The sequence below is a fragment of the Mycobacterium sp. NGS27 genome, from assembly GCF_059813005.1.
On the sequence record NZ_JCALDT010000010.1, the window covers coordinates 114,185 to 167,103 of the forward strand.

A 52,919-nucleotide genomic window follows, 5' to 3' on the forward strand; every position below is an offset into this window, starting at 1 on the left:
CGGGCTGTCGATAATGCGGTACTCGATCATGCGACCTCCTGTGGCGGCCATTGGTTTACCGGATGCTCGAGAGTGGTCCAAAGGTATTGGGTGGCATAGGAACGCCAGGGTCGCCACCGCGCACTGCGCGCGACGAGCGAGCGTTCGGCGGACGGCAGGCCCAGCTGTTTGGCGGCCAGGCGCAGGCCCAGATCGCTGGCCGGGAATGCGTCGGGGTCGCCCAGGCCGCGCATCGCGATCACTTCCGCGGTCCAGGGACCGACACCTGGTAAGGCCAGCAATTGTGTTCGGGCGCTTTCCCAGTCGCATCCGGCACCCAACTCGACACTTCCGGCGGCGAGGCCGGCGACCAGAGCGCTCAGCGTCCGTTGCCGGGCCTTGGGCACCGCCAGATGGATGGGGTCGATGTCCGCGAGTTGCTCGACCGATGGGAAGGTGTGGGTCAACGTTTTCTCGGGATCATTGATCGGCTGCCCGTAGGCGGCGACCAGCCGGCCCGCGTGAGTGCGCGCTGCCTTGGTGGACACCTGCTGGCCCAGCACCGCGCGCACCGCCAGTTCTGCTTCGTCGACCGTGCGCGGGATCCGCTGGCCCGGCGCCTTAGCGACGACGGCGCAGAATTCCGCGTCGTCGCTCAGCGCTTCGTCGACCGCGTCCGGGTCGGCGTCGAGGTCCAGCAGCCGCCGGCAGCGCGCGATAGCCGTTGTCAGATCCCGAAAGTCGTCGAGTACGAGCACGCACCGGACATGATCGTCGGCGGGTGTCAGGGTGACGATTGCGTTGCCGAACGGAAGGCGCAGACTGCGTCGGTAGGCGCCATCGCGGACTTCCTCGCAACCGGGGACCGTGCTCGCGGCCAGGTGACCGAAGACACCGGTGTAGGCGAAGGGTGTGCGTACCGGAAGCCGAAGGCACACGGTGCCAGGGGATTTCGGGCTCGAACCGGAGCGTGTGGTCGCGCGCTGGCGCAGCGCGCGCGGTGTGTTCTCGAAGACGGACCGCACGGTGTCGTTGAACTGACGGATGCTGGAAAAGCCGGAGGCGAAGGCGACATGGCCGAAGGGCAGGTCCGTGGTTTCGATCAGCACCCGGGCGGTCTGAGCCCGTTGGGCGCGGGCCAGGGCGAGCGGGCCGGCCCCGACCTCGGCCTGTAGCAGCCGTTCCAGCTGCCGGGTGGTGTAACCGAGATGGGCGGCCAGACCGCCGACACCTTCGCGGTCCACCGTCCCGTCGGCGATCAGCCGCATCGTTCGCGCCACGACGTCACCGCGCACATTCCACTCGGGAGAACCCGGGGACGCGTCAGGGCGGCACCGCTTGCATGCTCGAAAGCCCGCTCGCTGAGCGGCCGCCGCCGTCGGGTAAAACCGCACGTTACGCGCGAACGGTGGCCGCACCGGGCAGCTGGGCCGGCAGTAGATGCGGGTGGTCAGAACCGCGGTGACGAACCATCCGTCGAACCGGGCGTCCTTGGACTGGACGGCGCGGTAGCAGCGTTCGAAATCGTCGTGCACGTTTCCAGATTTACACCCGCGCGCCGACAAAACTGGCGGAAAAGCGACATCGTCGTGGAAGCTGGGACAAGCCGAGTCGCCATTCCAGGTAGCCGGTCTTAGTCGCGGTGACCGACGCATTGAATATTCATGGGTCGACGGGCGACGCCAGCTGAGTGGGACGCTCATGCCCGCGCAGCGTCACGGTGTCGCCCAACGACCAACGCGCCCGCTCGTTTTCGCTTGCGCCCTCGATCGCGTCGGCCGTCGCGAGAAGTCGGCTCGAGTGTGACTTGGCAAGCTCGCACAGCCGGGCCGCTTCGTTGACCGGTTCACCGATCACGGTGTATTCGAAACGCTCCCTGGCGCCGACGTTTCCGGCGACGGCGCGACCCGCCGCCACACCGATGCCGGCCGACAGCTCGGACATTTCATTGGCCAGCCGCTCGGTGATGCAGCGGGCGGCGGCGAGCGCCGCGTCCTCCGGGCTGTCGAGGCGGTTCGGTGCTCCGAAGATGGCCAGCGACGCATCGCCTTCAAACTTGTTGACCAGTCCGCAATGTCGATCCACCTCTTCGACGACAATGGCGAAGAATTGGTTGAGCACACTGACGACTTCGGCCGGTGGGCTGTTCGTCACCAGCTGCGTGGAGCCGATGATGTCGATGAATACGACAGCGACGTGGCGTTCCTCGCCGCCGAGCTTCGGCCGCTCGCGTTCGGCGGCCAGGGCGACTTCGCGTCCGACATGCCGGCCGAAAAGATCGCGCACGCGCTCGCGTTCGCGCAAGCCATCGACCATCGCGTTGAAACCGCGTTGCAGCTCACCGAGTTCCGTTCCGTCGAACACCACCAGATCGCCGCGGAGGTTTCCCCGCTCGACGCGCCGCAACGCCGCCATGACGACGCGCACCGGTGTCGCCGTCAGCCACGCCAGGATCCACATCAAGATGCATCCGAAGATCAGCGTCGCAAACGACACCATCAGCACAGCGACCGCGAACTCGGTCTCGGTCAAGTTTTTCATCAGGAGCTGGAAGGCGGTCAGGACGACGATGCCGATGACCGGCACACCCGACCCGAGGAACCACACCGTCATGGTCCGGCCCATGATGCCGGCCGTCAGTCGCCGTGGCGGCGGCCCCGCCTCGAGCGCCTGGGCGGCCACCGGCCGCAGCGCGAACTCGGCGAGCAGATAGCTCCCGGTGGCCACCAGAACCCCGCAGAAGCCAACCCCCACCAGGAACCGCGGGATGAACAAGGTGTTGACCAGGCCGTAGAGGACTGTGAGCACTACCGCCCCGACGCCCCACAAAACGAGGTCGACCAATGCGATTCGCCACGGGGCGATGAACGTGTTGCGCTCGTCCTCAGGGGTCGGCGCGCGCTCCTCGATCGCCCACCGCAATGCGAGCACGGTCCGGCGAGTGATCCAGTAGACGCCTATGGTCAGGGCCAGTGCGACATAGGCAGGCGCGGCGCCGAAGGTGACCCACCAGGGCGCGTCGTTGAACACGCTCGGTGCGGGAATGGCGACCGTCACCAACAGCAGCGCGGCGCCGATGCCGATCAGGTTTGCGCCCAGCACCAGCACGGTCAGGATGACCTGAATGCGGATGCGGCGGCGGTGTTGGCTCTCCGAGACCCGCCCGAGTAGGAATGACCCGTATGCAGGTGTTTCCGGCAGACGTCCGCTCTGACGGGTGACTCTCTCTAGCACCCGCCCTATACGTCGTGCCATCGTCTGACTGGCCAACATGGTGGCGTCAGCCTAATTCGTCGGCCAGGCTCTAAGGTGAGTCGGGTGCGTCTAGTGATCGCTCAATGCACGGTTGACTATGTCGGCAGGCTCACCGCGCATCTGCCTTCCGCCCGCAGGTTGCTGCTGTTCAAGGCCGATGGATCGGTCAGTGTGCACGCCGACGACCGCGCCTACAAGCCATTGAATTGGATGAGCCCGCCGTGCTGGCTGACCGAAGAGACCGGCGATCGGGCCCCGGTGTGGGTGGTCGAAAACAAGGCGGGCGAACAGTTGCGCATCACCGTCGAGGAGATCGAACACGATTCCAGCCACGAGCTCGGCGTCGATCCGGGGCTGGTCAAGGACGGCGTCGAGGCGCACCTGCAGGCGCTGCTCGCCGAGCACGTGCAACTGCTGGGCGAGGGGTACACGCTGGTTCGCCGCGAGTACATGACGGCCATCGGCCCGGTCGATCTGCTCTGCCGTGACGAACGCGGTGGCTCGGTGGCGGTGGAGATCAAGCGTCGCGGCGAGATCGACGGCGTCGAACAGCTCACTCGCTATCTGGAGCTGCTCAACCGCGACTCGGTGCTCGCGCCGGTGAAAGGCGTGTTCGCCGCCCAACAGATCAAGCCGCAGGCCCGCACACTGGCCACCGATCGCGGAATCCGTTGTCTGACATTGGATTACGACAAGATGCGCGGGATGGACAGTGACGAGTACCGGCTGTTTTGACGGCTCGCACTAGACTGCGCCCATGGCTCGGCGCCGTACCCCGCCACGTCGGCAGCGGCCGTTGGCGCCGCCGCCGGCGCCGCGGCGGGTGGAACTCGGGCCCGACGGCCACGAGTACGAAGTGCGTCCCGTCGCGGCGGCCCGTGCGGTCAAAACGTACAGGTGCCCCGGTTGCGACCACGAAATACGCTCCGGCTCAGCACATCTGGTGGTATGGCCGATCGATTCGACACTCGGGGCAGGCCCCGGTCAAGTCGAGGACCGCCGCCATTGGCACACGCCGTGCTGGGCGCACCGCGCTACGCGCGGTCCAACCAGGAAGTGGTCGTGAAAAGCCGGTTTCAGGCGCCCGGTTCGACGAGTTCGATGAGAACGCCGCCGCCGTCCTTGGGGTGGATGAAGTTCATCCGGGAGTTTGCCGTGCCGCGCCGGGGTGCGTCGTAGATCAGGCGCACGCCCTGCTCGCGGAGCTGTTCGGCGAGGGTGTCGAGGTCGCTGACCCGAACGGCCATCTGCTGGATGCCCGGCCCGCGCTTGTCGAGGAACTTCGCGATCGTCGAGGACTCGTCGATCGGGGCCATCAACTGGATTTGCGCGGTGCCCGCCGGGGCGCCGCGCACGGCCAGCATGGCTTCGCGGATTCCCTGCTCCTCGTTGACTTCCTCGTGCACCAGGATCATGCCGAGGGTGTCGTGGTACCAGGTGATTGCGGCGTCCAGGTCGGCGACTGCGATGCCGACGTGATCGATCGCCGTCACCAGTGAGGTGGCCAGGATCTGACGGGCGTCAACTTGATCGGTCGTCATCACATAACGGTAACCTGACGGCAAAGATTGCGCTTCTCCGGGAGGCCGAAACGGCCATCGAGGGAGCGCCTAGCAGGCCTTAGGAGATAGTCATGACGACGTCGGTGATCGTTGCTGGAGCCCGGACACCCATCGGAAAGTTGATGGGTTCGCTGAAGGACTTTTCCGCCAGCGATCTGGGGGCGATCGCGATCGCGGGCGCACTGGAAAAGGCCAAGGTTCCGGCCTCCGCAGTCGACTACGTGATCATGGGCCAGGTGCTCACGGCCGGGGCCGGTCAGATGCCGGCGCGCCAGGCGGCCGTGGCGGCCGGTATCGGGTGGGATGTTCCGGCGCTGACCATCAACAAGATGTGTCTGTCCGGTATTGACTCCATCGCGCTGGCTGACCAGCTCATTCGCGCCGGGGAGTTCGACGTGGTGGTGGCCGGCGGCCAGGAGTCGATGACCAAGGCGCCGCACCTGCTGATGGACAGCCGCTCGGGCTACAAGTACGGCGACGTGACGGTGCTGGACCACATGGCCTACGACGGCCTGCACGACGTGTTCACCGACCAGCCGATGGGGGCGCTCACCGAGCAGCGCAACGACGTCGACGAATTCACCCGGCAGGAGCAGGACGAGTTCGCTGCGCGGTCCCACCAGAAGGCAGCCGCGGCATGGAAGGACGGCGTCTTCACCGACGAGGTGGTGCCGGTCAACATCCCGCAGCGCAAAGGTGATCCGCTGCAGTTCACCGAGGATGAGGGCATCCGGGCCAACACCACCGCCGAGTCGCTGGCCGGCCTCAAGCCGGCATTCCGCCGCGACGGCACCATCACCGCCGGTTCGGCCTCGCAGATCTCCGATGGCGCGGCCGCGGTGGTGGTGATGAGCAAGGCCAAGGCCCAAGAGTTGGGCCTGACCTGGCTGGCCGAGATCGGCGCGCACGGCGTGGTGGCCGGACCGGACTCCACCCTGCAGTCGCAGCCGGCGAACGCGATCAAGAAGGCGATCGGCCGTGAGGGCATCTCGGTGGACCAGCTCGATGTCATAGAGATCAACGAGGCGTTCTCCGCGGTGGCGCTGGCGTCGACCCGCGAACTGGGCGTGAACCCCGACCTCGTCAACGTCAACGGCGGCGCGATCGCCGTCGGGCACCCCATCGGGATGTCTGGGGCGCGGATCACGCTGCACGCCGCGCTGGAGCTGTCCCGACGCGGGTCCGGGTACGCCGTCGCCGCGCTGTGCGGGGCCGGCGGGCAGGGCGACGCCTTGATTCTGCGCGCGGGCTAGCCGCAGTCAGGGGCTTATCGGACGTTGCTGGGACGACGCGCCGATGAATAATTGTGATCTTCGTCATATTTGCTGTTGACGACCCCGCCCGGGGCCCTTTTCGCCCGGTCGTGGCGCCGCCTGACGCGGTCGCGACCGGGTGGATGGGCAGCCCGGGCGCATGACAAACTTGACGGCGTGACGCGTCCGCGACCCTCTATCGGCCCCGCCCTGGCTGGTGCGGTCGATCTCTCCGGTCTCAAGCAACGGCCCCAGCCGGCGGGCGGCCCTCCCGCGGGGGCGGCGCCGTCGGCCGGCGAGGGCGACACCGGAATCATCGCGGTCACCGAGGCCAACTTCGAGGCCGAGGTGCTGCTCCGCTCCGAGGAAGTCCCCGTCGTGGTGCTGCTGTGGTCACCGCGCAGCGACGCGTGCGTGCAGCTGCTCGACACCTTCGCCGGCCTGGCCGCGCAGGACAACGGCAGGTGGTCGCTGACGACGGTCAACGTCGACGTCGCGCCGAGGGTCGCGCAAATATTCGGCGTCGACGCGGTCCCCACCGTCGTGGCCCTGGCCGCCGGTCAGCCGATATCGAGTTTCCAGGGAATGCAGCCGACGGAGCAGTTGCGCGGCTGGTTGGACCAGATTCTCTCGGCGACCGCCGGAAAGCTCAGAGGCTCAACGGGTCCCGGTGAGACGGAGGCCGTCGATCCGGAGCTGGCCGCGGCCCGTCAGCAACTGGAAGACGGCGACTTCGAAGCGGCCAAGACGTCGTATCAGTCGATACTGGACGCCAACCCCGCCAACGCCGAAGCCAAGGGTGCGATCCGCCAGATCGAATTCCTCACGCGCGCAACGGCGCAACCCCCGGATGCCGTCGCGGCTGCCGACGCCGCGCCCGGCGACATCCAAGCCGCCCTGGCCGCGGCCGACGTGCAGATCTTGAATCAGGATGTCGCAGGCGCCTTCGACCGTCTGATTGCCTTGGTGCGCACCACATCCGGCGACGATCGCACCCTGGTGCGCACCCGGCTGGTCGAGCTGTTCGAGATCTTCGACCCCGCCGATCCAGAGGTTGTCGCCGGCCGGCGTAACCTCGCCAACGCGCTGTACTGACGCGACCGTTACTCGGGTTCCAGCCACAGCGCCGAGGTGGGCGGTAGCACCAACAGCGCCGAGGCGGGCCGGCCATGCCACGGGTCTTCCGTAGCGTCGACGCCGCCCATATTGCCGATACCCGAACCGTTGTAGACCGTCGCGTCGGTGTTGAGCACCTCGCGCCAGCGCCCCGCCTGTGGCAGACCCAGCCGGTATCCGCCGTGCTCGGCGCCCGCGAAGTTGAACACGCACGCCATCACCGAGCCGTTCTTGCCGTAACGCAGGAAGCTCAACACGTTGTTACCCGAGTCGTTGGCGTCGATCCAGGAGTATCCGTCGGGCACGGTGTCCTGGCTCCACAACGCCGGGTGACTGCGGTAGACGCCGTTGATGTCGCCGATCAGGCGCAGGATCCCGTTGGAGAACCCTTGCTCGTCGAGCTGCCACCAATCCAGGCCGCGCTCCTCCGACCACTCGGCGCGCTGACCGAATTCCTGTCCCATGAACAGCAATTGCTTGCCCGGGTGCGCCCACTGGTAGGCGAGCAGGCTGCGCAGCCCGGCCGCCTTGACGTGGTTGTTGCCCGGCATCCGGCCCCACAGGGTGCCCTTGCCGTGGACCACCTCGTCATGGCTGATAGGCAGCACATAGTTCTCGCTGAACGCGTACAGCATCGAGAACGTCATCTCGTGGTGGTGGAAGCTGCGGTAGATCGGATCGCGACTGATGTAGTCGAGCGTGTCGTGCATCCAACCCATGTTCCACTTCATCGAGAAGCCCAGACCGCCAAGGTTTGTCGGGCGGGTGACCCCCGGCCACGAAGTCGACTCTTCGGCGATGGTGACGATGCCCGGGGCGGTCTTGTGCACCGTAGCGTTCATCTCCTGCAGGAACTGCACGGCCTCGAGGTTCTCCCGTCCGCCGTAGATGTTGGGGGTCCAACCGCCTTCCGGGCGCGAGTAATCCAGGTAGAGCATCGAGGCGACCGCGTCCACCCGCAGGCCGTCGACGTGGAACTCTTCGAGCCAGAACAGTGCGTTGGCCACCAGGAAGTTGCGGACCTCCCGTCGACCGAAGTCGAATACGTAAGTGCCCCAATCGAGTTGCTCGCCCCGCTTGGGATCGGAGTGCTCATACAGCGGCGTGCCGTCGAAGCGGCCCAGCGCCCAGGCATCCTTGGGGAAGTGGGCCGGCACCCAGTCCACCAGCACGCCGATGCCGGCCTGGTGCAATGCGTCGACCAGCGCCCGGAACTCGTCCGGTGTCCCGAAGCGCGACGTCGGAGCGTAATACGACGTCACCTGGTAGCCCCACGATCCCGCGAAGGGGTGCTCGGCGACCGGCAGCAGCTCGACGTGGGTGAACCCGTGCTCCACCACGTAATCGGTGAGCTCACGGGCCAACTGCCGATAGTTCAGGCCGGGACGCCAGGAACCCAGGTGGACCTCATAAGTGCTCATCGGCTCGAACACCGGGTTGCGCTGCGCGCGTGCCGTCATCCAGTCGGCGTCCTCCCAGGTGTACTGGCTGCGGGTGACCCGCGATGCGGTGTGCGGCGGCACCTCGGTGGCGAATGCCATCGGGTCGGCGCGGTCGGTCGCCACGCCGTCGGCGCCGTGTACGCGGAACTTGTACAGCCCCTCGAGCGGGAACCCGGGCCAGAACAACTCCCAGACGCCCGATGACCCCAGCACCCGCATCGGGGCTTCGGTGCCGGTCCAGCCGTTGAACTCACCGATCAGAGTGACACCTTTGGCGTTGGGCGCCCACACCGCGAACGACACGCCGGTGACGACGCCGTCGGCCGTGGTGAATGAGCGGGGATGTGCGCCAAGGACTTCCCAGAGCCGCTCGTGGCGTCCCTCCCCGAACAAGTGAAGGTCGACCTCGCCCAAAGTCGGCAGAAAGCGGTACGCGTCCGCGACGACGTACGGCTCGGCACCTTCATAGGTGATCTGCAGCCGATAGTCGATCAGGTTGACGAACGGCAAGACCACGGCGAAAAGGCCGGAATCGATGTGCTGCATAGGGAATCGGTCGTCACCGACCAGCGCGACGACTTCGGCCGCATGCGGCCGGTACGCCCGGATGACGGTGTGATCGCCGTATTCGTGAGCGCCAAGAATGCTGTGCGGGTTGTGGTGTGTGCCGGCGACCAGGCGCGACAGGTCGGCCGGATCGGGCGCCAAGTGTGTCCGAGCGAGTTGGTCGGCTTGGCTCATATCCCTTTCACCTCCGGTCCGTTTCATCGCCTGCGTATCAGGGTCATGCGTGCGTCATGCGGTATGAGCGGCATATTGATGATGTGCGCGACGGCCTGACCGGGGTCGATGCGAACGTAATTAGCCTGCCCCCATTGGAATTCCTGGCCGGTGATCTCGTCGCGCACCCAAAACCGCTCGTAGGGCTCCATACCCAAAGCGGCCATGTCTAAAAACAGGGTCGCTTCCTCGGCTCCGTACGCGTTGAGCGTCACGACCACCAGCACACAGTCGCCGGTCGCCGGGTCGAACTTCGAGTAGGCCAGCATCGCGTCGTTGTCCACGCCGTGGAAATGGATGGTGCGCAGTTGCTGCAGGGCGGGATGAAGTCGGCGAATTGCGTTGAGCTGTGTGATGAATGGCTCGAGCGATCGTCCCTCGGCGAGGGCGCCCGCGAAATCACGGGGCCGCAACTCGTACTTCTCGGAGTCCAGGTACTCCTCGCTGCCCTCCCGCACCGCGCGGTGCTCGAACAGTTCGTAACCCGAATACACGCCCCAAGCCGGCCCCATGGTGGCAGCCAGCACCGCACGGATGGCGAACATTCCGGGCCCGTTGTGCTGCAAGACGGCGTGCAAGATGTCGGGGGTGTTGACGAACAGGTTGGGGCGGCGAAAGTCGGCGAGGCTGGCGATGTCGTTGCCGAATTCGGTCAATTCCCACTTCGCCGTGCGCCAGGTGAAGTAGCTGTAAGACTGGGTGAACCCCAATTTCGCCAGACCGTACTGCCGCGCCGGTGGCGTGAACGCCTCGGACAAGAACAGGACGTCGGGATCGGCGGCCTTGACCGTGGCGATCAGCCAGGCCCAGAAATCCGGCGGCTTGGTGTGCGGGTTGTCGACGCGAAAGAACTTGACGCCGTGGTCGATCCAATACCGGACCACGCGCAGCACCTCGTCGTAGAGGCCGGCCGGGTCGTTGTCGAAGTTGATCGGATAGATGTCCTGGTACTTCTTGGGCGGGTTTTCCGCGTAAGCGATGGTGCCGTCGGGCAATTCGGTGAACCAGTTGCGGTGGTCACGCGCCCACGGATGGTCCGGCGCGCATTGCAGGGCGAGGTCCAGCGCCACCTCCATGCCCAGCTCGCGCGTCGCGGCGACGAACGCGTCGAAGTTCTCGATGGTGCCCAGGTCCGGATGGATGGCGTCATGGCCGCCCTCGTCGCTGCCAATCGCCCAGGGAGAACCCACATCGCCGGCTGCGGCGGTCGGGGAGTTGTTGCGCCCCTTGCGATGTACCTTGCCGATCGGGTGGATCGGCGGCAGGTAGACGACGTCGAATCCCATTGCCGCGATGCGCGGAAGCTGGGCGGCGGCGGTGGCGAAGGTGCCGTGCACCGGGTTGCCGTCGGCATCCCATCCGCCGGTCGAGCGGGGAAACATCTCGTACCAGGAGCCGAACCGCGCCAGCGGCCGGTCCACCCACACGCCGTGCTGTTCGCCGCGGGTCACCAGATCGCGCAGCGGGTAGTCGGCCAGAATCTCTTCGATCTCCGGTCCCAGCGCCAGCGCGGTGCGGGTGACTGGATCACCGGGCTTGCGCAGCGCAGTCGCGGCGGTCAGCAGCGGTTCGCGCAGCGGGCGGGGCACGCCCGTGGCCGCGCGCTCGAACAACCCGGCGCCGACCAACAGATCGTTGGACAGTTCGGTTTCGCCTTGACCCGCGTCCAGTTTGGCGATCAGCCCGTGTCGCCACGAATGAATCGGGTCGCCCCACCCGTCGACCCGGAACGTCCACAAACCGACCTGGTCGGGGGTGAACTGACCATGAAAGACATAGGGCTCGAGACCCATCGTCATCGGCAGCGACAGCGGCTTGATCCGTTGCTGATTGACCTTGCCGTCGCGTTCCGTGACCGGCTTTGCCGGCGCCTGAACCGCCTTGATCCGGCGGGTCTCGGTTACCTGCGGATAGCCGGTGCCGAGGTAGCGCACCACCAAGGTGGCCGCGACGGCCTCGTGACCCTCGCGCCATACCGCGGCGCTGACCGGTACGACTTCGCCGACCACTGCTTTCGCGGGATACGCGCCACAGGAAACGACCGGTTGGACGTTATCGATCTCGACACGACCGGGCACCAGCACTCCGTTCCGATTGTGTGCGGCCAACCCCCGCGATGTGTTCCGTGCGGATTGCCGCTCGTCGGGAAACTTCCTGTCGTGGGGAACTTTCTGTGCGGGGAGGCATCGTTGCGACCCCGGTAACTACCCGATACCCACCCTAGTCTCCGGTCACACACCGGCGAGGAAAGCGATCCTGTCCGCCGTGCGGCGGCGCAGAACCTCAGTAAGGTATTAACGCGTGAAAGCCCTCCGCCGGTTTACCGTCCGTGCTCACCTTCCGGAGCGTTTGACCGCGCTGGACCAGCTGTCGACCAACCTGCGATGGTCGTGGGACAAGCCCACCCAAGAGCTTTTCGCGACTATCGACCCCGAGCTGTGGGAGCGGTGCAGCAGCGATCCAGTCGCGTTGCTGGGCGCGGTGAAGCCGGCGCGGCTCGACGAGTTGGCGCTCGACGAGGCGTTCCTGGGCCGGCTCGATGCGTTGACCGCCGATTTGAACGATTACCTGAGTCGCCCGCTGTGGTACCAGCAACAGCAGGAGCGCAGCGCCGAAATGCCGGCCGCGATTGCCTACTTCTCGATGGAGTTCGGCATCGCCGAAGTGTTGCCCAACTACTCCGGCGGTTTGGGCATCCTCGCCGGCGACCACCTGAAGTCCGCGTCCGATCTGGGTGTCCCGCTGGTAGCGGTGGGCCTTTACTACCGCTCCGGATACTTCCGTCAGTCGCTGACGGCCGACGGCTGGCAGAACGAGACCTACCCGTCGTTGGACCCGCAAGGCCTGCCACTGCGGCTGCTGACCGATGCGACCGGCGAACCCGCGCTGGTTGAGTTGATGCTGCCGGACTCCGCACAGCTGCACGCCCGGATCTGGGTCGCTCAAGTGGGCAGGGTTCCGTTGCTGTTGCTGGATTCCGACGTCCCGGAGAACGAGCACGATCTGCGCGGCGTCACCGATCGCCTGTATGGCGGTGATCAAGAACATCGGATGAGGCAGGAGATCCTGGCGGGCATCGGCGGGGTGCGGGCGATCCGTGCCTTCACCGACATTCACGGACTGCCCGCGCCCGAGGTGTTCCACATGAACGAGGGCCACGCGGGCTTCCTCGGAGCGGAACGCATCCGCGAACTGATGACCGGCTCCGGGCTGGACTTCGACACCGCGCTGACGGTGGTGCGCTCTAGCACGGTGTTCACCACGCATACGCCCGTGCCCGCCGGGATCGACCGGTTCCCCATCGACATGGTGCGGTTGTACTTCGACGACCACGCGGGCGACGAAGCCGAACCCGCCGGTAAGGCCGCGACGTCTGACGCCTCGCCGGTGCTGCTGCCGGGTGTGCCGACGGCTCGCATCCTGGCGCTCGGCGCCGAGGACGACCCCACCAAATTCAACATGGCGCACATGGGCCTACGGCTGGCCCAGCGCGCCAACGGGGTGTCGTCGCTGCACGGACGGGTGAGCCGGTCCATGTTCAACGAACTGTGGCCCGGTTTCGACGCGAGCGAGGTGCCGATCGGCTCGATTACCAACGGAGTTCACGCCCGCACCTGGGCGGCGCCGCAGTGGCTGCAGCTGGGCCGCGAGCTGGCCGGTTCGGATTCGTTCAGCGATCCGGGGGTCTGGCTGCGCCTCAAGCAGGTCGACGCGGGCCACCTGTGGTGGATCCGCTCGCAGCTGCGATCCCTCCTGGTCGACGACGTCCGGCAGCGGCTCCGTCGGTCATGGCTGGAACGTGGCGCCTCGGACGCCGAATTGGGTTGGATCGCAACGGCATTCGATCCAGAGGTGCTGACCATCGGTTTCGCTCGGCGGGTGCCGACGTATAAGCGGCTGACGCTGATGCTGCGTGATCCGCATCGGCTGGAACACCTGCTGCTCGACCAGGAGCGGCCCATTCAGCTGATCGTCGCGGGGAAGTCGCACCCCGCCGACGACGGCGGCAAGGCGCTGATCCAGCAGGTGGTGCGCTTTGCCGACCGGCCAGAGGTGCGCCACCGCATCGCTTTTCTGCCCGATTACGACATGTCCATGGCGCGGCTGCTCTACTGGGGCTGCGACGTGTGGTTGAACAACCCCTTGCGACCGTTGGAGGCTTGCGGCACTTCGGGAATGAAGAGCGCACTCAACGGCGGCCTGAACCTGTCCATCCGCGACGGCTGGTGGGACGAATGGTACGACGGCGAAAACGGTTGGGAGATACCGTCTGCCGATGGCGTGACCGACGAGAACCGGCGCGACGACCTGGAGTCCAGTGGGCTCTACACACTGCTGGAAGAAGCCGTCGCACCGAAGTTCTACGAGCGCGACGAACACGGCGTGCCGCCGCGCTGGATCGAGATGGTGCGCCACACCGTGCAGACGCTCGGACCAAAGGTGTTGGCGTCCCGCATGGTGCGCGACTACGTCGAGCAGTACTACACCCCGGCCGCACAGTCGCTGCGCAAGACGATCGCACCGGCCGACGGTGCCGAAGACGCGGCGGGCGGCGGCGAGTTCGGCGCGGCCCGTGAGCTGGCCGCCTACCGCCGGCGTGCCCAGGAGGCCTGGCCCAAGATCGTCATCACCGATGTCGACAGCACCGGCCTGCCGGACAGTCCGGTGCTCGGCTCGAAGCTGACCCTGACCGCCACCGTCGCGCTGGCCGGGTTGGCGACCGACGAGGTCACGGTCCAGGCGCTGGTGGGCCGGGTCGACGCCAGCGATGCCCTGCTGGAGCCGATCACCGTCGAGATGTCCTACACGGGTACCGCCGAGGGCGGCAACCAGGTCTTCTCCACGACGACGCCGCTGCCGCTGGCGGGATCGGTCGGCTACACCGTGCGCGTGCTGCCGCACAACCCGATGCTGGCGGCCAGCACCGAGCTTGGCCTGGTCACGCTGGCGCGATAGCCGGGTCGGTCAGGCCGACAGGCCCTCTTCCGAAGGCGCCGCGGTGCGCAGCCGCTGCAGCGCCTGGCGCACCTGGTCGCCGTTGGTGGTCTGCCAGAACGGCGGCAACGAGGCCCGCAGGTAGCCGCCGTAGCCGGCGGTGACCATGCGGGAGTCGAGCACAGCAACCACGCCGCGATCGCTGACGCGCCGCAACAGCCGCCCCGAGCCCTGCGCCAGCAGCAGTGCCGCGTGGTTGGCGGCGACGGCCATGAAACCATTGCCGCCGCGCGCGGCGACCGCGCGCTGCCGCGCACCCAGCAGGGGGTCGTCGGGCCGGGGGAACGGGATGCGGTCGATCAGCACCAATGACAGCGACGGCCCGGGCACATCGACGCCCTGCCACAGCGACAGCGTGCCGAACAGCGACGTCTGCGGGTCGGCGCTGAACTGCTCGACGAGCGCCGAGGTGCTGTCGTCGCCCTGACACAGCACCGGCGTCGACAGCCGCCCGCGCATGGCCTCGGCCGCCGCCCGGGCCGCCCGCATCGACGAGAACAACCCCAGCGTGCGTCCGTCAGCCGCGGCGATCAGCTCGGCGATTTCGTTCAGCTGCTCGGCAGAGCCGGTGCCGTCGCGTCCCGGTGGCGGCAGGTGCGCGGCCACGTAGAGGATTCCGGCCTTGGCGTGCTGGAACGGCGAGCCCACATCGACGCCGCGCCAGCGCGCGTCGTCGCCTTCCTCGGCCGTCAGTCCCCAGGCCGCGGCCATGGCGTCGAACGAGCCGCCGATGGTCAGCGTCGCCGACGTCAGCACCACGGTCGAACGCGAGAACACCCGCGACCGCAGCAGCCCGGCGACCGACAGCGGCGCCACGCGCAACACCGGGCGCGAGGAACCCCTGATCTCTTCGTGCTCGAGCCACACCACGTCGGTGCGGTCGGGGATGGCCGGACCGAACGATCCCAGCACGCGCGACGCGGTGTCCGAGATCTCGCTCAGTGCCGCAACGGCTTCCGCGCGCGCCGACGCCGCCTTGGGGTCGTTGGTGGTGTCGATCGCCGAGCGCGCCACGCTCGCCACGTCGCGCAGCGCGGTCAGGTAGGTCGCCAGCTCGTCGTCGAGGCGGTCGATGCGGCCCGGCGTGCCGTCGTGGATGATCGAGGCGAAGTTCGCCGTCGCCGCCTCCAGCCGCTGGATCAACTCCGGCTCCACCAGGCGGGCGATGCGCCGGGCGGCCACGCCGAGGGAGGCCGACGTCAGCTCCGCGGTGGCCACCGATGTCACCCGATCGACCAGCTCGTGCGCTTCGTCGACGACCAGCAGCGCATGCTCGGGCAGCACCGCCGATTCGGCCACGGCGTCGATGGCCAGCAGCGCGTGGTTGGTGACCACGACGTCGGCGCGCCCGGCCCGGCTGCGCGCCCGCTCGGAGAAGCACTCGGCGCCGAACGGGCAGCGCGCCACGCCGAGGCATTCCCGCGCGGAAACGCTGACCTGCGACCAGGATCGGTCTCCGACGCCGGGTTTGAGGTCATCGCGATCACCGGATTCGGTGCTCGACGCCCATTCGGTGAGGCGCTGGACGTCGCGGCCCAGCGCGCTGACCGCCATCGGGTTGAACAGTTCCTCCTGCGGCCGGTCGTCGCCCTCTTCACCGTCGGCTGCCCCGCCATTGTGAATCTTGTTCAGGCACAGATAGTTTCGCCTGCCTTTGAGTAAAGCGAACTGCGGACGGCGCGGCAGCGCAGCGGCCAGCGCGTCGACCAGCCTGGGCAGATCGCGGTCGACCAGCTGGCGCTGCAGAGCGATCGTCGCCGTGGACACGACGACGGGGGACTCGTCGTCGATCGCGTGGACGATCGCGGGCACCAGATACGCGAGCGACTTGCCGGTGCCGGTGCCGGCCTGCACCACCAGGTGCTCGTCGGTGTCGAAAGCGCGCGCCACCGCGGCGGCCATCTCCTGCTGGCCGCTGCGCTCACTGCCACCGAGCGCGGCCACCGCGGTAGCCAGCAGCTCGGATACGGAAACGTCGGACGTGGCTACCCTCTTCGCTGTTCGGGGGCGGGAATCTGTGTCGTCGTGATCGCGGGGTCGCCGTGCGACAAGTTCAATCCCTCCCACGGCAGAGTGCGCAGCCCGGAAGTTACCAGCTCGCGCGCCGCGGCGAGGTTCGGTTTGGACACCAGTTCGCCACCGCGGACCAGCGGGATGGTCAGCACCCGAGCCGGTTCGGAGACGACGGGCCGGTGACCGGCCGGATACACCACCTCCTCGGTGACGATGCCGGAATCGCGCGATAGGCGCAGCGCCTCCTTGCGCCCGCCCTGGGATCCCTTGTGGCTGCTGCGCTTTTGCACCGGCAACCCGTCCACCTCGACGAGTTTGTACACCATGTTCGCCGTCGGGGCGCCCGAGCCCGTCACCAGCGACGTGCCCACGCCGTAACTGTCCACCGGCTCGGCGGCCAAGGCCGCGATGGAGTACTCGTCGAGGTCGCCGGAGACGACGATGCGGGTCCCGGTCGCTCCCAGCTCGTCGAGCTGTTCACGCACCTGCCGGGCCAGCACGCCCAGCTCGCCGGAGTCGATGCGCACCGCGCCCAAGCCGGTACCGGCGGCGGCCACCGCATTGGCGACACCGGTCGTCACGTCATAGGTGTCCACCAGCAGGGTGGTGTTAACCCCGAGCGCGTCGACCTGTGCCCGAAATGCCGCCAATTCGGTGGATTCCGTGGGGGAGTCGGCGCGAGCATGCAGCATGGTGAACGCGTGCGCGGCGGTGCCCTCGGCGGGTACCCCGTAGCAGCGCTGCGCCTCGAGATTGGACGACGCCGCGAAACCGGCCAGATACGCGGCGCGGGCCGCGGCGATGGCGGCCTGTTCGTGGGTTCGTCGTGACCCCATCTCGATCAGCGGGCGTCCCCTGGCCGCGCTCGCCATCCGCGCCGCGGCCGACGCGACCGCGGTGTCGTGATTGAAAATCGACAGCGCCAGCGTCTCGAGCACCACGCATTCGGCGAACGTCCCGGTCACCGACAGGACGGGGGATCCGGGGAAGTACAGTTCGCCTTCGGCGTAGCCGTCGATGTCACCGCCGAATCGGAATTCGCGTAAGTACCGCAACGTATCCGGGTCGAGGAACTGTGCCAGCGACTGGCACGCCTGGTCATCGAAGCTGAATTGCGGCAGCGCCTCGAGCAGCCGGCCGGTTCCCGCGACCACGCCGTAGCGGCGGCCGTCGGGAAGCCGGCGGGCGAAAAGCTCGAAGGTGGTCCGTCGATCCGCGGTGCCGTCTCGCAGCGCCGCGGCCAACATCGTCAGCTCGTATTTGTCGGTCAGCAGCCCAGTGACGACCGGGTCGTTCATTCCATAACGGTATCGGCTGCCATTGGGGCTCGGAAACGTCGTGCACCCCTCGGTATCGTGTACGCCATGGTTGTTATGTCAGCGCCCACTAAGCCGGGCACTACAGGACAACGAGAGTCCGCACCGGTAGAGGCCACGGCGAGCCCGTGGGTCACGATCGTCTGGGACGACCCGGTCAATCTGATGACCTATGTGACCTATGTGTTCCAGAAGTTGTTCGGCTACAGCGAGCCGCACGCCACCAAGCTGATGTTGCAGGTGCACAACGAGGGAAAGGCCGTGGTGTCCGCCGGCAGTCGTGAGTCCATGGAAGCCGATGTGTCCAAGCTGCACGCCGCCGGTCTTTGGGCGACGATGCAGCAGGACCGCTGAACCTCGAGGCGCTGGCGATTTCCTGTGCGCAAATGGAAGCGGGTCGAAACCGCTAGCGGCCCTCGCTTTCGGTCGTCCCTGGCATCGCACGAGGCCGCCCTGCTCAAGAACTTGGCCACCGCGATGATCGGCCTGCTCGACGAGCGTGAATCGTCTTCGCCCGCAGACGAACTCGAGGAGATCACCGGGATCAAGACGGGCAATGCCGATCCCCCGAAAGATCCCACGCTGCGCCGGCTGCTGCCCGACTTCTACAGGTATCACGACGAGGACACCGCGCCGCCCGATTCCGCGGACAGCCTGAACGCCGCGTTGCGCAGCCTGCACGAGCCCGACATCGTCAACGCCAAACGCGTTGCCGCACACCGATTGCTGAGCACGGTTCCCGACGATGGCGGCCGCTTCGAGCTGACCGAGGACGACGCGAACGCATGGATCGCGGCGGTCAACGACATCCGGTTGACCCTGGGAGTCATGCTCGAGGTCGGGCCGGAGGGTCCGGAGCGCCTGCCCGCCGACCATCCCCTGGCCGTGCACTTCGACGTGTACCAGTGGCTGACGGTGTTGCAGGAGTACCTGGTCCTGGTGCTGATGGGGCCCCGCGACCGATGAACGCCATCACCGACGTCGCGGGCATCCGCGTCGGCCACTACCAACGTCTGGATCCCGACGCGTCCCTGGGCGCCGGCTGGGCTTGCGGCGTCACCGTCGTGCTCACCCCGCCCGGCACCGTCGGCGCGGTGGATTGCCGCGGCGGAGCGCCCGGCACCCGGGAGACCGATCTCTTGGATCCCGCCAACACCGTGCGGTTCGTGGACGCGGTGTTGCTCGCCGGGGGCAGTGCCTACGGGCTGGCCGCCGCCGACGGCGCCATGCGCTTCCTGGAAGAACGCGAGCGCGGTGTGGCGATGGACGGCGGCGTGGTGCCGATCGTGCCGGGCGCGGTGATCTTCGATCTGCCGGTCGGGGGATGGGAGTGCCGCCCGACGGCGGAGTTCGGTTACGCGGCGTGCGAGGCCGCCTCGCAAGACGGCGAAGCCGGCGCGGCGATGGGCGTCGGGACCGTCGGCGCCGGGGTGGGGGCGCGCGCCGGGGCGCTCAAGGGCGGAGTCGGAACCGCGTCGAGGGCGCTTCCGTCCGGCGTGACCGTCGGGGCGGTGGCCGTGGTGAACTCCGCCGGCGAGGTCGTCGACCGGACCACCGGGCTGCCGTGGATGGCGGACCTCACCCGGCAGTTCGGGCTGCGGCCGCCGCCGGCCGAGCAGATCGAGGCGCTCGCCCAGTTGCCGTCCCCGTCGGATCCGGTGGACAACCCGCTCAACACCGTCATCGCGGTGGTGGCCACCGACGCCGCCCTGAGCCCGGCGGCATGTCGGCGGGTGGCGATCGCCGCCCACGACGGCCTCGCCCGCAGTATCCGGCCGGCGCACACGCCGGTCGACGGTGACACGGTGTTCGTGCTGGCCACCGGGGCGGTCGAGGTAGGCGCGGACACCAGTCCGAAACCGGTGCCCGCCGCCTTCTCCCCAGAGACCCGGCTTGTCACCGAGGTGGGCATCGCCGCCGCCGATTGCTTGGCGCAAGCGGTGCTGGACGGCGTGCTGGCCGCCGAATCGATCGCCGGCATACCGAGCTATCGCGACGTGCTGCCGGGTGCATTCGGTCGATGAGAGGCGACCGGCCGCGGCGCCGGTAGCCTTGACGATGCTGGAAACACGCTGGAAGGGCAGCCATGGGTAAGAGGACTCCCACCGGACGCCCCGGCGCGCCTGCAGCTCAGCCGAGGAAGCGGTCCGCCGCCGCCGTGGGAGCCGTCACGATCCTCACGTTCGTGGCCCTGCTCTACGTCGTCGAGCTGATCGACCAGCTGACGCGGCACTCGCTGGACGCCAATGGCATCAGGCCGCTGGAGGCCGACGGCCTGTGGGGCGTCGTCTTCGCCCCGGTGTTGCACGAGAGCTGGCAACACCTGATGGCCAACACCATGCCGCTGCTGATCCTCGGATTCCTGATGACGCTGGCCGGCCTGTCCCGGTTCGTCTGGGCTACCGCCATCGTGTGGATCGTCGGTGGCCTCGGCACCTGGGTCATCGGCAACGTCGGCAGCAGCTGCGGGCCCACCGACCACATCGGCGCGTCGGGCCTGATCTTCGGCTGGCTGGCCTTCTTGCTCGTATTCGGCATCTTCGTGCGCCGGATGCGCGACATCATCATCGGCCTGATCGTGATGTTCGCCTATGGCGGCGTCCTGCTCGGAGCCATGCCGGTGCTCGGCAGATGCGGAGGCGTGTCATGGCAGGGCCATTTGTGCGGAGCGATCGCCGGCGTCGTGGCCGCCTATGTGTTGTCCGCACCGGAGCGTCAGGGCCGGACGTCGAGGAAGGCCCGCACCGCTGTGCCGCGGCCCAAGATATGAGCTCGGCAATGGCGCCCGTCGGGGTATTCGACTCCGGCGTCGGGGGACTCACCGTCGCGCGGGCGATCATCGACCAGCTGCCCGACGAGGACATCATCTACGTCGGCGACACCGGCCACGGTCCGTACGGCCCGTTGACCATCCCCGAGGTCCGCGCGCACGCGCTGGCCATCGGTGACGACCTCGTCGGCCGCGGCGTCAAGGCGTTGGTCATCGCCTGCAACACCGCATCCGCGGCGTGCCTGCGAGACGCTCGCGAACGCTACGACGTGCCCGTCGTCGAGGTCATCCTGCCCGCGGTGCGCCGCGCGGTGGCCACCACCCGCAACGGGCGCATCGGCGTCATCGGCACCCAGGCGACCATCAACTCGCACGCCTATCAGGACGCGTTCGCCGCCGCCCGCGACACCGAGATCACCGCGGTGGCCTGCCCGCGCTTCGTCGACTTCGTGGAGCGCGGCGTGACCAGCGGCCGGCAGGTACTCGGGTTGGCCGAGGGGTATCTCGAGCCGCTGCAGCGCGCGCAGGTCGACACGCTGGTGCTCGGCTGCACGCACTACCCCCTGCTGTCCGGGCTCATCCAGTTGGCGATGGGGGAGCACGTGACGCTGGTTTCCAGCGCGGAGGAAACGGCCAAGGAAGTGCTTCGGGTGTTGACCGAACGGGACGTGCTTCGCCCGCACGACGCACCCCCTGCGACTCGCGTTTTCGAAGCCACCGGCGACCCCGACGCATTCACCGCGTTGGCGGCGCGATTCCTGGGTCCCGCGGTCACCGGTGTCCAGCCCGTTCATCAGGTGCGCATTGATTGACGACCGGACGAGATTCTCGTCACACCAATGCGGCGATGTTTTCGTCACGGTCCTACCGGGCATGGCACAGTAGTGTCCGTGCGAATAACCGTGCTCGGCTGCTCGGGCAGTGTGGTCGGTCCGGATTCGCCCGCGTCGGGTTATCTGCTCCGGGCACCGGACACTCCGCCGTTGGTCATCGACTTCGGCGGGGGCGTTCTCGGCGCGCTACAGCGGTATGCCGACCCCGGTTCCGTGCACGTGCTGTTGTCGCATCTGCATGCCGATCACTGTCTGGATTTGCCCGGGCTTTTCGTGTGGCGGCGCTACCACCCGACGCGTCCGCTGGGCAAGGCGTTGCTCTACGGCCCGGGGGACACTTGGTCGCGCCTGGGCGCCGCGTCGTCGCCCTACGGCGGTGAAATCGACGACTGTTCAGACATTTTCGACGTTCGGCATTGGATCGACGGTGAGCCTGTGACCATCGGCGCGCTGACGGTGACACCGCGTGTGGTGGCTCATCCGACCGAGTCCTACGGCCTGAAGATCACCGATCCCTCCGGCGCATCGTTCGTCTACAGCGGCGACACCGGTACGTGCGATCAGCTCGTCGAGCTGGCTCGTGGCGCCGATGTCTTCCTCTGCGAGGCTTCGTGGACGCACTCGCCGGATCGGCCGCCCGCGTTGCATCTGTCGGGCACCGAGGCCGGCCGCGCCGCGGCCGAGGCCGGCGTTCACGAACTGTTGCTGACGCACATTCCTCCGTGGACCTCGCGTGAGGACGTGATCAGCGAGGCCAAGGCCGAGTTCGATGGTCCCGTGCATGCGGTGGTGTGCGGGGAGACGTTCGATATCCGCCGCTCCGAGCGGGTCTGAGCCACCCGCGGCGGTGGTGAATTGCCCGCTAGTGTTGGCGGCGTGACGAGACGAGAAGACGGCCGCCTCGACGACGAGCTCCGGCCCGTTGTCATCACCCGCGGTTTCACCGACCACCCCGCCGGTTCGGTATTGATCGAGTTCGGCCACACCAAGGTCATGTGTACGGCCAGCGTGACCGAGGGGGTGCCGCGCTGGCGCAAGGGATCGGGTCTGGGGTGGCTGACCGCGGAGTACGCGATGTTGCCGTCGGCAACCCACACCCGCTCGGACCGCGAATCGGTAAAGGGCCGCCTGTCCGGCCGCACCCAGGAGATCAGCCGCCTGATCGGGAGGTCGCTGCGTGCGTGCATCGACCTCGCGGCACTGGGGGAGAACACCATCGCCGTCGACTGCGACGTCTTGCAGGCCGACGGTGGCACCCGCACCGCGGCCATCACGGGTGCCTTCGTGGCGTTGTCCGACGCGGTGACCTATCTCGCGGCCTCGGGCAAGTTGTCGGATCCCCGGCCCTTGTCCTGTGCGATCGCGGCGGTCAGCGTCGGCGTGGTCGACGGGCGGATCCGCGTCGACCTGCCCTATGAGGAGGACGCCCGCGCCGAGGTCGACATGAACGTCGTCGCCACGGACACCGGGACCCTCGTGGAGGTGCAGGGGACCGGTGAAGGGGCGACCTTCCCGCGCTCGACGCTGGACAAACTACTCGACGTGGCGCTGGCCGCATGTGACAAGTTGTTCGCCGCGCAGCGCGACGCGCTCCAGCTCCCATATCCCGGCGTGCTCCCCGAGGGCGCGCCGGCGCCGAAGGCGTTCGGCAGCTGACCGCGCCCGATGGTGACGACCCGCCGCCCCCGGCTTCGCCGCGCTTGCGATCGGCACGCCTGCTGGTCGCCAGCCGCAACCCGAAGAAGCTCGCCGAGTTGCACAGGGTGCTCGACGCTGCCGGCCTGACCGGGTTGAGCTTGGTGTCGCTCGACGATGTGGCGCCGTTCGAGGAAGCGCCGGAAACCGGCGCGACCTTCGAGGACAACGCCCTGGCCAAGGCGCGTGACGCGTTCACTGCGAGCGGTCTGGCGAGCGTGGCCGACGATTCCGGGCTGGAGGTCGCCGCGCTGAACGGCATGCCCGGTGTGCTGTCGGCGCGCTGGTCGGGCACGCACGGCGACGACGCGGGCAACACCGCGTTGCTGTTGGCGCAATTGCGCGACGTGCCCGACGGGCGTCGCGGTGCGGCATTCGTGTCCGCCTGTGCGCTGGTCTCGGCCGCAGGCGAGGTCGTCGTGCGCGGCGAGTGGCCGGGAAGCATCGCGCGCGAACCGCGCGGCGACGGGGGCTTCGGCTATGACCCGGTCTTCGTCCCCCATGGGCACGACCGCACCGCGGCAGAACTGAGCCCAGCGGAGAAGGATGCGGTCTCGCATCGCGGTCGCGCCCTGCGGCTGCTGTTGCCGGCGCTGGAAACGCTGGCGCGTTCCGGAATCAGCTAGGTTGGCGAGGTCCGGCCAGGCGTCGTTCACTTTCGCCCCACCAGACGCTCCGCGGGTTGATAGGCGTTTTGCCCGCCTTCGAGCGACAATTTTCCTTGCCTGACCTTGTCGCTCCGAGGTGGGCATTCGCGGTGCCATTACCGAAAAAGGATCGGTGTGGCGGAGGTGGCCTACAAGCCGAAACGCGCCTTGACGTCCCGGGTTTGGAAGTGCTCGACGATGATGCCGAGCAGCGGGATGGTCCCGGATAGCAGCACACCGACCGTCTTGCCGAGCGGCCAGCGCACCTTGATCGCCAGATTGAACGCGGTCAAAACGTAGATGAAGTACACCCAGCCGTGGACGACCTCGATCCAGCGGATCTCGTGGTTGAATGCGAGGTGCGAGACGATCTCGTAGCACAACGCGATGAGCCACAGGCCCGTCGTCCACGCCATGACGCGGTAACCGAGCAACGCGGTGCGGATCTTGTCGACGGGGACTGCGGGCGCCGATGTTCCGGGCGTCTCCGGTGTCGTCATGCGGTTGTCCTCTTCTGCTTTTCGGCGTCTTGCGCGGCGAGCTCGGCCAGGTAGGCGTTGTACTCCCGCAGCGCTGGGTCATCGGATGTCTGTGGCGCGGGCTTGGGTCGGTCGGGCAGCAACCCGGCGGGTATCTCCGTCATCGCGTCTGTGGTACGCGGCTGTGGTGGTTCCTCTTCATAGCGAACGAATTTGCGGTACGCGTACACGCAAAACCCAGCGAACAGCGGCCATTGCAACGCATAGCCGAGGTTCTGGAACGAGCCGGAGACGGAATTGAACCTGGTCCACTGCCACCAGCCCAGGGCCAGGCAGCCGCACGCCGCGACGACCACCAGCGCGATCAGCGCCGGCCTGCGACGATGCGTAGTGGACACCCCTTGACCGTACCGCTCATGATTTGGGCCCGACGAATTCATCGGGTCCGCTCGTGACAACTTCGGGCTTTCGCAAGCGATACGATTGCCGGGCGCGCGGGCGTGGCGAAATTGGTATACGCGCCGGCTTTAGGTGCCGGTGCTCGAAAGAGCGTGAGGGTTCGAGTCCCTCCGCCCGCACTCGGAGCCGGCACCGAGGGCGTGTCACCTCAGGCCGTCGGTTCGGCCGACGCACAGCCTGAACAGGTGCCAGGAGATCTCGGCATGCACGCCGGCCTGGTCCAGGTACCTTCGCCAGTCGCTACGGCGAAAGCTTCGCGCGATGGAGATGACCCCGTCCTCGCGCAGGATGCGATGCCAGCCCATCAGGCGTGCCAGAGCCGGGAAACTGTAGTACGGCAGCGCGTGGCGCTGCAGGTCGACGATATGCCAACCGTACCTGGAGTTTTCGTTGAGCCAGGTCAAGAACTTGACGACATCCTCGTCGCTGAGGTGGTGGGTGAAGTCTGACGTGACGATGAAGTCAGGCCGCTCGGCGAGGGCGCAGCGAAACACATCCGCCGTCTGGTACTCGATATCCATCCATTCAGGCGTCGCCGCACGTGCGATCACTGCACTGCGTGGATTGACGTCGATGCCCGACAGGCGCACTTTGAGCCCGCGCTGGTGCGCCCAGGCGGCGATGGCGCGCAACAGATCGCCATGCCCGCAGGCGACGTCCAACACGCTGACTGTGGCGTCGGCAGAGCGTGCCTCAGTGGCCCGCGCCAGCCACCGAAGCGTCGGGTAGTGGGTGAGCGTCAAGCGATTGACGACGCAAAGCTCATCCAGGCATCGGTGATAGGTGGCCAGGTCTGTGCTCTGGTCGTCCAATTGTTCTGGTTGCGTACTGCGCGCTGAGAGGCGCATCGGCCGCCCCTTTGCTTGCCTCTGCTGTCGGAGCGAGCGTAGGACGCTCGGACGCGGCGCGAGGCGAAAAAGCGAACATGCGATGCCAGGAGAATGCCCAGCCCGCCGCCGGCATCACGCGGAAGTACAGCAGGTCATGAATGACTTTGAGCGGCTTCGAGTTCGGCCGGCTGAAGTCCAGCACCATCAGGCGGCCACCCGGCCGCAGGACACGCCGGAATTCACGTAGCGCCTTCCCGCGATCCGCGACGTTGCGTAACCCGAAGCCGATGGTGACTATGTCGAACCGTGCGTCCGGGAACCGCAGATCCGTGGCGTCCCCTTCCTGGAAGGTGACGGACCCGTGCTGTCGGCCCCGGCCGACGTCGAGCATCGCTTCACAGGAGTCGACTGCCACGACCTCGCCGTCCAGGCCGACCGCGGCGTCCTCCACCAAAGCAAGGTCGCCCGTCCCGGTGGCGACATCCAGCACTCGTTCGCCGGGGCGGAGGGCGCAGAGTTCGATAGCCTGTCGCTTCCACACGCGATGAAGCCCCACCGTCCAAAGATCGGTCATCACGTTGTAGCGCGGCGCGAGCGCCGAGAACAGCTCCTTGACGTACCTGCTCTTAGCCTCGTCCGACTGGTTCCATCGCCGTGTAATCATCGGAAGCCTCCGCATATCGCGACGTTGCCCCCGATTCGTCGATGGGAGCCTAAGCGCTGCCATGCTTATTCACTTCGGTAATTCCGGAATTACCGCGTCTGGTCGTAGCCCATCTCGGCTAGGTCACGACGGTAGGCGGGCGCGAAGCACTGGATCGTACCTATCGGCGGCCGACAAGAAACTGGCAATCCCACGCGGGCCACCGGCGTGAATTCAGCGATTCAGGCACCCCACCTATGACGTTCCAGAACCGTCGGGGACATTGAAGTCTTTTCACCGATTAAAGGGTATTGCACACGCGCCCAATGACCGATATAACATCAATAACCGTCGGCGCTCAGAGCCACGGTGATTCAACTCGGAGAAAGGCGCGACCGATGAGGACAAAGAGCACCAAGAAGCTGCTGAAAGCCGCAGCACTGGCCGCCGTGTTGACCGGTGTGATGCTGGGATCCTCGGGCTGCATAACGATCGACCTTGGTGCGCCGGGCCGAATCGCAGCGCAATAACGCGCTGGCCGTACGCCGGAGATAAGGCCCGGCCCTTATCGCCGGCGTCGGCCACTGGCTCGGATAATGGCCGCCGTCACGTGCGCGCGGTCAACCCAAACAGGGCATTCCAATGCTTTGATTGTTCGTGCCGCGATGGCCGCCGTTACTATCGTTGAATAGACCGCACGCACACTGCGTTGGCAACGTGCCTATTCGGCATGCTTAACCGAAACGCCGATCACAACGCAAACGGTTTCATCCTCGCGGCCAGTGCGACGCGGCGACGAATTGTCACCGAATGCAGCCCAAAATCATTGCGGTTGGCGATGCGATTCTTGGCCCCGGCTGCATTTGATGATGACACCGGCACGGCACTGAGAGCGCTGCCGTCTCCCGGGTAAGCGGAAGGCGTCCCGAACGGGCCGAAATCTCGACCGGCGTGAGCGTCAAATCCCTGCTGGCGGGTATCTGGAACCCACAGGAATACAAGGGAGGCGCCATGCCCACCGGAAACGAGCCATCACCACGAGGCGAAAACGCCGTCACCGCAGAAGATGTCGAGCTCGCCGAACGTAACGCCGCGGCGGCGCGCAAGCGCGCGGCTCGCGCGGGACTGTCCGCAGCGCAGAGTTTGGAGGCATCCGCGGCCCGCCACGAGCGATTCGCGAAGATCCAAGATCAAACTGTCCAACAAGGCGTCTCGCACACGGAAGAGCACCGCAGTTCGGCACTCAAGCACCGCCAAGCCGCCGAAGACGACCGCAGGCTGGCCGAACTGAAGCGGAAGGAATCCGAGGCGGACCTCGCATCGGCGCCGGGCACCGACTGACGCGCGGTCAGTCCTCGACGAAACGGGCGCGGACCTCCGGCGCCGGCAATGGGCAGCTGTCGTACTTGCCGCCGACGCGGTATCGAATCGCGGCGAACCTGTCGTAGAGCCAGTCGCGTAGTGGGGTTGGAATCACGCGCGCGACCGTGAACGCCCGCCACGCACCGCCGAGATAACTCGCAACGCGCAGCACTGCTTCGGACCGGACGGCCACCCGTTCCGCCGCCCCGTCCGGGTCATCCACGAATACCACCGAGTCGACGCTGCCGATCTCCGGGTGCCGCCCGATGATCGCTTTGGCGAAAACGCTCTCCAAAGCCGCGAACCGCAGGGGGCCGGTGGGATCGAATCGCAGGATCGTCCGCACCGACCGATTGCACACTCCGCAGACCCCGTCGTACAGCAGCACGGGCGCCGCCGACTCACCGTTCATGCCTCCCAGGTTACTTGAGCGGGATCCAGGTTGACCTATGGTAAGGCAACCCTTAGTTTGTGGGGTAACGTACCAGTTCGTGATCGCCCGGCCGCTGATCGCGGCGCCGACGTGGGGTCGTGGCAGGGCCGCATCCAGGCTGTGCGCCGCCCATGCGGGCCACATCGATCCGTGGCCTCGCGGTGGTGAATCCGCCGGGCCGACGCCGTCGATGGCGCGGGGCGCCGCGAGAAAGGACCGCTAATGGCACGCGGATTCTCCGGTGTGATGCTGCGCAGCTTCGGCGCGCGCGACCACACCGCGACGGTGATCGAAACGGTCCGGATCGCCCCGCATTTCGTGCGGGTGCGCATGACATCGCCGACGCTGTTCGAAGACGTCGATGCCGAACCGGCTGCGTGGCTGCGGTTCTGGTTCCCGGACCCGGACGGATCGAAAACCGAATTCCAGCGCGCCTACACGGTCTCGGAGGCGGACGTTCCCGCCGGACGTTTCGCGGTCGACATCGTGCTGCACGATCCCGCCGGCCCCGCGTCATCATGGGCGCGCACCGTGCAGCCCGGGGCCACCATCGCCGTCATGGCCCTGATGGGCTCGTCGCGGTTCGACGTGCCCGACGAACAGCCGGCCGGCTACCTGCTGATCGGCGACTCGGCATCCATCCCGGGGATGAACGGCATCATCGGCGTCGTCCCCGACGACGTCCCGATCGAGATGTACCTCGAACAGCACGACGACAACGACACGCTGATCCCGGTCGCGAAGCATCCCCGGCTGCGGCTGCACTGGGTTGTCCGCCACGACGAGAAGTCGCTGGCCGCCGCGATCGAGAGCCGGGATTGGTCGGACTGGTACGCGTGGGCGACGCCGGAGGCCACCACGCTCAAGCAGGTGCGAGCGCGGCTGCGCGACGAATTCGGCTTCCCCAAATCCGAGGTGCACGCCCAGGCCTACTGGAGCGCCGGGCGCGCGATGGGCACGCGCCGCAACGACGAGCCGGAATCACCCGATCAGATCACGCCCAGCATTTCCACGGAAGACATTGCGGCGCAACTGGAATCGGCTCAGCAGGTGACTCCCGCCCAGGCGGCCCGCGGTAAGTGGCGTGCCCAGGGCGCCGGCCGACTCCTCGCTCCGCTGCGGTCGGCGCTGATCGTCTCGGGTGCGCTGCAGGCGGTGATCACCCTGGTGCAGCTGGCGCCGTTCGTGTTGCTGGTCGAGCTGGCCCGGCTGCTGGTATCCGGCGCGCCCGCGTCCCGGCTGGCCGGCATCGGCATCGCCGCGGTGTCGCTGCTGGGCCTGGGGGCGTTGCTGGGTGCCGCCCTCACCCTCTGGCTCCACGTCGTCGACGCGCGGTTCGCCCGTGATCTGCGAAAGCGGCTGTTGCTCAAGTTGTCTCGGCTACCCCTGGGCTGGTTCACCGCACGCGGCTCGGGATCGATCAAGCAGCTGGTGCAGGACGACACGCTGTCCCTGCACTACTTGGTCACCCACGCCATCCCGGACGCCGTCGCCGCTGCCGTCGCACCGGTCGCGGTGCTGGTCTACCTGTTCGCCGTCGACTGGCGGGTGGCGTTGGTGCTGTTCGTGCCCGTCCTGGTGTACCTGGTGTTGACGTCATCGCTGACGATCCAATCGGGCCCGCGCATCCCGCAGTCGCAACGCTGGGCGGAGACGATGAGCGGCGAGGCGGGCGCATACCTGGAAGGCCAGCCGGTGATCCGCGTCTTCGGGGGGGCCGCCGCCTCCAGCTTCCGGTCCCGCCTGGACGACTACGTCGGCTTCCTGGTCGCCTGGCAGCGCCCGCTGGCCGGCAAGAAGACCTTCATGGATCTGGTCACCCGTCCGGCCACGTTCCTCTGGCTCATCGCGGTGACCGGCACCTTGCTGGTGGTCACGGGCCGGATGAACCCGGTGGACCTGCTGCCGTTCCTGTTGCTGGGCACCACATTCGGCGCGCGGCTGCTCGGCATCGCCTACGGCCTGGGCGGCATCCGCGCCGGCCTGTTGGCGGCCCGGCGCCTGCAGAACGCGCTCGACGAGGCCGACCTCGCCGTACAAGCCCACGACGAAGCCGACCAGGATTCGGCGGGCACGGTGGTGTTCGACAACGTCGGCTTCGGCTACCGCCCCGACGTTCCCGTCATCCACGATGTCTCGCTGACCTTGCGGCCCGGCACGGTCACCGCGCTGGTCGGCCCCTCCGGGTCGGGCAAGTCGACGCTGGCCGCCTTGCTGGCCCGGTTCCACGATGTCGGGCAAGGCTCGATACGTGTTGGGGGACAGGATATTCGGTCGATGACCGCCGACCAGCTCTATGCCCAGGTCGGGTTCGTGCTGCAGGAGACGCAACTGGTGCACGGCACCGTGGCGGAAAACATCGCCCTGGCTGTGCCGGATGCCACCGCGGCACAAGTCGAGCAAGCGGCCCGCGACGCCCAAATTCACGATCGCATCATGCGACTGCCCAACGGCTACGACACCATGCTGGGCGCCGGAAGCGGGCTTTCGGGCGGCGAACGCCAACGGCTCACCATCGCCCGCGCGATCCTGGCCGACACCCCGGTGCTGATCCTCGACGAGGCCACCGCCTTTGCCGACCCGGAATCGGAATACCTTGTGCAGCAAGCGCTCAACCGGTTGACGCGGGACCGCACCGTGCTGGTGATCGCGCATCGATTGCACACCATCACCCGGGCCCACCAGATCGTCGTGCTCGACCATGGCCGCATCGTCGAACGCGGCACGCACGACGAGTTGCTGACCGCCGACGGCCGATACCGGCGGTTGTGGGAGGGTGGCCGCCGCGACCAGCTGACCGCAGGCACGTCCGGCGAGGGGGCACGATGATTCGCACGTGGTTGAGTCTGGTGCCGGCTGATCGCCGCAACCGGGTCATCACCTACACGGTGCTGGCATTGATATCCGTGGTGGTGCGCGCGGTCGCCACCGTGCTGCTGGTCCCCTTGGTCGGGGCGCTGTTCAGTGACGACCCACGGCGCGCGCTGGTCTGGCTGGGCTGGCTCACCGCGGCCACCGTGACCGGCTGGGTGATCGACACCGCAACGGCGCGTATCGGTTTCAACCTGGGCTTCGCCGTGCTGGATCACAGCCAGCACGACGTGGCGGACCGGCTGCCCGGTGTGCGGCTGGATTGGTTCACCGCCGAGCACACCGCGACGGCACGGCAGGCGATCGCGGCCACCGGTCCCGAACTCGTCGGCCTGGTCGTCAACCTGCTCACGCCGCTGATCTCCGCCGTCCTGCTGCCCGCGGTCATCGCTGTGGTGTTGTTGCCGGTCTCCTGGCAGCTGGGGGCCGCCGCGCTGGGTGGCCTGCCGCTGCTGTTGGGCGCGCTGTGGGCATCGGCCCGCCTGGCGCGGCGCGCCGATGCCGCGGCGGCCGACGCCAATAGCGCGCTCACCGAACGGATCATCGAGTTCGCCCGAACCCAGCAGGCACTGCGAGCCGCGCGACGCGTCGAGCCCGCACGGAGCCTGGTCGGCGACGCGCTGGCCGCACAGCACGGCGCCACCATGCGCTTACTCTCCATGCAGGTCCCCGGGCAGCTGCTGTTCAGCATCGCCAGCCAGCTTGCACTGATCCTGCTGGCCGGTGCGACCACCGCGCTGACCGTGAATGGAACGCTCACGGTGGCCGAGGCCATCGCACTGATCGTCGTCATCGTGCGCTACCTCGAACCTTTCACCACCATCAGCGAACTCGCGCCCGCGCTGGAAAGCACCCGCGCCACGCTCGCCAACATCCGCTCGGTGCTGACGGCGCCGCTGGTGAATGTCGGCACCGCCGCGGGCGCGGGCGGCGCGACCCCCCGCATCGATTTCGATGACGTCGTGTTCCGCTACGACGGTGCGGGTGCGCCGGTGCTGGACGGGGTGAGCTTCACCCTGGAGCCGGGCAGCACCACCGCGATCGTCGGACCGTCCGGCTCGGGCAAGAGCACCATCCTTGCGTTGATCGCCGGGCTGCACGAGCCCACCGGCGGCCGGGTGCTGATCGACGGTGTGGACGCGGCGACGCTGGACGGCGACGCGCGGCGGGCGGCCAGCAGCGTGGTGTTCCAGCATCCCTACCTCTTCCACGGGTCCATCCGCGACAACGTGTTTGCCGGGGATCCCGGCGCCGGCGACGAGCGGTTCGCGCGGGCGGTGGCGCTCGCGCGAGTCGACGAGCTCGTCGGGAGGCTGCCCGACGGCGCCGATACCGTCGTCGGAGAGGGCGGCTCGGCGCTGTCCGGTGGCGAGCGACAACGGGTCAGCATCGCCCGCGCGTTGCTCAAGCCCGCACCGATATTGCTGGTAGACGAGGCGACCAGCGCGCTGGACACCGAGAACGAGGCCGCGGTGGTCGACGCGCTCACCGCCGACCGGCAATCGCGCACCCAGGTGATCGTCGCGCATCGGCTGGCCAGCATCAGTCACGCCGACCGCGTCCTGTTCGTCGACAACGGCCGGGTGGTCGAAGATGGGACGGTTGACGAATTACTCGCTGCGGGTGGTCGTTTCGACGAATTCTGGCGCCAGCAGCACGAGGCCGCCGAATGGCGGATTCTGGCGGAATAGCTCACCGCGGTTGACCGCAACTCTTGCGGTATGCCTTACAGTTTGTCAGTCGGACCGTGCTGTCCGCGTACAGGAGGCGTGCCGCTTATGAGTGCTGTGTTGTCGATACCGCGTTATCCCGGCGACGTGACCCCGCAGTGGTTGTCGGCCGCGCTGTCTGGCGGCGGCACACCCGTCGAGGTCGCCGACGTGGACGTGGTCGCGATCGGGACGGGACAAACCGGCGCGACCTACCGGGTTACCGCTCGCTATGCGACGGATCCCGGCGACCTGCCGCAGACCTTCGTGATCAAGCTGCCCGCCCAGGACGACACGGTGCGTGACCGGGTGGTGATCGGCTATCGCAGCGAATGCGCGTTCTACTCCTCGGTGGTGGATCGGGTCCGAGTGCCGACGCCACGGTGCTTCTATTCCGAGATCACCGATGATGCAATGGAGTTCGCCCTGTTGCTCGCCGACCAGGCGCCGGCGGTGCAGGGCGATCAGCTCATCGGGTGTGGCGAAACCGAAGCGCGCCTTGCGGTTACGGCGCTGGCGGGGCTGCACGCGCCCAGCTGGTGCGATCCCGTCTGGCTCGATTTTCCTGGCATCGCGTTCGGTCGGCCGGATGAGGCCGGCGCGAACGGGATGGGCGAGGTGGCCAAGATGAGCGCCGACATCACCCTGGAGAAGCTAGGCGATCGGATGAGCCCGGAAGACCGCGACACCTTCAGCGCGGCAATGGGTTCGATCGCGCCGTGGCTGCTATCCGAGTACGACCGGTTTGCCTTGCTGCACGGCGACTATCGGCTGGACAACCTGCTGTTCGATCCCGAACGAACCAGGGTCAGCGTGGTCGACTGGCAGACGCTCGGCGTGGGCTTGCCGGGCCGGGATCTCGCCTACTTCACCGCGACCAGTCTCAGTTCGCAACTGCGGGCCGACATCGAAGAAGAGCTCGTCACCGACTATCACCGGGCGTTGACGGCCGGCGGCGTCGGCGGCTACGACCGCGAAACATGTTGGCGCGATTATCGGCTCGGGGTGTTGCAGGCACCATTGATCTCGGCGCTGGGTTTCGCATTCGCCGCGGCCACCGAGCGTGGCGACGACATGGTGCTGGCCATGCTCAGCCGCGGCTGCCAGGCGATCCGCGAGCTGGGGACGCTCGACTTAATCGGCTGAGGCCTCAGAGGTCGCCGGTGAAGTCGGCGCTCAGCCAGCGGTCGGGCCGGATGGTGAAGAGCACCTCCTCGACGCCTTCCATGCTTTGCACGAACGCGCGACCGCCTTCCTCGCCGAGGTATCGGATGGCGATCGATTCCTGTAGGTCGGCCGGGGCCGGGTTGGTGGTCTCGACGATGGTGCCTTCCACCACGACGTACTGATACGGCGGCTCCTCGCGCTGAACCACCAGCGTGACGGTGCCCGCTTGGGTGATGAGCCGGGCCTTGCGGCTGGACGCCCCGGTCATGATCCGGACGTCTCCGCCGGGGGTGTAGTCGTACCAGATCGGGACGCTGGCCGGCGGCCGGCCTTCGGTGGCGGCGACGGACAGCACGGCCACATGCTTGTCGGCGAGGAACTCCTGGCGCTCGGTTTCACTGAAGGCTTTCATGACGAGTGCAAACGCCGCGACCGTGGAGCTATTCCCGGGTAACGCGATCAGTACTGCGTCGAGCCCTGATCGACCGGGATCTGTGCGGCGGTGACCTTGCGCGACTCGTCGCTGGCCAGCCAGCACACGGTATCGGCGATCTCCTCCGGCTCGGCGACCCAGTCCGGCAGGAACGGCGTGAGGACGTGCGACAGCTGCGGGTTGGTCTCCATGGTCTTGCCCACCGCGTTGACCATGTCGCCGGAGCCCATCGCGGTGTTGACCGGGCCCGGGTGAACGCTGTTGACCCGGATCGAGTGCTTGCCCAACTCCGCGGCGAAGGCCCGCGCCAGCCCGGTGACGGCGTGCTTGCTGGCGGTGTAGTGAATCATGAACGGCTGCATCTTCATGCCGGCCGCCGAGCTGATCAGGATGATCGAGCCGCCGCGGCCGCCCTCGATGATCTTGTCCGCGCCCGCCATCACGGTGTTCCAGGTGCCGGTCACGTTGATGTCCATCACGTCGCGGAAGTTCTCCGGGGTGATGTCGTCCCACGCCTGCGGAGCCGCGACCCCGGCGTTCGCGACGATGATGTCCAGCCGGCCCAGCTCGGCGACGCCGTCGGCGACCACCTGTCGCAGACCGTCGAAGTCGCGGGTGTCGACCACCGACGAGATGATCCGTCGGTCCGCCGCTTCGACCAGGCGCACGGTCTCGCTCAGGTCGCCGGGGGTCGCCGGATCGTAGGGCACGCACGACGGCAGCTTGCCGGCGATATCGACGGCGATGATGTCGGCGCCTTCGCGGGCCATGCGCACCGCGTGCGCCCGGCCCTGGCCGCGCGCCGCGCCGGTAATGAATGCCACTTTTCCGGCCAGCTTGCCGCTCATAGTTCTCCTCTGTTGGGTCCGGCCACTTTCATCGCTGCGCGGCCTTGACGAGGTTCGATCCGATGATCAACCGCTGAATTTCACTGGTGCCCTCGTACAGCCGCAGCAGGCGCACATCGCGGTAGATGCGCTCGACGGCAACGCCCCGCATGTAACCCGTGCCGCCATGAATCTGCACCGCGAGATCCGCGACATTGCCGGCCATTTCGGTGCAGAAGACCTTGGCGGCTGATGGCGCGATCCGGCGATCCTCGTCGGCGACCCACAGCCGAGCGGCTTCGCGCACCAGCGCACGGCCGGCCATCACGCCGGTCTGCTGGTCGGCGAGCATGCCCTGCACCAACTGGAAGCTTCCGATCGGCGTCCCGCCCTGCGTGGCGGTGGCGGCGTACGACACGGATTCGTCGAGCGCGCGTTGAGCGGCGCCCACCGCCAGGGCGGCGATGTGCACCCGCCCGCGGGCCAACGACGTCAGGGCCGCCCGGTACCCGTGGTCTTCGCTGCCGCCGACGAGCGCATCCGGGCCGACGCGGACGTCGGTGAAGTTCACGTCCGCCGTCCAGGCGCCCTCCTGGCCCATCTTGGCGTCCTTGGCGCCCACCTCCACCCCGGCGGCGTCGGCGGGAACCAGAAACACGGCGATGCCCGGGCCCTGGTCGTCGGCCGGCCGGGTGCGTGCGAACACCACGAAGAGATCGGCGACGGGCGCGTTGGTGATGAAGCGCTTCTGCCCGGAGATGACCCAACCATCCCCGTCGGGAACGGCCTTGGTGCGCAAGCCGGCCGGGTTCGATCCGGCGCCCGGTTCGGTCAGCGCGAAGGAGGCGACGACGTCGCCGGACGCGATCGACTCCAGCCAACGGGATTTCTGGTCGTCGGTGCCGAACCCCACCAACACCTGTCCGGCGATGCCGTTGTTGGTACCGAACATCGAACGCAGCGCCAACGACGTGTAGCCCAACTCCATCGCCATCTCGACGTCCTGCATCAGGTTGAGGCCAAGGCCGCCCCACTCCTGGGGAATCGCGTAGCCGAACAGGCCCATCTTCTTGGCCTCGTCGCGCAGGTCGTCGGGAACGCGATCGGTGTCGAGAATCTCCTGCTCGCGCGGGACAACGGCGCTGCGGACGAATTGCCTTGTCTGAGCGAGGATCTCGCGGAAGTCCTCGTCGGAGACTTCAGCGGCTTCGGCGGCGGCCATGGGCTCCACACTCCTCTCTCGATCCGGGACACCCCGGTTCAGGGCAGGATCCTATATCAAATATGATATTTGCCTTACGGGTGCCCGGTGGAGGCGACGACAGTGAAGGATGTGTGATCCAGGTGGCGATGTTGACAGGTCAGACCGCGGTAATCACGGGCGGAGCGCAAGGGCTGGGTCTGGCCATCGCGGAGCGCTTCGTCGCCGAGGGTGCCCGAGTCGTGCTCGGCGACGTGAACCTCGAGGAAACCCAGGTCGTGGCCAAGCAGCTGGGCGGCGACGATGTCGCGATCGCGGTTCGGTGCGATGTCACCCGGTCGGCCGACGTCGAAACCCTGATCCAGACCGCGGTCGAGCGTTTCGGCGGCCTGGACATCATGGTCAACAACGCCGGGATCACCCGGGACGCGACGATGCGCAAGATGACCGAGGAGCAGTTCGATCAGGTGATCAACGTGCACCTGAAGGGGACCTGGAACGGCACCCGGTTGGCCGCCGCCGTCATGCGCGAAAACAAGCGCGGCTCCATCATCAACATGTCCTCGGTGTCCGGCAAGGTCGGCATGATCGGCCAGACCAACTACTCCGCGGCCAAGGCGGGCATCGTCGGCATGACCAAGGCGGCCGCCAAAGAGCTGGCCTACCTGGGCGTCCGGGTGAACGCGATCGCCCCGGGCCTGATCCGTTCGGCCATGACCGAGGCCATGCCGCAACGGATTTGGGATTCCAAGGTCGCCGAGGTGCCGCTGGGCCGGGCCGGTGAGCCCAGCGAGGTCGCCAGCGTGGCGCTGTTCCTGGCGTCCGACCTGTCGTCGTACATGACGGGCACCGTTATGGAAATCACCGGCGGCCGCCACCTATGAGCGCGACGCGCCAGGCCGTCATCTGTGAACCCGTCCGGACCCCGATCGGCCGCTACGGCGGAATGTTCAAGGCGTGCAGCGCCGTCGACCTCGGCGTCACCGCGCTGAAGGGGTTGCTCGAACGGACCGGGCTGGCGCCCGACACCGTGCAGGACGTGATCCTGGGCCACTGCTATCCGAACAGCGACGCGCCGGCGATCGGGCGCGTGGTGGCGCTGGATTCCGGTCTGCCGGTGACGGTTCCGGGCATGCAGGTCGATCGGCGTTGCGGCTCGGGCCTGCAGGCGGTGATCCAGGCGTGCCTGCAGGTGTCCGCGGGGGACAACGACCTCGTCGTCGCCGGCGGCTGCGAGAGCATGAGCAACGTCGCCTTCTACTCCACCGACATGCGTTGGGGCGGCGCCCGCAACGGCGTTCAGGTGCACGACGGGCTGGCGCGGGGACGCACCACCGCCGGCGGCCGGAACTACCCGGTGCCGGGCGGAATGCTGGAGACGGCCGAGAATCTGCGCCGCCGGTACGGCATTTCACGCCAGGAGCAAGACGAGCTGGCGGTGCGATCCCACCAGCGTGCCGTCGCCGCGCAGAAGGACGGAGTCCTGGCCTCGGAAATAATTCCAGTGATCATCCGCAGTCGACAGGGTGACGACATCATCGACACCGACGAACACCCGCGCGCCGACACGTCGGTCGAGTCGCTGGGCAAGCTCAAACCCGTTCTGCTGAAGGATGATCCGGAGGCGACGGTGACCGCCGGCAACGCCAGTGGGCAGAACGACGCGGCCTCGATGTGCGTGGTCACCACCCCGGAGAAGGCCGACGAATACGGCCTCAAGCCGTTGGTGCGTCTGGTGTCGTGGGGCGTGGCGGGGGTCGCACCCGACGTCATGGGCATCGGCCCGGTGCCCGCGACCGAGGTGGCGCTGGCCAAGGCGGGCCTGCAGCTATCCGACATCGACCTCATCGAGCTCAACGAAGCCTTTGCCGCGCAAGCGCTTGCGGTGATGCGGGAGTGGAAGTTCGGCGCCGCCGATCACGAGCGGACCAACGTGCACGGTTCGGGGATATCGCTGGGCCATCCGGTGGGCGCGACGGGCGGCCGGATGCTGGCCACCTTGGCGCGCGAACTCCATCGCCGCGAGGCGCGCTACGGACTGGAGACCATGTGCATCGGCGGCGGCCAGGGCCTGGCGGCCGTCTTCGAACGGGTCACGTCGCGATGACCGGTTCGGCGTTGCCACTGGACGGCCTCACCGTCGTGGAGGTGTCGAGTTTCGTCGCCGCCCCGCTGTGCGGTATGACGCTGAGTCAGCTCGGCGCAGAAGTCATCCGGGTCGACCCCATCGGCGGCGCATCCGATGTGCAACGGTGGCCGCTGGCGGCGGATGGCACCTCGATCTATTGGACCGGCCTGAACAAGGGGAAGCGTTCGGCCACCATCGATCTGCGGTCCCCGGAAGGCCACGAACTGGTTCAGCGGCTCATCATCGAGGGCGACGGCATCGTGGTGACCAACGCCGCGGGATTGTCCTGGCTCAGCCACGAGGTGCTGGCGGCCAAGCGCCCCGACGTGGTTCACGTGCAGCTACTCGGGCGCGGTGACGGATCCACTGGAGTGGATTACACGGTGAACGCGGGTCTCGGCTATCCGCTCGTCACCGGTCCGGCCGATCATGGCGGAGCGATCAACCACGTGCTGCCGGCCTGGGACGTGTGCTGCGGCCTGTACGCCGCGCTCGCCGTCGTCACCGCCGTCCGCCACCGCGAGCGGTCCGGGGCGGGGGCCCGGATCAGCCTGGCGTTGGAGGATGTCGCCCTGGCCACCGCGGCCAACTTGGGGTTGCTGACCGAGCCGCAAGTCAATGGGACACAACGCGAACGGCTGGGTAACGCGATCTACGGCCAGTACGGGCAGGACTTTCTCAGCAGTGACGGGGCCAGGTTCATGGTGGTCACCTTGACGGGGCGGCATTTTCGCGACCTGCTTGCGGTGACGGGCACCGACGGCGCGGTGTCGGCGCTGGCCGAGGCGCTGGGCGCGGATTTCGGGTCCGAGGGCGATCGTTACCGCTACCGTGACGTGCTTTCCAGCTTGTTCGCCACCTGGTTCAGCGCTCACACCGCCGACGAGATCACCATCGCGCTGTCAGGCACCACGGTGCTGTTCGAGCGGTACCGCACCTTCGCCGAGGTGGCCGCGGGTCCGAAAGTGACTGGCAATCCTCTGTTCTCGCGATTGCGGCAACCGGGTCTCGGCGAATACTTCGCCCCCGGGCTGCCGGCCGCGTTCGACGGCACACACCCGGCCAGCGCGCCCGCGCCCGCCCTGGGGCAGGACACCGCCGACATCCTCGCGCGGTTGGGTTTGACCGCCGCCGACATCGAGCGTCTGACGACCGCCAAGACGATCGCCTGCTGAGCAAAGGAAACGCAGCACATGACCAGACTCGCCCAAACGCTCGGCTTGACCGAGGTGCAGACCGAGATCGTCGCTACCGTAAGAAAATTCGTGGAGAAGGAGGTCATTCCCCACGCGGCCGAGCTGGAACGGGCCGACACCTACCCGCAGGCGATTGTCGACCAGATGCGGGAGATGGGCCTGTTCGGCCTGATGATTCCGCAGGAGTACGGGGGGCTGGGTGAGTCGCTGTTGACGTACGCCCTGTGTGTCGAGGAGCTGGCGCGGGGCTGGATGAGCGTGTCCGGCGTGCTCAATACGCATTTCATCGTGGCCTACATGCTGCGTCAGCACGGCACCGACGAGCAGAAGCAGCGGTTCCTGCCGCGGATGGCGGTCGGTGAGACGCGGGGCGCCTTCTCGATGTCGGAGCCGGAGCTGGGTTCCGACGTGGCCGCGATCCGCACCCGGGCGCGCCGCAATGACGACGGGACCTACACCATCGACGGCCAGAAGATGTGGCTGACCAACGGCGCCACTGCCACGCTGGTGGCGGTGTTGGTGCGCACGGACGAAGGGTCGGACAAACCGCACCGCAACCTCACCGCGTTCCTGGTCGAGAAGCCGGCGGGTTTCGGGGAAGTCGTTCCTGGACTGCGCATTCCGGGCAAGATCGAGAAGCTGGGCTACAAGGGCATCGAAACCACGGAGATGATCTTCGACGGCTACCGGGCCGGCGCCGGCGACGTGCTCGGCGGCAGCACCGGCCAGGGCTTCTTCCAGATGATGGACGGCATCGAGGTCGGCCGGGTCAACGTGTCGGCCCGCGCGTGCGGCCTCGGGATTCGCGCGTTCGAGCTCGCGGTGCGCTACGCGCAACAACGCGAGACCTTCGGCAAGCCGATCGCCGAGCATCAGGCCATCGCGTTCCAATTGGCCGAGATGGCGACCAAAGTCGAAGCCGCACACCTGATGATGGTCAACGCGGCGCGCTTGAAGGACTCGGGTGAGCGCAATGACGTCGCCGCCGGGATGGCGAAATACCTGTGTAGCGAATATTGCACCGAAGTCACCCAACAGAGCTTCCGGATCCACGGCGGTTACGGCTATTCCAAGGAATACGAAATCGAGCGGCTGATGCGCGACGCGCCTTTCCTGCTCATCGGCGAGGGCACCAGCGAGATCCAGAAGAACATCATCAGCAAGCGACTGCTCGCCGAGTATCAGGTGTAAGCAGATGAGCGTTCCGGAATTCGCTGCGCGGCCTCAACTTTCCGAGGACGTCGCGCGCCTCATCCGCCGGCGGATCTTCGACGGGGCGTACGCCGCCGGATCGTACGTCCGGCTGGATCAATTGGCCGCGGAGCTGGGTATCAGCGTCACACCGGTGCGTGAGGCGCTGTTCGCGCTGTGCGCCGAAGGCCTGATCAACCAGCAGCCCCGCCGTGGCTTTGTGGTGCTGCCGGTCACCGGACGCGACGTCACCGATGTGGCGAATGTGCAGGCGCATGTCGGTGGCGAGTTGGCCGCGCGGGCGGCGCTCAACATCACCGACGAGCAACTGCACGAGCTCAAGGAGATCCAAGCACAACTGGAGGATGCGTACGCCGGTGATGAACACGAACGCACCGTGCGGCTGAATCACGAGTTTCACCGGGCCATCAATGTCGCGGCGGACTCGCCCAAGCTCGCGCAGCTGATGTCACAGATCACCCGGTATGCCCCCGAATCCGTGTTCCCCGCCATCGAGGGGTGGCCAGAGCAATCGATGCACGACCATCGCCGGATCCTGTCCGCGCTGAAAAAGCACGACGCCAAGCTCGCCCGCGCGGCGATGTCGGAACACCTTGCCGCCGGGGCGGTGCCGCTGATCGATCACCTCGTCGCACGCGGAGTGGTGGCCGACGTCGGCGGTCCGACGTCTTCCTGAAGCCGCCCCGGCGGTATCTCTTGTTGATCGCGCGCGCCTGGGTACCAGGCAAGGTGTCGTGGATCAACAACGTGCCGGGCCCTGAGCCTCGTCTGCCAACATCTCGCGCAGTCGACGGATGTCGACCTTGCCGGTGCCACCGCGCGGAACGTCCTCATCGGATTCCAGCAGTAGCCACACCGTCGGAACCTTGAAGGCGCTCAACAGAGTTCGCGCGCAGCCGCGCAACCGATCGGCGGTCACCCCTCGGCACACCACCACCGCGCCCACCCGATTGCCCGCGGCGCCGGGAACATTGGTGACGAAGGCGTTGTCGATGCCGTCGATCGTGCGCAGCGCGCTCTCGACCTCGCTGGGGTAGACGGTCGCGCCGCTGACTTTGAACATGTCGTCGGATCGCCCGTGGTAGAACAGGAATCCGTCGTCGTCGAGGTGGCCGAGGTCACCGGTGGGGTAGAAGCCGTCGGCGGTGAAGAGGTCCTCGCGGGTGCGCCCGCAGATGCCGCGCAGCGTGTGCGGTCCGCGGATTTGGATCACGCCGGTGGCGCCGGCCGCTATCGGCGCGCCGCTGTCGGCGTCGACGATGCGGACTTCCATGCCGGGAAAGGGTTTTCCGCAGCTGCCCCACGCGGAGGCGGGCATGTCGGTATCGGCGGGATAACCGCAGTACGGCCCGAAGGCCTCGGTCATACCGAACAACGCGGCTCGCGCGCCGGGCCGGGCGCGCCGCTCGGGCGGTAACAGGGCCTGCAGGCTTCCCGGCTGTAGGGCCGAGAGGTCGGCGCCGACCTCGCCGGCGTGCCGCGCCAACGCCTCGGCCTGGTCCGGCCAGCCGCGAAACAGCGTGACCCGTTCGTCTTCCAGCAGTCTCAGGGTGGTTTGCGGCCGCGGGATTTCTTCGGTCACCATGGTGGCGCCGGCCAGCAGGACGGAGAGTATGCCGCTGCCGAAGCCGCCCACCCAGAAGAAGGGCATCGGCAGATACAGGCGGGTACCAGAGGCGATGCAGCGAGCCGCAAGGCCCGACTGCACAGCGCCCAGCGCGCTGCCGTGCGAGTGGATGACTCCTTTGGGTGGTCCGCTGCTGCCGGAGGTGAACATGATCACCAGCGGGTCGGCGGGCGTGACCGTCGCTGTCATGGGGTCGACGATGTTGCGGACCCGCTCGCCCGGGCAGGCTTTTTCGAGTCGGTCGACCGACCAGACCGCCCGCAACGCGGGAAGTTCGGTCCGGCGCGTGGTCTTGAGCTCGTCCAGGTAGCGGTGTCCGCGGAACTCCTCGACGCTGAGCAGGAATTGCACCGCGGCCGCCCGTAGTTGCGCGGCCAGCTCCGCGGCGGTCAGCAGGGTGCTCAGTGGTACCAGCGCCGCGCCGATGCGGGTCAGGGCGATGGCGATCTGCACCCAGCGGGTGCTGTTGGGCATGATGAGCCCCACCCGGGTGCCCTTGACCACGCCAGCCTCGATGAAGGTGGCGGCCAAATCGCCTGTCGTCGAGTCGAGTTCGCGGTAGCTGATGCGGGACGTGGGATCGATCACCATCGGCGTGTCAGCATCGTGTTGGGCCCGCAACCGCACCAGCTCGTCGATGGTGCTAGGCATCGAAGAGTTCCGTGAGTTGGCGCATGTCGACCTTGCCACTGGACAGCAGCGGAACCTCGGCGCCGCGCAGGGCGAGGAACCGCCTGGGAATCTTGTACGCGGACAGCTCCGTTTTGAGCAGCGCGACCAGTGCGGCTTCGTCGAAATCCGTGGCACCGTCGGGCTGGACAACCACCGCGGCGACGACCTGCCCGCGCCGGGCGTCGGGAATGCCGATCACATAAGCCGGTGCTCCGCCGGTGACCCTACTGATGGCCTTCTCCACCTCGGCCGCCGAGACGTTGGCGCCCCCCGTTTTGATCATCGCGCGGAGCCGGCCGAGGAAATAGACGAATCCCTCGGCATCGACGCGCACCAAGTCGCCGGTGTGGAACCAACCGTCGGCATCGAAACACTCTTCGCGGCTGCGCCGGTAATAGCGCTGCATCAGGCACGGTCCGCGAATGCACAACTCGCCGACCTCGCCGACCGGCTTGATGGCCGCGGTGTCGGGGTCGACGACTTTGGTCTCAACGCCCGGTGCCGGATTGCCGAACGAGCCGCGCCGGTGCTCGGGTTGGTCGGCTTCGTCATCGCCGATCAGCACCACGCTGCCTGCCTCGGTCATGCCCAGCATGTTGTGCCGAAGTTCTGGGTCCACCGGGCGGGCATCGGGAGCCATGATCGGGTACAGGTTGCCGCGCCGCATCGAGGTCAAGTCGCGCTGGGGGAAGCTCGGATGGTCGGCCAGGTGGGCGACCCCCGCCGCGAAACCGTTGGTCATGGTGGGCTTCTCGGTCTCCAGCAGATCGAGCGTCGCGCCCGCATCTTCGGCGTTGGAACACACCAAGGTCGATCCGGCCACCAAGGTCGCGAGCAGGCCGAACGCGAATCCACCGATCCAGAAGAACGGCGAATTGCAGAACAGCCTGTCGTCGGCGGACAAGCCCCGGACCCTGTTGAGGGTTTGTTGATGCGCGAGCAGGGCGCCGTGGGTGTGCACCGCCCCCTTCGGGCAGCTGGTGGAGCCTGACGTGTACACGATCGCCATCGGATCGCATTCCGCGACATCATCTTCCAGCGCCGCCAGCAATGCCGGATCGACAGTGTCGGCGCGCCCAGCTACGGTCTCGTGCGTTACCGCGACGTGACGCAGTTGCGGTGCTGTCGCACAATACAAGCGGGAGCTGAGGTCGGCGTCCGGGAGAATTTCGCACAGGCGTTGCAGGTAATCGTGAGAACGAAAAGACCTGGCGGTCAATAGGATCTCCACGTCACTATCGACAAGTTGCTCGCGCAGCTCGCGGCCGGTGACGAAGGTGGAGAACGGAATCAGCACGGCACCGATTCGCGCCGCGGCCGCCATCCCGACGACGAAGTCGGACCCGTTCGGATAGAGCAGCCCCACGTGGGTGCCCTTGCCGGCGCCGAGAGCAACCAAACCGCGCGCGAGCCGCGCCGAACGGAAATCGGTCTCGGCGTAGCTGATCCGGTCACCGTCGCAGACCAGGAACGGGTGGTCGCCGCGCGAACCGGCTTGCCTCCGCAGCAGCTCGCCGACCGTCAATGATTCAACGGGCATGGTCGCGTTGGATCGCGGGCTGGCGAAAGAAGTTTCGTATCGCACCAAGATCGGCTTTCCCCGATGGTGTCCGGGGGATGGTGTCGACGATCGCGATCTCGGTGGGTATCTCGTAACCCGCCAGCCGCTCTCGCAGGTACTTCACCAGCGCCTCGGCGTCGGCGTGGGCCCGCTCGCGTAGCTCGACCATGGCGACCGGTGTCTCGCCGAGCCGCTCGTCGGGTCGGGCGATCACCGCCGCGCCGGCCACCGCGGGGTGGCTCTCCAATGCGGCGCGAACGTCATCCGGCATCACCTTGAAACCGCCGCGGATGATCGCCTGGTCGGCGCGCCCGACGATCCAGAGAAACCCGTCGTCGTCGATCCGCGCCATATCCGTGGTCCGCATCCATTGCGCGGCAGGCCCAAGCTGGCCCGGCTTTACCTCCAGCAGGCCCACTTCGTCCGGGCCCAAAGGGGTTCCGTCTTCGGCGACCACCCTGAGCCCAGCGCCGGGATTGGCCCGGCCGACGCTGCCTCGCTTGGTCTTCCAGTACCGCTGATGGTCGGAAAGTGTCCAGCCCGCCACGCCACCACCGAATTCGGTTGCCGCATAAGAGGTCAAAACCGGCACGCCGTACTTCTCGGTGAAGGCATCGGCATCCTCGGCCGACAGCGGTGCCGTCCCGCAGGTGACGGCCTTCAGGCTTGCCAGGTCGGCGCGCGGAACATCGGAGTGCAACACGGTTCGCAACGCGGCCGGTACCAGCGACGCCGCGCGGGGGCGATGCTTGCGCACCGCCTCGGCCCACGCGTTGAGCTCGAAACGTTCCAACAGCACGAACGGTCGTGCCTCGGCGACGCATTGCAGCACCCGGAACACCCCGCCGATGTGAACCAGCGGTGAGTTCACGATCGCGATGCCGCGGCGCAGCCCTTGAGGCGACGCCGCCTGCTCGGGCTCGGGACCCATCACGCTGCGCGCCAGCATGTCGTAACTCAGGTCGATTCGCTTGGGTGGCCCCGTCGTGCCGCTGGTCAACATGCGCACCGCGACGCCGGACGGGGGACCGCCTTCGCGAGCGGACGGCGCGATTGCGTCGTCGTCATCCAACAGACCCGAAATCGCGACGGTCGGCGTGCCCGCGGGTACCAGCGCCGTCAGATCGGCACGCTCGCCCACGATCACCGGAAGCCGCAGCCCCACGATGTCGTTCTTGGTGCGCTCGTCCCCGCGCGACGGGTTGATGACCACCACCGTTCCGCCGCTCAGCAGCACGCCCAGAAAGGCGGCCACGTGTCCCGGCCGGTTGCGGAGCAGCATCCCGACTTCGGCTCCGCAGGTTTTGGCGGCGATGCGTTGTGCCGCTGCGGCCACCCGGGCCCAGGAGATCCACCGCCCGCCATACTCAATGGCATGCGAGTCCGGCTGTAGGGCAAGAACTTCGGCGATGCGTTGAACCAGTGGGTGGCGCGACATCAGCGAATCTCCGGTTTACCCACCCGGGTTTGGGAATCGCGTTGAGCTGCGAGCTCGGCGATGCCCAGCGGGTTCCCCAGCCGGGTGTAGATCAGGTTCTGCTCCATCGCGGCGCGGTACGGCTTGTCCAGGGATTCCCAAATCGCTTTCACCGTCCCCGCGGTCGCGGTCGGCGGCTTGGCCGCGATGGTCGCCGCGATCTCGTGGGCGCGGCTCCAGAGCTGGTCAGCGGCGACGACCTCGGAGACCAACCCGATGCGCAGCGCGGTGTCGGCGCTGACGCGTTCGTCGTTGCCCATCAGTGCTATGCGCAGAGTTTCGCCCAGGCCGATGCGGCGCATCAGGCCGATCGGTTCCAATGCGCAGACCAGGCCCGCCGACACGTGAGAGTCGAAGAACGTGGCGTCCTCGGAGCAGATGACCACGTCGGATTCGTTGACGAAGTAGAACGCGCCCGCGGTGCACATGCCCTGGACCGCGCAGACCACGGGCTTCCACATCTTCTGCCACTTTGGGCTCAGGGCTTCTCCGGGATCCTCGTGGTGCCAGATGTTTTCGGGCTGCCCGTACGGCTTCTTGATGTCCAGGCCGGCGCTGAACGCCCGATCGCCGGCGGCGCGTAACACCACCGCGTGCACCGCGTCGTCGAGCTTGACCGTGCGCCACGCGCGGGCCATTTCCTCGCACATGGTGCGGTTGAACGCGTTGAGCTGATCGGGGCGATTCAGCGTGATGGTGGCGACATGGTCGTGCGCGTCCACCTCGAGCAGAATGGTTTCGAAGGTCATCGGCATTGCCAGTTCGGTTTGCGCTTCTCGACGAAAGCCCTCGGACCCTCCTGCGCGTCCTCGGTACGCAGCACACGCTCGCGGAACGTCTCGGCGAGTATCTCCGCCTCGTGCAGCGGAACGTTCAGCCCCTTAAGGATCGCCAGCCGGGTGCCCCGGACTGCCAGCGGCGCATTGGAATTGACGGTGTCCGCGATCTCGTGGGCACGCTCGAGCAGACGCTCGTGTTCGACGATTTCGCTGATCAGCCCGAGCTCGTAGGCGCGTTGCGCGCCCATCCGCTCGTGCTTGCCCATCAAGGCCATTCGCAGCGCGATCGAGCGGGGCAACACGCGAGACACCCGCACCAGTTCCCGGCCGGCCACCAGCCCGATGCTGACGTGCGGATCGAAGAAGGTCGCCTGCTCGGAAGCGATCACTATGTCCGTCGTCGTGACCCAATCCATCCCGGCGCCACAGCAGATTCCGTTCACGGCGGTCAGCACGGGCTTGGCCATGGCGCGAAACGGCGGCGTGCCCTCCTGCGGCGCCTCCCACTGGTCGTACGTCGACAGATATGGCCGCTCGTAGATCACCTTGCCGTCTTCCGGAATCTCTTTGACGTCGGCGCCGGTGCAAAAGGCCCGGCCGGTGCCGGTGACGATGGTGAGCCAGACGTTGTCGTCGTTTTCGGCCTCGTCGTAGGCCGCGCGCAGCTCGGTGATCATGTGCGGGCTGAGAGCATTGAGGGCGTCCGGACGGTTCAGGGTGATAGTCGCGGTGTGCCCATCGACGTCGTACTTGATGGTGTCGAATGACTCAGTGGGCATCGATCATCCCTTCGATCATCGGCCATCGAACTTCGGTGCCCGTCGCTGCCTGAAGGCTTCCAGGCCTTCCTTGAAATCTCTTGTCCTGCAGGCTAACTCCAGGTTGAACAGCTCCTGGGTCAACGACTGGCTCAGCGTCGCATGCTGGCCGAAGTTCAACGCCTGTTTGGCCAGGCCGAGCGCGGCCGTCGGACCGGAGGCGAGTCGGCCCACCAGCTCCTTGGCTGCGTGGTCGAGGTCCGGACCGCTTACCGTCTGATGAATCAGCCCCCAGTCGGCCGCATCCGGCGCGCTCACCTTCTCACCGAGCAGCAGCATGCGCCTGGCCCGCGCCAAGCCGACGAGCCGGGGCAGCAGCCAGGTGGATCCCGAGTCCGGGCTGAATCCACGGTCGATGAAGGGCTCCCAGAACACCGCATCGTCGGCGGCCACCGTGAAGTCGGCGGCCAGGGCCAGATTGCAGCCGAATCCCACCGCCCAGCCCCGCACGCTGCACACCACCGGCAGCTGGATGCTTGCGAGGAGCTCGATCACCCGGTGAGCGGCATGGGGGATCCGTCGCACCAGATCACCGGCGCGGGGACGCTGAGCGGCCGGATTGTTGGCGGCCACCCAGTCGGCGCCGGCGCAAAAGTGATCGCCCGCGCCGCGGATGTGGACGGCGCGTAGCGAGTCGTCGGCAGCGGCATCGGTGAGCGCGTCGACCAACGTCCCGATCATCAACTGTGTCAACGAGTTACGCCGGCTTGGGCGGTCGATAGTCACCAGCAACACCGCACCGTCGCGGTGCGCTGTTACCGAACCCTCGGCACCGGCCGTGTCGGCCCCCTGACTCACCGTCGAATCCGGCCTTTCTCCGCCGATACGGTTACCCATACAGTAGGCAATACGATTGATACGCTGTATAAGTTAGCAAGGATACGCTGCCTGCGGAACAACCCGGGGTGAAAGAGGGAACGATGACCTTGTCGGAGGGGCATGCCGCACGGGCGTCGACGAGCAACGGAGGCGCGCGATTCGGTGAGGCTCCGCTTGCCCAGACGGTGGCCGCGGCCGCCGCCATGCGGCGCCTGAGCTCGTTGCTGGTATCCCTCGAGCATCCGCACCGCGCGGTGGACGCCATGCTGCAGAAGTTCGCCGAGTGGGAAAGCGAACTGGCGGCCGCGGCGCCGGCGGACAACGCACCGCGCATCGGCGAATTGCCCGACGACCCCCGGCGCGTCTACCTCAACCACGCCACCGACATCGGCGCGTACAACCCGTGCTTTCCCGAATACCGGTTCGACCAGCTCGACGCCGAGAATGCAACGGGCACTGTCGAGTTCCCGCTGATATATGAGGGTCCGCCCGGACTGGTGCACGGCGGGTTCCTGGGCGTCTTCTTCGACTGCGTCATTCAACATCACAACTGCGTCACCGGCCTCTCCGGCAAAACGCGATCCTTGGCCGTCACTTTCCGCCGGCCGACACCGGTGCTGACCGAGCTGCGATTCGACATCACCCGATCCCAGGGCGAACGCGGCATCACTTCCACCGGGCGGCTGCTGCTCGACGGCGAAGTCCTGTGTACCGGTGAGGTCAACACGTTGGCGTCACTGCCGGAAAGGCTTGCCGGAACGCGATTCGGCAGGCGCCGAAAGGAGTCCGACACATGACCGCCTCGAGCACCTCAGACGATCGAGTGTTTTTCGACGTCGATCCCGACCGGCGCATCGCGACCATCACGCTGAACAACCCGAAACAACGCAACTCCTATGACGCGGCGATGCGCGAGGCCGTCGCCCGCTGTCTGGACCGGGTGGCCGAGGACGACGACCTCACGGTGGTGTTACTGCGTGGCGCCGAGGGGGTCTTTTCCACCGGAGCCGACATGAACAACGCCTACGGCTGGTACGGCTCGTCCGCGGCACCCGACCAGGCGGCCGCCGACGACCGGGCCGCCAAACGTCGCCCCAGCCAACGCCGACGACTTACCGTGGACCGCAAGTCTTTTGGCTTCTATCACAATTTCATGGGTTTCCCGAAGGTAACGGTGGGGGAGATCGCCGGCTACGCGCTCGGCGGTGGGTTCGAGATGGCGTTGATGACCGACATCTCGGTCATCGCGCGCGACACCAAGATCGGCATGCCCGCAACCCGATTCCTGGGCCCCGCGCTGGGCAGCCTGCACATGTTCTTTCACCGCCTCGGGCCGGTGCTGGCCCGGCGGCTGCTGCTGACCGGCGACATCATCGAGGCGGCCGAGATCGAACACCTCGGAATCTTCACCGACACGTGCGCGCCCGGCGCGGTGACGGACCGGGCACGCTACTGGGCGGAGAAGGCGGCGAAGATGCCCGCCGATGGAGTCGTCATCGCCAAGGAGGCATTCCGGCTCGTCGAGCAGAGCCAGGCGTACCAGGGCGAAGAGGTCGCCAGCTATCTGTTCCACGCCTTCGGCACCAACCTGCAATTCGGGCCCGACGAATTCAACTTCGTCAAAACCCGTGCGCAACACGGTGCCCGGGAGGCGTTTCGGTTACGCGACGAGCACTTCCACGTCCCGGAACCCGAAGGCTGACAGAGGGTTTCGGACGGGGTCAGCGAGCCGCTGCCGCCTTGCTTCTGCCCCGGGTCGTAGCGGACTTGGCGGGCTTGCGCTGTCGTGATGGCGCTGCCTTGGCGCCTTTCGACGCTTTCCCTTCCTCGATCAGCCGGCCGGCGTGGTCGAGGATGCAGGTGAGGCCGTACTCGAAATTCGGCTCGTCGGGCGCGGCGATGCGGTGGCCGATACGGGTGATCTGAGCAAGGAGCGGGGTCTTTTCCGGGTCGATGGACACGGCGTCCTCGATGGCGCGCGGTCCGATATCCGACGACTGGTTCTTTTCGTAGAGCCGTTGCAGCACCACGGAACCGCGCACGTGCACCGAGACCGCCGAATAGGTGTCGAACGCGTCCTCCGGTGACAAGCCGGCCTCCACCAGATTGGCGACCGCTTTTTCCATCTCCTGGGCACCCATCCGTGCCGCCTTCGGGGACAGGGCCGCCCGAATCAGAATCAGGTCGCACAGAATTGGATTGCCCATGAACGTCTTACGCATCAAGCGCGCGTGGTTGGCCAACGTCTCGCGCCAGTCGTTGGCCTCGACGTAGGGAGTGGCGAACACGTACTTGCTCAGGGCGCGGTCGGTCATCGCGTTGAGCAGGTCGTCTTTCTTGCGGAAGTACCAGTAGATGCTCGTCACGCCGACACCGAGATGTTTGCCGAGCAGCGGCATGCTCAAGTTGTCGATCGACACCTGCTCCGCGAGTTCGAATGCGCCGCTGATGATGTCGTCGGGATTGATGGACCCGCGTTCGCGTCGCTGGCGCTTATCGGCGGTTGCCTGTTTTGCCACTACGGGCACCTCCATCAAAATCTGTTTCGTTCATTCGGTCTGCCGACCGTACCGCCGGTAATATCGAATTTACCGGCACTTTCTCATCTGACCTGCGTATACGCCTTCGTGTCGCATTCTTCCTCTGCTACTGTAATACCTATCGTAGGCTTTTTGGTAAATCGGCTGGACAGGCGAAAATGACCAGGCTAGAGCTACGGATTACGCAATGGATCTAGGGCTGGCGAATGCCACTGCGGTGGTAGTCGGTGGTAGCCGCGGTATGGGATTGGCGACGGCACGCTGTTTCGCCGACGAAGGTGCCCGGGTGGCGGTCGTCGGCCGTAGTCGAGACGCCCTCGACGCGGCGGTGACCGATCTGACGCGGCGTGGCAGCCCGGATGCGGTAGGGCTGACCGCCGACATCGGGGACGACGAAGCGGTCGGCGCGGTGTTCGGGGAGCTCGCGCAGCGATGGGACGGTGAGCTCAATGCGCTGGTGGTCACGGTGGGGCCGGGCGCCGCGGGCACGTTCGAAGATCTGACCGACGACCAGTGGCGTCAGTCCGTAGAAGACGGCGTGCTGGGGATGGTGCGCTGCGTGCGTGCGGCGCTTCCGTTACTGCGAAAGGCGCAATGGGCCCGGATCGTCACCTTCTCGGCGCACTCGACTCAGCGTCAAAGTGTGATGCTGCCCGCCTACACGGCGGCGAAATCGATGCTGACGAGCGTTTCGAAGAACCTGTCCTTGTCGCTGGCCAAGGACGAGATCCTGGTCAACGTGGTGTCGCCCGGCAGCATCGCATCCGAATCACTGGCGGGCTGGGCGAAGTCGGTGGGGGTCGACGGCAACGACCCCTACGCCCTGATGGAGGCCATCGCCAAGCATTTCGGTCATCCCGCGCACCTGCCGCGGGCGGGCCTGCCGGACGAAATCGGCCCAGTCGCCGCCTTCCTGGCCTCGCGGCGCAACTCCTACATGACCGGAGCCAACATCAATGTCGATGGTGGTTCAGACTTCACTTGAGGATAAGTCGAAGAAATCGATTGGCAGACAAAAGGAGTCGGCTTTGGCTACGGCAGCGGAGGCGCGTGCGTGGGCGCCCGGCGCATTGCGGGGGATCGGTGACTCCCTCTACACGCCGTTCTGCGGCACCGACGGCGATGATATCGACTGGGACGCCTACCGGACGCTGGTCCGTTACTGTGTCGGCGACCTCGGGCATCCGATGTTGTGGTGCACCAGCGGAATCGCCGAATTCTGGTCGCTGACCCTCGACGAACGCAGACGCCTTTTGGAGGTGGCCGTCGAGGAGGCGCGCAGTATCAATCCCGACGTGGTGGTGCAGGCGTGCACGGCGGCCATGTCGGCCAAGGACTGCGTGGACTTGACGCTGCACGCTCAGGAGGCGGGCGCTGACATCGCCTATATCCAAACGCCGATGATGGAGGCGCATGGCGGCGAGGGCGTGCTGCGCTTCTTCAAATACGTGGCGACGCGCACGAATATAGCGCTGGGCATGTTCAACTCGCCGTCCTCGGGTTACGTGCTGACGCCGGCCGAGAGCGCCCGGATCTACCACGAGGTTCCCGCGGTGTGCGCCACCAAAGAGGGCGCCTTCCGACCGGCGAGCAGCCGGATGCTGCATGAACTGGCACCTGGCCTCGCGGTGTGGGAATGCGACAAGACGGTGTACCGCGCAGGCTGGCTGCGCGACGGGATCGTCTGTCCGGCGCAGCTGGGTACGTCGGGTTACCTTTTCGAAACGCCTACGCGGCGATTGTTCTCCGAATACTGGGATCTGGTGCAGAGCGACAAACTCGTCGAGGCGATGGACTATGGCCGCGCGTCCGGCCTGGACCAGTTCGACCTCGACATCGGGTCTTGGTGGACCTGCTACCCGGGCCGTGCGGATTACTTCACCCACTGGGGCGGCGCGTTCAAATACGCTGCGTCGCTACTTGGCCTGCCCATCGGTGCGTACCCCCATTCGCGGCCCCCGCAAGCCGAACTACCCGCCGAGGCGAAGGCCCAAATCGAAGGCGCGTATGAACGCCTGGG

50 protein-coding genes and 1 tRNA gene (1 of these 51 cut by a window edge) are annotated in these 52,919 nt (G+C 67.1%); 28 read left to right on the forward strand and 23 right to left on the reverse strand.

Features of this window, described 5'->3' with window-relative positions; genetic code table 11:
* The 3 genes from AC5Y30_RS23130 to AC5Y30_RS23140 all read right to left on the reverse strand — a co-directional run.
* Nucleotides 1–30, reverse strand: the start of a protein-coding gene (locus AC5Y30_RS23130) for a methylated-DNA--[protein]-cysteine S-methyltransferase (RefSeq protein WP_499921301.1). The gene continues 462 nt to the left of window position 1, outside the view; 30 of the gene's 492 nt are visible here — the first part of the coding sequence; it begins with the start codon at nt 28–30; its stop codon lies beyond the left edge, outside the window.
* Nucleotides 27–1,514 (reverse strand): AlkA N-terminal domain-containing protein, encoded by a 1,488-nt coding sequence (locus AC5Y30_RS23135; RefSeq protein ID WP_499921303.1) that lies wholly within the window; start codon nt 1,512–1,514, stop codon nt 27–29. The genes AC5Y30_RS23130 and AC5Y30_RS23135 overlap by 4 nt, the downstream gene beginning before the upstream one ends.
* A gap of 127 nt (nt 1,515–1,641) precedes the next feature.
* Complete coding sequence (locus AC5Y30_RS23140; RefSeq protein WP_499921304.1) at nt 1,642–3,252, reverse strand: adenylate/guanylate cyclase domain-containing protein; 1,611 nt, start codon at nt 3,250–3,252, stop codon at nt 1,642–1,644.
* A gap of 45 nt (nt 3,253–3,297) precedes the next feature.
* Here AC5Y30_RS23140 and nucS point away from each other — a divergent pair, with 45 nt between their 5' ends.
* Both nucS and AC5Y30_RS23150 read left to right on the forward strand, forming a co-directional pair.
* Nucleotides 3,298–3,969, forward strand: a complete 672-nt coding sequence (gene nucS, locus AC5Y30_RS23145; protein ID WP_499921306.1) for an endonuclease NucS — start codon at nt 3,298–3,300, stop codon at nt 3,967–3,969.
* A 22-nt stretch (nt 3,970–3,991) separates the two neighbouring features.
* On the forward strand, nt 3,992–4,300 hold the full coding sequence (locus tag AC5Y30_RS23150) for an Rv1322 family protein (protein ID WP_499921308.1): 309 nt from the start codon (nt 3,992–3,994) through the stop codon (nt 4,298–4,300).
* A gap of 10 nt (nt 4,301–4,310) precedes the next feature.
* On the opposite strand, the gene mce is transcribed toward AC5Y30_RS23150, so the two are convergent.
* Nucleotides 4,311–4,778 carry a methylmalonyl-CoA epimerase gene (gene mce, locus AC5Y30_RS23155; RefSeq protein ID WP_499921310.1) on the reverse strand — a complete coding sequence of 156 codons (468 nt, stop codon included), beginning with the start codon at nt 4,776–4,778 and terminating at the stop codon, nt 4,311–4,313.
* Nucleotides 4,779–4,867: 89 nt separating this feature from the next.
* Between mce and AC5Y30_RS23160 the strand changes: the two genes are divergently transcribed.
* A complete protein-coding gene (locus tag AC5Y30_RS23160) occupies nt 4,868–6,049 on the forward strand; it encodes an acetyl-CoA C-acetyltransferase (protein WP_499921312.1) in 1,182 nt (393 codons plus the stop codon).
* Nucleotides 6,050–6,226: 177 nt separating this feature from the next.
* On the forward strand, nt 6,227–7,144 hold the full coding sequence (locus tag AC5Y30_RS23165; protein WP_499921314.1) for a co-chaperone YbbN: 918 nt from the start codon (nt 6,227–6,229) through the stop codon (nt 7,142–7,144).
* An 8-nt stretch (nt 7,145–7,152) separates the two neighbouring features.
* Here the strand turns inward: AC5Y30_RS23165 and glgB are convergent, their stop codons facing one another.
* Both glgB and AC5Y30_RS23175 read right to left on the reverse strand, forming a co-directional pair.
* Entirely contained in the window at nt 7,153–9,348 is a 2,196-nt protein-coding gene (gene glgB / locus AC5Y30_RS23170) for a 1,4-alpha-glucan branching protein GlgB (RefSeq protein WP_499921316.1), read from the reverse strand.
* A gap of 23 nt (nt 9,349–9,371) precedes the next feature.
* Nucleotides 9,372–11,465, reverse strand: coding sequence for an alpha-1,4-glucan--maltose-1-phosphate maltosyltransferase (locus AC5Y30_RS23175; protein ID WP_499921318.1), 2,094 nt, complete (start codon nt 11,463–11,465; stop codon nt 9,372–9,374).
* 223 nt (nt 11,466–11,688) lie between these two features.
* On the opposite strand from AC5Y30_RS23175, the gene glgP reads away from it, so the two are divergent.
* Entirely contained in the window at nt 11,689–14,343 is a 2,655-nt protein-coding gene (gene glgP, locus AC5Y30_RS23180) for an alpha-glucan family phosphorylase (protein WP_499921319.1), read from the forward strand.
* 9 nt (nt 14,344–14,352) lie between these two features.
* On the opposite strand, the gene AC5Y30_RS23185 is transcribed toward glgP, so the two are convergent.
* Both AC5Y30_RS23185 and AC5Y30_RS23190 read right to left on the reverse strand, forming a co-directional pair.
* On the reverse strand, nt 14,353–16,341 hold the full coding sequence (locus AC5Y30_RS23185) for an ATP-dependent DNA helicase (RefSeq protein ID WP_499921400.1): 1,989 nt from the start codon (nt 16,339–16,341) through the stop codon (nt 14,353–14,355).
* Nucleotides 16,342–16,367: 26 nt separating this feature from the next.
* Complete coding sequence (locus AC5Y30_RS23190; protein WP_499921321.1) at nt 16,368–17,693, reverse strand: nicotinate phosphoribosyltransferase; 1,326 nt, start codon at nt 17,691–17,693, stop codon at nt 16,368–16,370.
* Between the two features lie 66 nt (nt 17,694–17,759).
* Between AC5Y30_RS23190 and clpS the strand changes: the two genes are divergently transcribed.
* The 8 genes from clpS (at nt 17,760) to rdgB (ending at nt 23,635) form a co-directional block, all read left to right on the forward strand.
* The gene (gene clpS / locus AC5Y30_RS23195; RefSeq protein ID WP_067127731.1) at nt 17,760–18,065 is read left to right on the forward strand and encodes an ATP-dependent Clp protease adapter ClpS; all 306 of its coding nucleotides are present in this window, start codon (nt 17,760–17,762) and stop codon (nt 18,063–18,065) included.
* Nucleotides 18,066–18,089: 24 nt separating this feature from the next.
* A complete protein-coding gene (gene aosR, locus AC5Y30_RS23200; RefSeq protein WP_499921323.1) occupies nt 18,090–18,677 on the forward strand; it encodes an oxidative stress transcriptional regulator AosR in 588 nt (195 codons plus the stop codon).
* Entirely contained in the window at nt 18,674–19,735 is a 1,062-nt protein-coding gene (locus AC5Y30_RS23205) for a P1 family peptidase (protein WP_499921325.1), read from the forward strand. Before aosR ends, AC5Y30_RS23205 begins: the two co-directional genes overlap by 4 nt.
* Before the next feature lie 62 nt (nt 19,736–19,797).
* Complete coding sequence (locus AC5Y30_RS23210; RefSeq protein ID WP_499921327.1) at nt 19,798–20,481, forward strand: rhomboid family intramembrane serine protease; 684 nt, start codon at nt 19,798–19,800, stop codon at nt 20,479–20,481.
* Nucleotides 20,478–21,293, forward strand: a complete 816-nt coding sequence (gene murI, locus AC5Y30_RS23215; RefSeq protein ID WP_499921329.1) for a glutamate racemase — start codon at nt 20,478–20,480, stop codon at nt 21,291–21,293. The genes AC5Y30_RS23210 and murI overlap by 4 nt, the downstream gene beginning before the upstream one ends.
* A gap of 72 nt (nt 21,294–21,365) precedes the next feature.
* Nucleotides 21,366–22,148: a cyclic nucleotide-degrading phosphodiesterase gene (locus AC5Y30_RS23220; RefSeq protein WP_499921331.1), complete on the forward strand. Its 783-nt coding sequence runs from the start codon at nt 21,366–21,368 to the stop codon at nt 22,146–22,148.
* Between the two features lie 42 nt (nt 22,149–22,190).
* On the forward strand, nt 22,191–22,970 hold the full coding sequence (gene rph, locus AC5Y30_RS23225) for a ribonuclease PH (protein WP_499921332.1): 780 nt from the start codon (nt 22,191–22,193) through the stop codon (nt 22,968–22,970).
* Between the two features lie 44 nt (nt 22,971–23,014).
* Nucleotides 23,015–23,635 carry an RdgB/HAM1 family non-canonical purine NTP pyrophosphatase gene (gene rdgB, locus AC5Y30_RS23230; RefSeq protein ID WP_499921334.1) on the forward strand — a complete coding sequence of 207 codons (621 nt, stop codon included), beginning with the start codon at nt 23,015–23,017 and terminating at the stop codon, nt 23,633–23,635.
* Between the two features lie 170 nt (nt 23,636–23,805).
* On the opposite strand, the gene AC5Y30_RS23235 is transcribed toward rdgB, so the two are convergent.
* Nucleotides 23,806–24,156, reverse strand: coding sequence for a DUF3817 domain-containing protein (locus AC5Y30_RS23235; protein WP_499921335.1), 351 nt, complete (start codon nt 24,154–24,156; stop codon nt 23,806–23,808).
* Nucleotides 24,153–24,533, reverse strand: a complete 381-nt coding sequence (locus AC5Y30_RS23240; protein WP_499921337.1) for a hypothetical protein — start codon at nt 24,531–24,533, stop codon at nt 24,153–24,155. Before AC5Y30_RS23240 ends, AC5Y30_RS23235 begins: the two co-directional genes overlap by 4 nt.
* A gap of 96 nt (nt 24,534–24,629) precedes the next feature.
* Between AC5Y30_RS23240 and AC5Y30_RS23245 the strand changes: the two genes are divergently transcribed.
* Nucleotides 24,630–24,713, forward strand: a tRNA-Leu gene (locus tag AC5Y30_RS23245).
* Nucleotides 24,714–24,737: 24 nt separating this feature from the next.
* On the opposite strand, the gene AC5Y30_RS23250 is transcribed toward AC5Y30_RS23245, so the two are convergent.
* Nucleotides 24,738–25,406, reverse strand: coding sequence for a methyltransferase domain-containing protein (locus AC5Y30_RS23250; protein WP_499921339.1), 669 nt, complete (start codon nt 25,404–25,406; stop codon nt 24,738–24,740).
* Nucleotides 25,357–26,103, reverse strand: coding sequence for a ubiquinone/menaquinone biosynthesis methyltransferase (locus tag AC5Y30_RS23255; protein WP_499921341.1), 747 nt, complete (start codon nt 26,101–26,103; stop codon nt 25,357–25,359). Before AC5Y30_RS23255 ends, AC5Y30_RS23250 begins: the two co-directional genes overlap by 50 nt.
* Nucleotides 26,104–26,465: 362 nt before the next feature.
* Between AC5Y30_RS23255 and AC5Y30_RS23260 the strand changes: the two genes are divergently transcribed.
* Both AC5Y30_RS23260 and AC5Y30_RS23265 read left to right on the forward strand, forming a co-directional pair.
* Nucleotides 26,466–26,597 carry a hypothetical protein gene (locus AC5Y30_RS23260; protein WP_499921343.1) on the forward strand — a complete coding sequence of 44 codons (132 nt, stop codon included), beginning with the start codon at nt 26,466–26,468 and terminating at the stop codon, nt 26,595–26,597.
* Nucleotides 26,598–27,078: 481 nt separating this feature from the next.
* On the forward strand, nt 27,079–27,408 hold the full coding sequence (locus tag AC5Y30_RS23265) for a hypothetical protein (RefSeq protein WP_499921401.1): 330 nt from the start codon (nt 27,079–27,081) through the stop codon (nt 27,406–27,408).
* Nucleotides 27,409–27,415: 7 nt separating this feature from the next.
* Here the strand turns inward: AC5Y30_RS23265 and AC5Y30_RS23270 are convergent, their stop codons facing one another.
* On the reverse strand, nt 27,416–27,841 hold the full coding sequence (locus tag AC5Y30_RS23270; RefSeq protein WP_499921345.1) for a thiol-disulfide oxidoreductase DCC family protein: 426 nt from the start codon (nt 27,839–27,841) through the stop codon (nt 27,416–27,418).
* Nucleotides 27,842–28,084: 243 nt separating this feature from the next.
* Here AC5Y30_RS23270 and AC5Y30_RS23275 point away from each other — a divergent pair, with 243 nt between their 5' ends.
* From AC5Y30_RS23275 to AC5Y30_RS23285, 3 genes are all read left to right on the forward strand, one after another.
* Nucleotides 28,085–30,691 (forward strand): ABC transporter ATP-binding protein/permease, encoded by a 2,607-nt coding sequence (locus tag AC5Y30_RS23275; RefSeq protein WP_499921347.1) that lies wholly within the window; start codon nt 28,085–28,087, stop codon nt 30,689–30,691.
* Nucleotides 30,688–32,424: an ABC transporter ATP-binding protein gene (locus AC5Y30_RS23280; RefSeq protein WP_499921350.1), complete on the forward strand. Its 1,737-nt coding sequence runs from the start codon at nt 30,688–30,690 to the stop codon at nt 32,422–32,424. Before AC5Y30_RS23275 ends, AC5Y30_RS23280 begins: the two co-directional genes overlap by 4 nt.
* A gap of 87 nt (nt 32,425–32,511) precedes the next feature.
* Entirely contained in the window at nt 32,512–33,588 is a 1,077-nt protein-coding gene (locus AC5Y30_RS23285; RefSeq protein ID WP_499921351.1) for a phosphotransferase family protein, read from the forward strand.
* Between the two features lie 4 nt (nt 33,589–33,592).
* On the opposite strand, the gene AC5Y30_RS23290 is transcribed toward AC5Y30_RS23285, so the two are convergent.
* From AC5Y30_RS23290 to AC5Y30_RS23300, 3 genes are read right to left on the reverse strand one after another with little or no spacing between them, the layout of a single operon-like run.
* Nucleotides 33,593–34,021 (reverse strand): pyridoxamine 5'-phosphate oxidase family protein, encoded by a 429-nt coding sequence (locus AC5Y30_RS23290; protein ID WP_499921353.1) that lies wholly within the window; start codon nt 34,019–34,021, stop codon nt 33,593–33,595.
* A 47-nt stretch (nt 34,022–34,068) separates the two neighbouring features.
* Nucleotides 34,069–34,890, reverse strand: coding sequence for a mycofactocin-coupled SDR family oxidoreductase (locus AC5Y30_RS23295; RefSeq protein WP_499921355.1), 822 nt, complete (start codon nt 34,888–34,890; stop codon nt 34,069–34,071).
* 28 nt (nt 34,891–34,918) lie between these two features.
* The gene (locus AC5Y30_RS23300; protein ID WP_499921356.1) at nt 34,919–36,091 is read right to left on the reverse strand and encodes an acyl-CoA dehydrogenase family protein; all 1,173 of its coding nucleotides are present in this window, start codon (nt 36,089–36,091) and stop codon (nt 34,919–34,921) included.
* 128 nt (nt 36,092–36,219) lie between these two features.
* Between AC5Y30_RS23300 and fabG the strand changes: the two genes are divergently transcribed.
* Genes fabG through AC5Y30_RS23325 form a run of 5 tightly spaced genes read left to right on the forward strand, consistent with a single transcriptional unit; the run spans nt 36,220 to nt 41,282 of the window.
* A complete protein-coding gene (gene fabG / locus AC5Y30_RS23305) occupies nt 36,220–36,954 on the forward strand; it encodes a 3-oxoacyl-ACP reductase FabG (protein WP_499921402.1) in 735 nt (244 codons plus the stop codon).
* The gene (locus AC5Y30_RS23310) at nt 36,951–38,177 is read left to right on the forward strand and encodes an acetyl-CoA C-acetyltransferase (protein WP_499921358.1); all 1,227 of its coding nucleotides are present in this window, start codon (nt 36,951–36,953) and stop codon (nt 38,175–38,177) included. The genes fabG and AC5Y30_RS23310 overlap by 4 nt, the downstream gene beginning before the upstream one ends.
* Complete coding sequence (locus AC5Y30_RS23315) at nt 38,174–39,373, forward strand: CoA transferase (RefSeq protein ID WP_499921360.1); 1,200 nt, start codon at nt 38,174–38,176, stop codon at nt 39,371–39,373. Before AC5Y30_RS23310 ends, AC5Y30_RS23315 begins: the two co-directional genes overlap by 4 nt.
* 18 nt (nt 39,374–39,391) lie before the next feature.
* On the forward strand, nt 39,392–40,585 hold the full coding sequence (locus tag AC5Y30_RS23320) for an acyl-CoA dehydrogenase family protein (protein WP_499921361.1): 1,194 nt from the start codon (nt 39,392–39,394) through the stop codon (nt 40,583–40,585).
* 4 nt (nt 40,586–40,589) lie between these two features.
* Nucleotides 40,590–41,282 (forward strand): GntR family transcriptional regulator, encoded by a 693-nt coding sequence (locus AC5Y30_RS23325; RefSeq protein ID WP_499921363.1) that lies wholly within the window; start codon nt 40,590–40,592, stop codon nt 41,280–41,282.
* 63 nt (nt 41,283–41,345) lie between these two features.
* Here the strand turns inward: AC5Y30_RS23325 and AC5Y30_RS23330 are convergent, their stop codons facing one another.
* From AC5Y30_RS23330 to AC5Y30_RS23355, 6 genes are read right to left on the reverse strand one after another with little or no spacing between them, the layout of a single operon-like run.
* On the reverse strand, nt 41,346–42,884 hold the full coding sequence (locus AC5Y30_RS23330; protein ID WP_499921365.1) for a class I adenylate-forming enzyme family protein: 1,539 nt from the start codon (nt 42,882–42,884) through the stop codon (nt 41,346–41,348).
* Nucleotides 42,877–44,445: a class I adenylate-forming enzyme family protein gene (locus AC5Y30_RS23335; RefSeq protein ID WP_499921367.1), complete on the reverse strand. Its 1,569-nt coding sequence runs from the start codon at nt 44,443–44,445 to the stop codon at nt 42,877–42,879. Before AC5Y30_RS23335 ends, AC5Y30_RS23330 begins: the two co-directional genes overlap by 8 nt.
* The gene (locus AC5Y30_RS23340) at nt 44,435–45,904 is read right to left on the reverse strand and encodes a class I adenylate-forming enzyme family protein (RefSeq protein ID WP_499921369.1); all 1,470 of its coding nucleotides are present in this window, start codon (nt 45,902–45,904) and stop codon (nt 44,435–44,437) included. Before AC5Y30_RS23340 ends, AC5Y30_RS23335 begins: the two co-directional genes overlap by 11 nt.
* Nucleotides 45,904–46,698, reverse strand: coding sequence for an enoyl-CoA hydratase/isomerase family protein (locus tag AC5Y30_RS23345; RefSeq protein ID WP_499921370.1), 795 nt, complete (start codon nt 46,696–46,698; stop codon nt 45,904–45,906). Before AC5Y30_RS23345 ends, AC5Y30_RS23340 begins: the two co-directional genes overlap by 1 nt.
* Nucleotides 46,689–47,501, reverse strand: coding sequence for an enoyl-CoA hydratase/isomerase family protein (locus tag AC5Y30_RS23350; RefSeq protein ID WP_499921372.1), 813 nt, complete (start codon nt 47,499–47,501; stop codon nt 46,689–46,691). Before AC5Y30_RS23350 ends, AC5Y30_RS23345 begins: the two co-directional genes overlap by 10 nt.
* Before the next feature lie 15 nt (nt 47,502–47,516).
* Nucleotides 47,517–48,338 carry an enoyl-CoA hydratase/isomerase family protein gene (locus AC5Y30_RS23355; RefSeq protein WP_499921374.1) on the reverse strand — a complete coding sequence of 274 codons (822 nt, stop codon included), beginning with the start codon at nt 48,336–48,338 and terminating at the stop codon, nt 47,517–47,519.
* Between the two features lie 122 nt (nt 48,339–48,460).
* Between AC5Y30_RS23355 and AC5Y30_RS23360 the strand changes: the two genes are divergently transcribed.
* Both AC5Y30_RS23360 and AC5Y30_RS23365 read left to right on the forward strand, forming a co-directional pair.
* Nucleotides 48,461–49,156 (forward strand): hotdog family protein, encoded by a 696-nt coding sequence (locus AC5Y30_RS23360; RefSeq protein WP_499921376.1) that lies wholly within the window; start codon nt 48,461–48,463, stop codon nt 49,154–49,156.
* Nucleotides 49,153–50,061, forward strand: a complete 909-nt coding sequence (locus AC5Y30_RS23365) for an enoyl-CoA hydratase/isomerase family protein (RefSeq protein WP_499921378.1) — start codon at nt 49,153–49,155, stop codon at nt 50,059–50,061. Before AC5Y30_RS23360 ends, AC5Y30_RS23365 begins: the two co-directional genes overlap by 4 nt.
* Before the next feature lie 19 nt (nt 50,062–50,080).
* On the opposite strand, the gene AC5Y30_RS23370 is transcribed toward AC5Y30_RS23365, so the two are convergent.
* The gene (locus AC5Y30_RS23370; RefSeq protein WP_499921380.1) at nt 50,081–50,893 is read right to left on the reverse strand and encodes a TetR/AcrR family transcriptional regulator; all 813 of its coding nucleotides are present in this window, start codon (nt 50,891–50,893) and stop codon (nt 50,081–50,083) included.
* 193 nt (nt 50,894–51,086) lie between these two features.
* Here AC5Y30_RS23370 and AC5Y30_RS23375 point away from each other — a divergent pair, with 193 nt between their 5' ends.
* Both AC5Y30_RS23375 and AC5Y30_RS23380 read left to right on the forward strand, forming a co-directional pair.
* Nucleotides 51,087–51,884 (forward strand): SDR family NAD(P)-dependent oxidoreductase, encoded by a 798-nt coding sequence (locus AC5Y30_RS23375; RefSeq protein WP_499921382.1) that lies wholly within the window; start codon nt 51,087–51,089, stop codon nt 51,882–51,884.
* Between the two features lie 43 nt (nt 51,885–51,927).
* On the forward strand, nt 51,928–52,919 hold a 992-nt coding region (locus AC5Y30_RS23380; RefSeq protein WP_499921384.1), incomplete at its 3' end, for a dihydrodipicolinate synthase family protein.

What these genes read in the sequence shown, in the direction of transcription:
- AC5Y30_RS23150 (WP_499921308.1), top strand. Translation starts at nt 3,992, where the DNA reads ATGGCTCGGCGCCGTACCCCGCCACGTCGGCAGCGGCCGTTGGCGCCG.
- AC5Y30_RS23210 (WP_499921327.1), top strand. Translation starts at nt 19,798, where the DNA reads ATGGGTAAGAGGACTCCCACCGGACGCCCCGGCGCGCCTGCAGCTCAG.
- AC5Y30_RS23370 (WP_499921380.1), bottom strand. Translation starts at nt 50,893, where the DNA reads ATGGAGGTGCCCGTAGTGGCAAAACAGGCAACCGCCGATAAGCGCCAG.
- AC5Y30_RS23270 (WP_499921345.1), bottom strand. Translation starts at nt 27,841, where the DNA reads ATGAACGGTGAGTCGGCGGCGCCCGTGCTGCTGTACGACGGGGTCTGC.
- AC5Y30_RS23365 (WP_499921378.1), top strand. Translation starts at nt 49,153, where the DNA reads ATGACCGCCTCGAGCACCTCAGACGATCGAGTGTTTTTCGACGTCGAT.
- AC5Y30_RS23315 (WP_499921360.1), top strand. Translation starts at nt 38,174, where the DNA reads ATGACCGGTTCGGCGTTGCCACTGGACGGCCTCACCGTCGTGGAGGTG.
- AC5Y30_RS23320 (WP_499921361.1), top strand. Translation starts at nt 39,392, where the DNA reads ATGACCAGACTCGCCCAAACGCTCGGCTTGACCGAGGTGCAGACCGAG.
- AC5Y30_RS23330 (WP_499921365.1), bottom strand. Translation starts at nt 42,884, where the DNA reads ATGCCTAGCACCATCGACGAGCTGGTGCGGTTGCGGGCCCAACACGAT.
- AC5Y30_RS23275 (WP_499921347.1), top strand. Translation starts at nt 28,085, where the DNA reads ATGGCACGCGGATTCTCCGGTGTGATGCTGCGCAGCTTCGGCGCGCGC.
- AC5Y30_RS23325 (WP_499921363.1), top strand. Translation starts at nt 40,590, where the DNA reads ATGAGCGTTCCGGAATTCGCTGCGCGGCCTCAACTTTCCGAGGACGTC.
- AC5Y30_RS23205 (WP_499921325.1), top strand. Translation starts at nt 18,674, where the DNA reads ATGAACGCCATCACCGACGTCGCGGGCATCCGCGTCGGCCACTACCAA.
- AC5Y30_RS23235 (WP_499921335.1), bottom strand. Translation starts at nt 24,156, where the DNA reads ATGACGACACCGGAGACGCCCGGAACATCGGCGCCCGCAGTCCCCGTC.
- AC5Y30_RS23255 (WP_499921341.1), bottom strand. Translation starts at nt 26,103, where the DNA reads ATGCGGAGGCTTCCGATGATTACACGGCGATGGAACCAGTCGGACGAG.
- AC5Y30_RS23160 (WP_499921312.1), top strand. Translation starts at nt 4,868, where the DNA reads ATGACGACGTCGGTGATCGTTGCTGGAGCCCGGACACCCATCGGAAAG.
- AC5Y30_RS23280 (WP_499921350.1), top strand. Translation starts at nt 30,688, where the DNA reads ATGATTCGCACGTGGTTGAGTCTGGTGCCGGCTGATCGCCGCAACCGG.
- AC5Y30_RS23260 (WP_499921343.1), top strand. Translation starts at nt 26,466, where the DNA reads ATGAGGACAAAGAGCACCAAGAAGCTGCTGAAAGCCGCAGCACTGGCC.
- AC5Y30_RS23290 (WP_499921353.1), bottom strand. Translation starts at nt 34,021, where the DNA reads ATGAAAGCCTTCAGTGAAACCGAGCGCCAGGAGTTCCTCGCCGACAAG.
- AC5Y30_RS23265 (WP_499921401.1), top strand. Translation starts at nt 27,079, where the DNA reads ATGCCCACCGGAAACGAGCCATCACCACGAGGCGAAAACGCCGTCACC.
- AC5Y30_RS23335 (WP_499921367.1), bottom strand. Translation starts at nt 44,445, where the DNA reads ATGCCCGTTGAATCATTGACGGTCGGCGAGCTGCTGCGGAGGCAAGCC.
- murI (WP_499921329.1), top strand. Translation starts at nt 20,478, where the DNA reads ATGAGCTCGGCAATGGCGCCCGTCGGGGTATTCGACTCCGGCGTCGGG.
- AC5Y30_RS23300 (WP_499921356.1), bottom strand. Translation starts at nt 36,091, where the DNA reads ATGGCCGCCGCCGAAGCCGCTGAAGTCTCCGACGAGGACTTCCGCGAG.
- clpS (WP_067127731.1), top strand. Translation starts at nt 17,760, where the DNA reads ATGGTTGTTATGTCAGCGCCCACTAAGCCGGGCACTACAGGACAACGA.
- AC5Y30_RS23140 (WP_499921304.1), bottom strand. Translation starts at nt 3,252, where the DNA reads ATGTTGGCCAGTCAGACGATGGCACGACGTATAGGGCGGGTGCTAGAG.
- fabG (WP_499921402.1), top strand. Translation starts at nt 36,220, where the DNA reads ATGTTGACAGGTCAGACCGCGGTAATCACGGGCGGAGCGCAAGGGCTG.
- glgB (WP_499921316.1), bottom strand. Translation starts at nt 9,348, where the DNA reads ATGAGCCAAGCCGACCAACTCGCTCGGACACACTTGGCGCCCGATCCG.
- AC5Y30_RS23350 (WP_499921372.1), bottom strand. Translation starts at nt 47,501, where the DNA reads ATGCCCACTGAGTCATTCGACACCATCAAGTACGACGTCGATGGGCAC.
- AC5Y30_RS23285 (WP_499921351.1), top strand. Translation starts at nt 32,512, where the DNA reads ATGAGTGCTGTGTTGTCGATACCGCGTTATCCCGGCGACGTGACCCCG.
- AC5Y30_RS23310 (WP_499921358.1), top strand. Translation starts at nt 36,951, where the DNA reads ATGAGCGCGACGCGCCAGGCCGTCATCTGTGAACCCGTCCGGACCCCG.
- AC5Y30_RS23295 (WP_499921355.1), bottom strand. Translation starts at nt 34,890, where the DNA reads ATGAGCGGCAAGCTGGCCGGAAAAGTGGCATTCATTACCGGCGCGGCG.
- AC5Y30_RS23360 (WP_499921376.1), top strand. Translation starts at nt 48,461, where the DNA reads ATGACCTTGTCGGAGGGGCATGCCGCACGGGCGTCGACGAGCAACGGA.
- AC5Y30_RS23190 (WP_499921321.1), bottom strand. Translation starts at nt 17,693, where the DNA reads ATGAACGACCCGGTCGTCACTGGGCTGCTGACCGACAAATACGAGCTG.
- AC5Y30_RS23340 (WP_499921369.1), bottom strand. Translation starts at nt 45,904, where the DNA reads ATGTCGCGCCACCCACTGGTTCAACGCATCGCCGAAGTTCTTGCCCTA.
- AC5Y30_RS23345 (WP_499921370.1), bottom strand. Translation starts at nt 46,698, where the DNA reads ATGCCGATGACCTTCGAAACCATTCTGCTCGAGGTGGACGCGCACGAC.
- AC5Y30_RS23375 (WP_499921382.1), top strand. Translation starts at nt 51,087, where the DNA reads ATGGATCTAGGGCTGGCGAATGCCACTGCGGTGGTAGTCGGTGGTAGC.